The organism is Lacrimispora xylanisolvens, assembly GCF_002934545.1.
Lineage (GTDB): Bacteria > Bacillota > Clostridia > Lachnospirales > Lachnospiraceae > Lacrimispora > Lacrimispora xylanisolvens.
On sequence record NZ_PTJA01000009.1, the window covers coordinates 1 to 57,671 of the forward strand.

At 43.5% G+C, this 57,671-nt stretch carries 47 protein-coding genes and 1 riboswitch (1 of these 48 running past the window's edge); of the genes, 6 read left to right on the forward strand and 41 right to left on the reverse strand.

Annotated elements, in window-relative coordinates; genetic code table 11:
• Positions 1-132: 132 nt before the first annotated feature.
• A riboswitch (TPP riboswitch) is annotated at positions 133-240 on the reverse strand.
• A gap of 36 nt (positions 241-276) precedes the next feature.
• Together BXY41_RS16420 and BXY41_RS16425 are read right to left on the reverse strand one after the other, a co-directional pair.
• A complete protein-coding gene (locus BXY41_RS16420) occupies positions 277-2,883 on the reverse strand; it encodes an HD domain-containing phosphohydrolase (protein ID WP_104437953.1) in 2,607 nt (868 codons plus the stop codon).
• Between the two features lie 156 nt (positions 2,884-3,039).
• Positions 3,040-3,309, reverse strand: a complete 270-nt coding sequence (locus tag BXY41_RS16425; protein ID WP_207657082.1) for a helix-turn-helix domain-containing protein — start codon at positions 3,307-3,309, stop codon at positions 3,040-3,042.
• Positions 3,310-3,315: 6 nt separating this feature from the next.
• On the opposite strand from BXY41_RS16425, the gene BXY41_RS16430 reads away from it, so the two are divergent.
• Complete coding sequence (locus BXY41_RS16430; RefSeq protein ID WP_170072425.1) at positions 3,316-4,239, forward strand: iron-containing alcohol dehydrogenase; 924 nt, start codon at positions 3,316-3,318, stop codon at positions 4,237-4,239.
• A gap of 64 nt (positions 4,240-4,303) precedes the next feature.
• Here BXY41_RS16430 and BXY41_RS16435 read toward each other — a convergent pair whose 3' ends face one another.
• The 14 genes from BXY41_RS16435 to BXY41_RS16500 all read right to left on the reverse strand — a co-directional run bounded on the left by BXY41_RS16435 (position 4,304) and on the right by BXY41_RS16500 (position 20,603).
• A complete protein-coding gene (locus BXY41_RS16435) occupies positions 4,304-5,473 on the reverse strand; it encodes an aldo/keto reductase (RefSeq protein ID WP_104437955.1) in 1,170 nt (389 codons plus the stop codon).
• A gap of 85 nt (positions 5,474-5,558) precedes the next feature.
• Positions 5,559-5,993 (reverse strand): RbsD/FucU family protein, encoded by a 435-nt coding sequence (locus tag BXY41_RS16440; RefSeq protein WP_104437956.1) that lies wholly within the window; start codon positions 5,991-5,993, stop codon positions 5,559-5,561.
• A 56-nt stretch (positions 5,994-6,049) separates the two neighbouring features.
• Positions 6,050-7,195, reverse strand: a complete 1,146-nt coding sequence (locus BXY41_RS16445) for a substrate-binding domain-containing protein (protein WP_104437957.1) — start codon at positions 7,193-7,195, stop codon at positions 6,050-6,052.
• Positions 7,196-7,247: 52 nt separating this feature from the next.
• Entirely contained in the window at positions 7,248-8,234 is a 987-nt protein-coding gene (locus BXY41_RS16450; RefSeq protein WP_104437958.1) for an ABC transporter permease, read from the reverse strand.
• Positions 8,215-9,738 carry a sugar ABC transporter ATP-binding protein gene (locus BXY41_RS16455; protein WP_104437959.1) on the reverse strand — a complete coding sequence of 508 codons (1,524 nt, stop codon included), beginning with the start codon at positions 9,736-9,738 and terminating at the stop codon, positions 8,215-8,217. The genes BXY41_RS16450 and BXY41_RS16455 overlap by 20 nt, the downstream gene beginning before the upstream one ends.
• Before the next feature lie 122 nt (positions 9,739-9,860).
• On the reverse strand, positions 9,861-10,835 hold the full coding sequence (locus BXY41_RS16460) for a substrate-binding domain-containing protein (RefSeq protein ID WP_104437960.1): 975 nt from the start codon (positions 10,833-10,835) through the stop codon (positions 9,861-9,863).
• Entirely contained in the window at positions 10,822-12,585 is a 1,764-nt protein-coding gene (locus BXY41_RS16465) for a sensor histidine kinase (RefSeq protein WP_104437961.1), read from the reverse strand. The genes BXY41_RS16460 and BXY41_RS16465 overlap by 14 nt, the downstream gene beginning before the upstream one ends.
• Positions 12,575-14,167: a response regulator transcription factor gene (locus tag BXY41_RS16470; protein WP_104437962.1), complete on the reverse strand. Its 1,593-nt coding sequence runs from the start codon at positions 14,165-14,167 to the stop codon at positions 12,575-12,577. Before BXY41_RS16470 ends, BXY41_RS16465 begins: the two co-directional genes overlap by 11 nt.
• A gap of 138 nt (positions 14,168-14,305) precedes the next feature.
• Positions 14,306-15,313 (reverse strand): aldo/keto reductase, encoded by a 1,008-nt coding sequence (locus BXY41_RS16475; RefSeq protein WP_104437963.1) that lies wholly within the window; start codon positions 15,311-15,313, stop codon positions 14,306-14,308.
• Positions 15,314-15,334: 21 nt separating this feature from the next.
• A complete protein-coding gene (locus BXY41_RS16480) occupies positions 15,335-16,216 on the reverse strand; it encodes an aldose 1-epimerase family protein (protein ID WP_104437964.1) in 882 nt (293 codons plus the stop codon).
• 2 nt (positions 16,217-16,218) lie between these two features.
• Positions 16,219-17,154, reverse strand: a complete 936-nt coding sequence (gene pfkB / locus BXY41_RS16485; RefSeq protein WP_104437965.1) for a 1-phosphofructokinase — start codon at positions 17,152-17,154, stop codon at positions 16,219-16,221.
• 9 nt (positions 17,155-17,163) lie between these two features.
• Positions 17,164-18,210 (reverse strand): galactitol-1-phosphate 5-dehydrogenase, encoded by a 1,047-nt coding sequence (locus tag BXY41_RS16490; protein WP_104437966.1) that lies wholly within the window; start codon positions 18,208-18,210, stop codon positions 17,164-17,166.
• Positions 18,207-19,733, reverse strand: coding sequence for a xylulokinase (locus tag BXY41_RS16495; RefSeq protein WP_104437967.1), 1,527 nt, complete (start codon positions 19,731-19,733; stop codon positions 18,207-18,209). The genes BXY41_RS16490 and BXY41_RS16495 overlap by 4 nt, the downstream gene beginning before the upstream one ends.
• 18 nt (positions 19,734-19,751) lie before the next feature.
• Positions 19,752-20,603, reverse strand: coding sequence for a class II fructose-bisphosphate aldolase (locus BXY41_RS16500; RefSeq protein WP_104437968.1), 852 nt, complete (start codon positions 20,601-20,603; stop codon positions 19,752-19,754).
• 190 nt (positions 20,604-20,793) lie between these two features.
• On the opposite strand from BXY41_RS16500, the gene BXY41_RS16505 reads away from it, so the two are divergent.
• Positions 20,794-21,666 carry an AraC family transcriptional regulator gene (locus BXY41_RS16505; protein WP_104437969.1) on the forward strand — a complete coding sequence of 291 codons (873 nt, stop codon included), beginning with the start codon at positions 20,794-20,796 and terminating at the stop codon, positions 21,664-21,666.
• A 399-nt stretch (positions 21,667-22,065) separates the two neighbouring features.
• On the opposite strand, the gene BXY41_RS16510 is transcribed toward BXY41_RS16505, so the two are convergent.
• The 16 genes from BXY41_RS16510 to BXY41_RS16585 form a co-directional block, all read right to left on the reverse strand.
• Positions 22,066-22,893: an alpha/beta hydrolase gene (locus BXY41_RS16510; RefSeq protein ID WP_242980225.1), complete on the reverse strand. Its 828-nt coding sequence runs from the start codon at positions 22,891-22,893 to the stop codon at positions 22,066-22,068.
• 97 nt (positions 22,894-22,990) lie between these two features.
• A complete protein-coding gene (locus BXY41_RS16515; RefSeq protein WP_104437970.1) occupies positions 22,991-25,090 on the reverse strand; it encodes an ADP-ribosylglycohydrolase family protein in 2,100 nt (699 codons plus the stop codon).
• A gap of 85 nt (positions 25,091-25,175) precedes the next feature.
• Complete coding sequence (locus BXY41_RS16520; RefSeq protein ID WP_104437971.1) at positions 25,176-26,093, reverse strand: ABC transporter permease; 918 nt, start codon at positions 26,091-26,093, stop codon at positions 25,176-25,178.
• Positions 26,090-27,130 (reverse strand): ABC transporter permease, encoded by a 1,041-nt coding sequence (locus BXY41_RS16525; RefSeq protein WP_104437972.1) that lies wholly within the window; start codon positions 27,128-27,130, stop codon positions 26,090-26,092. Before BXY41_RS16525 ends, BXY41_RS16520 begins: the two co-directional genes overlap by 4 nt.
• Complete coding sequence (locus tag BXY41_RS16530) at positions 27,123-28,673, reverse strand: ABC transporter ATP-binding protein (RefSeq protein WP_104437973.1); 1,551 nt, start codon at positions 28,671-28,673, stop codon at positions 27,123-27,125. The genes BXY41_RS16525 and BXY41_RS16530 overlap by 8 nt, the downstream gene beginning before the upstream one ends.
• Before the next feature lie 31 nt (positions 28,674-28,704).
• Entirely contained in the window at positions 28,705-29,874 is a 1,170-nt protein-coding gene (locus BXY41_RS16535; protein ID WP_104437974.1) for a BMP family ABC transporter substrate-binding protein, read from the reverse strand.
• A gap of 91 nt (positions 29,875-29,965) precedes the next feature.
• Complete coding sequence (locus BXY41_RS16540) at positions 29,966-30,853, reverse strand: nucleoside hydrolase (protein ID WP_104437975.1); 888 nt, start codon at positions 30,851-30,853, stop codon at positions 29,966-29,968.
• A gap of 1 nt (position 30,854) precedes the next feature.
• Entirely contained in the window at positions 30,855-31,775 is a 921-nt protein-coding gene (gene rbsK / locus BXY41_RS16545) for a ribokinase (protein ID WP_104437976.1), read from the reverse strand.
• Positions 31,772-32,803, reverse strand: a complete 1,032-nt coding sequence (locus tag BXY41_RS16550; protein WP_104437977.1) for a LacI family DNA-binding transcriptional regulator — start codon at positions 32,801-32,803, stop codon at positions 31,772-31,774. The genes rbsK and BXY41_RS16550 overlap by 4 nt, the downstream gene beginning before the upstream one ends.
• A gap of 132 nt (positions 32,804-32,935) precedes the next feature.
• On the reverse strand, positions 32,936-34,855 hold the full coding sequence (locus BXY41_RS16555; RefSeq protein WP_104437978.1) for a glycoside hydrolase family 127 protein: 1,920 nt from the start codon (positions 34,853-34,855) through the stop codon (positions 32,936-32,938).
• A 77-nt stretch (positions 34,856-34,932) separates the two neighbouring features.
• Positions 34,933-36,231 carry a sugar ABC transporter substrate-binding protein gene (locus tag BXY41_RS16560; RefSeq protein WP_104437979.1) on the reverse strand — a complete coding sequence of 433 codons (1,299 nt, stop codon included), beginning with the start codon at positions 36,229-36,231 and terminating at the stop codon, positions 34,933-34,935.
• A 96-nt stretch (positions 36,232-36,327) separates the two neighbouring features.
• Positions 36,328-38,109: a cache domain-containing sensor histidine kinase gene (locus tag BXY41_RS16565; protein ID WP_104437980.1), complete on the reverse strand. Its 1,782-nt coding sequence runs from the start codon at positions 38,107-38,109 to the stop codon at positions 36,328-36,330.
• Positions 38,110-38,134: 25 nt separating this feature from the next.
• The gene (locus BXY41_RS16570) at positions 38,135-38,980 is read right to left on the reverse strand and encodes a carbohydrate ABC transporter permease (RefSeq protein WP_104437981.1); all 846 of its coding nucleotides are present in this window, start codon (positions 38,978-38,980) and stop codon (positions 38,135-38,137) included.
• On the reverse strand, positions 38,980-39,879 hold the full coding sequence (locus BXY41_RS16575) for a carbohydrate ABC transporter permease (protein WP_242980226.1): 900 nt from the start codon (positions 39,877-39,879) through the stop codon (positions 38,980-38,982). Before BXY41_RS16575 ends, BXY41_RS16570 begins: the two co-directional genes overlap by 1 nt.
• Before the next feature lie 109 nt (positions 39,880-39,988).
• Entirely contained in the window at positions 39,989-41,512 is a 1,524-nt protein-coding gene (locus tag BXY41_RS16580; protein WP_104437982.1) for a response regulator transcription factor, read from the reverse strand.
• Positions 41,513-41,598: 86 nt separating this feature from the next.
• On the reverse strand, positions 41,599-42,690 hold the full coding sequence (locus BXY41_RS16585; protein WP_104437983.1) for a DUF2974 domain-containing protein: 1,092 nt from the start codon (positions 42,688-42,690) through the stop codon (positions 41,599-41,601).
• 171 nt (positions 42,691-42,861) lie between these two features.
• On the opposite strand from BXY41_RS16585, the gene BXY41_RS16590 reads away from it, so the two are divergent.
• The 3 genes from BXY41_RS16590 to BXY41_RS16600 are packed head-to-tail and all read left to right on the forward strand — an operon-like array spanning position 42,862 to position 44,164.
• The gene (locus tag BXY41_RS16590) at positions 42,862-43,203 is read left to right on the forward strand and encodes a GIY-YIG nuclease family protein (protein ID WP_104437984.1); all 342 of its coding nucleotides are present in this window, start codon (positions 42,862-42,864) and stop codon (positions 43,201-43,203) included.
• A 2-nt stretch (positions 43,204-43,205) separates the two neighbouring features.
• Complete coding sequence (locus BXY41_RS16595; RefSeq protein ID WP_104437985.1) at positions 43,206-43,478, forward strand: DUF2087 domain-containing protein; 273 nt, start codon at positions 43,206-43,208, stop codon at positions 43,476-43,478.
• Between the two features lie 17 nt (positions 43,479-43,495).
• Complete coding sequence (locus BXY41_RS16600; protein ID WP_104437986.1) at positions 43,496-44,164, forward strand: chloramphenicol acetyltransferase; 669 nt, start codon at positions 43,496-43,498, stop codon at positions 44,162-44,164.
• Here the strand turns inward: BXY41_RS16600 and BXY41_RS16605 are convergent.
• The 3 genes from BXY41_RS16605 to BXY41_RS16615 form a co-directional block, all read right to left on the reverse strand.
• A complete protein-coding gene (locus BXY41_RS16605; RefSeq protein ID WP_104437987.1) occupies positions 44,161-45,135 on the reverse strand; it encodes an SGNH/GDSL hydrolase family protein in 975 nt (324 codons plus the stop codon). The genes BXY41_RS16600 and BXY41_RS16605 overlap by 4 nt on opposite strands.
• Before the next feature lie 119 nt (positions 45,136-45,254).
• Positions 45,255-47,030, reverse strand: coding sequence for an ABC transporter ATP-binding protein (locus BXY41_RS16610; protein WP_104437988.1), 1,776 nt, complete (start codon positions 47,028-47,030; stop codon positions 45,255-45,257).
• A gap of 2 nt (positions 47,031-47,032) precedes the next feature.
• Entirely contained in the window at positions 47,033-48,790 is a 1,758-nt protein-coding gene (locus tag BXY41_RS16615) for an ABC transporter ATP-binding protein (protein WP_104437989.1), read from the reverse strand.
• A 117-nt stretch (positions 48,791-48,907) separates the two neighbouring features.
• Here BXY41_RS16615 and BXY41_RS16620 point away from each other — a divergent pair, with 117 nt between their 5' ends.
• On the forward strand, positions 48,908-49,732 hold the full coding sequence (locus BXY41_RS16620) for a MerR family transcriptional regulator (RefSeq protein ID WP_104437990.1): 825 nt from the start codon (positions 48,908-48,910) through the stop codon (positions 49,730-49,732).
• A gap of 80 nt (positions 49,733-49,812) precedes the next feature.
• Here BXY41_RS16620 and BXY41_RS16625 read toward each other — a convergent pair whose 3' ends face one another.
• The 6 genes from BXY41_RS16625 to BXY41_RS16650 form a co-directional block, all read right to left on the reverse strand.
• On the reverse strand, positions 49,813-50,304 hold the full coding sequence (locus BXY41_RS16625; RefSeq protein WP_104437991.1) for a DUF4367 domain-containing protein: 492 nt from the start codon (positions 50,302-50,304) through the stop codon (positions 49,813-49,815).
• Positions 50,305-50,500: 196 nt separating this feature from the next.
• Positions 50,501-51,181, reverse strand: coding sequence for a hypothetical protein (locus BXY41_RS16630; protein WP_104437992.1), 681 nt, complete (start codon positions 51,179-51,181; stop codon positions 50,501-50,503).
• Between the two features lie 154 nt (positions 51,182-51,335).
• Entirely contained in the window at positions 51,336-52,721 is a 1,386-nt protein-coding gene (locus tag BXY41_RS16635) for a family 43 glycosylhydrolase (protein WP_104437993.1), read from the reverse strand.
• Positions 52,722-52,750: 29 nt separating this feature from the next.
• Positions 52,751-54,265 carry a carboxylesterase/lipase family protein gene (locus BXY41_RS16640; protein WP_104437994.1) on the reverse strand — a complete coding sequence of 505 codons (1,515 nt, stop codon included), beginning with the start codon at positions 54,263-54,265 and terminating at the stop codon, positions 52,751-52,753.
• Complete coding sequence (locus tag BXY41_RS16645) at positions 54,262-56,238, reverse strand: right-handed parallel beta-helix repeat-containing protein (RefSeq protein WP_104437995.1); 1,977 nt, start codon at positions 56,236-56,238, stop codon at positions 54,262-54,264. Before BXY41_RS16645 ends, BXY41_RS16640 begins: the two co-directional genes overlap by 4 nt.
• A 23-nt stretch (positions 56,239-56,261) precedes the next feature.
• Positions 56,262-57,671, reverse strand: the 3' portion of a protein-coding gene (locus BXY41_RS16650; RefSeq protein WP_104437996.1) for a type 2 periplasmic-binding domain-containing protein. It continues 324 nt past the right edge of the window; the window shows 1,410 of its 1,734 coding nt (coding positions 325-1,734); its start codon lies off the right edge, out of view; its stop codon occupies positions 56,262-56,264.

Here is a 57,671-nt window from a genome sequence, read left to right on the forward strand (position 1 = left end):
GCAGACCTACATTTATTTTAGCACAGGAGTAACTTATATCTAAAGATCAGCCCTCCCCCTGCATAGCAGGGGGTTTATTTTTTACTGTCACACAAAAAAATGAGATATGCCCATAAAGACATATCTCATGATAGTTAGTAAGAGTGGCTGTCCCTACGTTGGCATTACCCAAATCAGGTTATAAGGGTCGAAGTTCTTTACTTCCTCTCAGCCGGGTCACCAGCTCCCCAAAACATTATTGAATTTTCTCGATTTTAACACAGGGGACAGATGCTGTCAATTCAATCCCTTCATATGGTTCACAAAAAAATCAACCAGCTCCGGATCAAACTGCTCTCCTGAACCCTTAATCAGCTCGCTTTTTGCATAGGAAGAAGGCAGTGCCTTCCGGTAGCTTCTGTCACTTGTCATGGCGTCGTAGGCATCCGCTATGGTAATGATTCTTGCAAACAGCGGAATATCTGTCTTACTTCTTCCTTTGGGATATCCCTTCCCATCCCACCGCTCATGATGGCATAAAACAATCTCCGCTATTTCCGACATATTAGGAGAAGTGTTTAAGATACGGTATCCGATCTCTGAATGCTTTTTAACCTCCTGATATTCATCATCCGTTAAGATACCGGGTTTATTTAGCACCTCTTCCTGAATTCCGATTTTCCCAATATCATGAAGAAGACCGGCTGCCTTAATCTTATTTACATCGCTGTCAGGCAACCCCATCTGTTTTGCCATTATCTCACAGATTTCTGCCACTCTCTGGGAATGCTGCTCCTCTCTTGGATTCTTTTCATGAAGGGTATTTAATATAATATCAATGGTTCTGCTTCTTCTGCTGCTGGCCTCATATAATTTATTCTGGTACATCTCATCTTCTGCCAGCTTTACCGCTTTTTGAATGGGCATCCCGGATTCCTCAATCATGTGATATCCGAACGAAACTGAGAGCTCGATTCCGTTGATGGTCTCCTTGGCACATTTTTCTTTTAATTCCCGGATATACCGGTCTGTTTCCCCTCTTTCTGTCTTTCTTAAAATAATCGCAAACTCGTCTCCGCCTACACGGCTGATTAGTTCTCCTTTCTTTCCTGAATCCGCCAGGATTTCGGCAAACCGCTTCAGCATATAATCTCCGTATTCGTGACCGAAGGAATCGTTTACCATCTTCAGTCCATTGAGATCAGCAAAAATGACACTGATGGGATAATTTTCTGATTGATTCAGTTCCTTTGATGCCTGGTCAAAATACCTTCTGTTGTGCAGTCCTGTTATATGATCATGATAACTGATCTCTTCAATTTCCTTAATATAATTATGGGTTTCTGTAATGTTTCTGGCAATTGCAATGGCTTTGTCATCAAACCATTTTACAATCCGCAGTTCATGATATTCTGTAATTCGTGCACTGGTCCACTCATACTCAATTTTCTGGTTTTCTCCAGTGAGAAATACCTGATCGATCAGCTCCCTGCCCTTTGCAGCAATGGATTGCGGCATTACATCGGTAATATTTTTACCAATAAAACGTTCCCTCTTAAAAAACAGATGATCCAGATCTCCAATACAGTCTAAAAATACCCCTTCCTGGGAAATGACAAATACGGTGTCAGGAATCGCTTCCATCAGGGAATGAGCGTATTTAAGGCTGTGATACATCTGGGTTTCCCGCTCTGTTAAAATCTGATTCTGCAAGATTAATTGCTTTTGGGAATCTACATTCTCTTTAAGAGAATACTCCAGCTTTTCATTGCTTTGTTTTAACTGCTGCTTCATTTCATTCAGAGATTTTCCAATTAATCCAAATTCATCTCTTCTTTTTACCAGTTCTCTGCTGACCTCCTGGTCAAAGCTGCGATCTCCTATCTCTTTTATTTCTCTTAAAATAGCTTTCACCGGATGGTCAATAATTCTGCCGGTGAGAATAAAAACGGTGAGGGACATAAACAGAAGGGAAATTCCGAATATCCATATGAACGTATCTGACAGCTGCCGTATAGGTTTATTAATGGAGCTCTCCGGTATTTCAAAGACAATTTTCCAGCCCAGATCATTCAGTGTCTTATAAAACACAGTAATCTCCTGTTTATTTTTAATATAAGATGTTCTTCCATTGTCACTTGAAATAACTTCTGAAACAGCAGCAAGATAGGACTGATTAGGGGAATCGAATACACTGCTTTTTACTTTCACAGCAGCTTCGCTTTCTGCAGCAAGATAGGTTCCTTCCCTATTGATAATATAGGTTGTACCAGCATGGCCGGCAATGTAATCAGAGATAAATTTCTGCATGGAAGACAGTCCTACGTCCACAGTTACACAGCCCATAAATTTGCCGTTATCATCATAGACAGGCTGGGAACAGGTAATCATATAAAGATTACTGGTCTGATCATAGTACATATCCGTCCACACAATGTTATTTGTTTTCTTCGCAAGAGCATAGTAATCCTGGGAAAAGTAATCGTAGTCAGCGTTACTGTAATCAAATGTTGGTATGATCCGGTCGCCATCCCGGTACACATAGGGTCCCATATATTTTTGAGACTTGTCATATGCATACGGCTCATACCAGAACCCAGCCCCAAGTATAAACTGATTATCCTGGACAATGGGCTTCAAAATATGAAAGAAATAATCGGATGAATAATCTTTGCAGCCATTTCCTGCAAACACAGCCAGAGCTCTGGATATTTCAGCCGCATCATTCATGTTCTTTTCGATGATGTTTTTCTGTATCTCTTTCTCTGCAGATATTCGTTCACTGGTCTCATGATCAACCAGCCTTTTTGCTGTCTTTACACTGGCATTATAGCTCAGTATGAGGATCATACATAATACGGGAATAACGATCAGAAGCATTTTCATTCGAATATGGCTAAGCATACCATCACCTCTATCATACGTATTCTTTCATTGGACTATTTCAAATAGTTTAATTATATTATCGTCAGATTGTCAAGCTGAATTAAAGTTGTGCGTAATAAAAAAAAGTAAGACATAAATGATGATTCTTCATCTATGACTTACTTCTGACAGGAATCAGACTATATGCTGATTTCGATAATCCTGAGGACTGACTCCAGTCTGTATTTTAAAGAATTTTGTGAAACTGGAGGGCTGCTCAAATCCAAGCCTGCCAGCAATCCGGTAAATTGGTTCTTTTGTTCTTAACAGCAGCTCCCGGGCAGCATCAAGTACCTGTAATTTAATGTACTCCTGGGCTGTTTTCCCCGTTTCTTTTTTTAACATATCGGAAAGATAATTGGGGGAATACCCCATAGCTGCGGCCAGCCCCTTGACACTGGGCATCCCATTTTGCTCAATGGCCTCCGTGTTAAAATTGCTAAGGAAAACCATGTAGATGCAATTCTGGCCATCGGAGGCGGCTCTGTGATTGATTCAGCCAAGGTAATTGCTGCAGGAGTAGTTTATGACGGTGATGTATGGGATCTATGCAACTATCAGAATTCTCCTGATGCTGCCTTAAAGATCTTTGATATCCTCACATTGTCCGCAGCCGGAAGTGAGACGAACTGTTCCGCAGTTATTACCAATGAAGAAACCACAGAAAAATTCGGTTTTTCCAGTCCTGCTGCCTATCCAAGCGTTTCTGTGATCAACCCGGATTTACAGTCTACCGTTACCAGTCATTATCTGGCTTATTCAGCTGTTGATATCTGTTCTCATTGCCTTGACTTATATTTTACAGCATCCTATATTCCGGAAATGACAGCGGATCACATTGAGAATATATTAAAAACAGTTATTCGCACCACCGATATTCTGCTGAAAAATCCGTCTGATTATGAAGCAAGAAGTGAATTTATCTGGGCAGCTTCTGTGGCATTAAACGGCAGTACCCGCATTGGTGTGGAGGGAAATCGTTTTGATACCCATTTAATTGAGCATTCCATGTCAGCTTTATATGATATTCCTCATGGTGCAGGTCTGGCAGTTGTTCTGCCTGCATGGACCAGCTGGCATATGTCCATGAATCCACAAAGATATGAGCGCTTTGCCCGTAATGTCTTTGGGGTACAGAGGGGGGAAGAGGGTGTGGAAGCATTCCGTAACTGGATTGTGAAGATCGATGCTCCTGTCTCCCTAAAAGAGGTTCACATTCCGGAAAATGGGATCCATCCACTTGCCGCCCATATTTTCCGTACAATCCAAATGGCAGGAATGCAGGAACTCTATCCGATTGAAACCCTGACTGATTTATTATCCAGCATGAGATAATGAAATATACGAAAACCGGCTTTGGGTTCTGTTCATAGAATCCAAAGCCGGTTTTCTTTGTAATTTATTTATCAAATCTCATAACCTTTTTAATCAGGAACCGCAGCGGTTTGTAGGTAACCCCTTCCAGGGACTTTGCTACCTGTGTCATCTCCTCGCTGATCTTAATATGCTGGGGACAATGGGATTCACACTTTTTACACTTTACACAAAGCGATGCATTGCGGGGTTGATTTTTAATGCTGGTCTGCATGATGTATTTGCCTTTGGAAGCTAATTTTCCCTCTATCTCCATGTCATTATAACAGGAAAAACAGGTTGGGATATCCACTCCCATAGGACACGGCATACAATAATTACAACCGGTGCAGGGAACCTTTATGGTCTGGTCAAGAATTTCCTTAACCCGTTTAAATAAATTAAAATCCTCATCAGTAAAGGCGTTAACCTCCGTCTCGGAAGCCACTCTGATATTTTCCTTTATCATTTCCATGGAATTCATTCCAGAAAGCACAACCGTGACTTCTGGCTGATTCCAAAGCCATTTAAATGCCCACTCTGCAGGGGAACGCTTCACATGGGCATTATCCCAGATGGACTTCACCTCTTTGGGAAGATTTGTCACCAGCTTTCCGCCCCGCAGTGGTTCCATAACCATGACTGGGAGGCCTTTACTGGAAGCATACCGGATCCCCTCTATGCCAGCCTGTTTGTTCTCATCTAAATAGTTATACTGAAGCAGACAGAATTCCCATGGATAAATGTCTACCAGCCGGAAAAACTCATCTCTCCCTCCGTGGTAGGAAAAACCTATGTTCCTTATCTGGCCTTTTTCTTTCTTTTCTTCAATCCATTCATGAATCCCCAGCTTTATCAGCCGGTTCCATACCGTTGTATCAGGCAGCATATGAATTAAGTAATAGTCGATATAATCGGTCTGAAGCCGTTCTAATTCAGTTAAAAAGATCCGGTCAAAGTCCTCGTATTTTTTAATGGTGTGAGGAGGCATTTTAGTAGCAATCTTCACCCGTTCCCTATATCCCTTAGAAAGCACCCTTCCTAAAACTACTTCGCTGTTTGGATAGATATATGCAGTATCAAAATAATTAACGCCATGCTCGATGGCATAAATGATCTGCTTTTCCACTTCCTTTTCATCCCTGCTAAACCTCATACAGCCAAAACCCAGGGTGGAAAGTTCGTCCTGATTTTTGGGATTGATCCGATACTTCATGCCTCATCCTCCTGAATTGGGATTTTTATTCTTATTATAATCCTTTCTGCTCTGATAGCAAGCAGATCCTTTCAGGAATATATAATTATTTTACCACGCCTTTTTTCAGTATGATGTTGGCATACAGCTCACTTTCACCTGTCATAATCACAACGGAGGAGTGATTCTTTGTCCGGTCATAAAATTCCCACTTGTCAATTTCTTCAAAGCAGGCAGCCCCTCTCTCATCATGTTTTGCCACAATTTCCTTATATTTATCCCAGATGGGAGTCTTAACGTCATCACCGGGAACCACTCCCATCAGCGTAACCGGATGATCCACATAGGTATCAAGGGGAAACAGCTGCAAAATTGCGTCCAGTATTTCCGGCACTCCGTGGCCATCCAGACGGATCACCTTTTTGCCGTATGTATGGCCCGGAAAGTTTCCGTCTCCTATGGTAAGCTCATCGGTATGACCCATTTCACATAAAATCTTTAATAACTCAGGGCTGATAATTGATGGAATTCCTTTTAACATAATATTATTCTCCTTTTCTCAAAGAGCGCTCTCCTGTCAAGGAGAGCGCTTCATAATTAATCGTATAAGTTTTGTGAAATATCACTGCTGTCCATATTGTCTTTGTTGTACCACTGGCTTCCTGTATCAACATCTGCAACGGATTCACCCTTTGCAGCTGCAACTGCCAGTTTTACGGTCTGATAACCAATTTCTACTGGAGCCTGGGTAACAGCGCCTGCCAGTTTTCCGGATTTGATTGCATCTTTAATCATAGTTCCTGAATCAAATGCAACTCCGATCACATCTTTTCCTAATCTTCCTAAATTCTCGTCGCCGGTAATCAGACCTTCACCGGTCTTTTGGTTGGAAGCAAAGATACAAATGGTATCTTCTTTGTTTAAAATGGTCTGTGCATCGGTAGTCATTAAGGAAGCTTCTACCTTGGAAGGAACAGCAACATCAAGTATGACATCTGCTGAGTTTCCTTTGTCTGTCTTAGAGTCGGATACAAACTTATCATTGCCGGTGATACATACGGTTTTTCCGTCTGCCTTGATTAATTCTGTTATTTTGTCAATAAATCCAAGACCACGGCTGATAATAGACTCTGAGGTTGCATCCTGGTTCAGTACACCGATTCGGACACTTTTTGATGACTTTGCAATTAAGTCTTTAATGAGCGGATAGGTGTTCTCTGCCGCAACTTCGCCTGCCTTGTAATTATCTGTAGCTGCATTGGCAACAACAGCACCCTTTGGTGCATCCGGAACACCGGAGTCAAATCCGATAATCGGTATTTTTGCATCCTGGGAAGATTTAATGCTGTCGTTAAGGGCGGAAACATCAAGAGCTGCCAGTCCGATTGCTGCCGGTTTCATCTGAACTGCATTGTTCATCATCTGAACCTGTTGTGCTATATCTGATTCAGAATCCGGTCCCTGAAATTCCAGGTGAACGCCCAGTTCCCCAGATGCCTTCTGTGCTCCCTTATAAACCGCCTGCCAGTACTGGGACTGAAAGCCCTTTGCCACCATGTAAACGGTCATATCTTCCTTGCCTTTTGCTGCTTCAGCAGCTGCCTGGGTACCTGCCTCTTTTGTTTTGCTTTCTGCCGCTGCTGTGGTTTTCACATCATTGGTAGAAGAATTGCTTGCGCAGCCGGCAGTCAGTGATGCCATCATAGCTGCTGTGATTAAAACGCCCCATACATTTTTCTTCATTGTTTGCTTCCTCCTGGTTTTTTTATGTAAATTCTTGCGAATTACACTGCGCTCAGCTCTTTCTCCTGTTACGATACACATCGGCAAATACTGCAACGATGATGACCAGACCTGTGGCAACCTGCTGGTAGTGGGTCTGAAGTCCCACAAAGGGCAGCCCTGTCTTTAATACAGAGATAATAAATACACCAATCATGGTTCCGGCTATGGTTCCGATTCCGCCTGACATGGAAGTTCCGCCAATTACCACACCGGCTATGGCATCCATTTCAAATCCGGCTCCGCCTCCCGGCAGCAGCGTGGAATAAATGGTGGAATAGGCTAAACCTGCAATCCCAGCAAAGGTACCGCTGATGATATAGGCAATAATTAAATATTTATCCACATTGACTCCGGATAACCGGGTTGCTTCTTTGTTGCTTCCTAGGGATAAGATATAGCGTCCTGCTTTGGTTTTGTTCATTACAACAGCCATGACAATGGCAGCTGCAATCAGGAATAAAAATCCGGTTGGGATTAAAAGTCCGCTCTCTGTTTTAATTTTAAATATGGCGCGATACCAGCCTTCCGGATCAGAACCTGATTTCCAGGTGACTGACTGGGCTCCTGTGATAATAGAGCCGATTCCTTTTGAAAGCATCATGGTTCCAAGGGTTGCAATGAAGGGCGGAAGCCCCATTTTTGCCACCAGCAGGCCATTTACAACACCAAAGGCAGTTCCGATTAAAATACAGATAATAATCACCAGCCATATGGGAAATCCCATATTTACGCTTAAGTATCCTGCCACCAGACCGGACATGGTAAGCACCGTTCCGATGGATAAATCGATTCCGCCGGTTGCAATTACGAAACAGATGCCGATTGCCATAAATCCAATATAATAGGAGGCATCAAAAATGTTCACCATGGTGTTATAGGTTGCAAATCTGGGATTCATGATTCCGAATGCCAGGTAAATTACGATGAGCGCCAGCAATGCTACCAGCCTCTGGGTTCCTATCGCCTTGATTAGCGGGTTATTTTTCAGTTTTTCCATTGCTGACCTCCTGATTTCTCATGGTAGCAGAAGCCATGATCCGCTCCTGCGACACCTCCTCGATTGGGATTTCATCGGTAATACGTCCTTCACACATTACGATGACCCTGTCACTCATACGCAAAATTTCAGTCATTTCCGACGAGATCATAATGATGGATTTCCCCTGTTTTACCAGTTCATTCATCAGTTGATAGATCTCGCTTTTTGCTCCGACATCAATTCCTCTTGTGGGTTCGTCAAATATAAGAATATCGCAGTTTTTAATCAGCCATTTGGCAATTACCACTTTCTGCTGGTTTCCTCCCGACAGGTTCACTACCATCTGATCTACGCTGGGAGTCCTGGTATTTAGCAGATGAACATAATGCTCTGCCTGCTGATGCTCTTTCTTCTTATCGATAAATGCGCCTTTCATGAATGACGAGAGGGAAGCCATGGTGGAGTTTTCCGCAACGGATTTAAACACCACAAGTCCAAAGCGCTTCCGGTCCTCTGACAGATATCCGATTCCCTGACTGACCGCATCCTCTGTTGTCTTTATCTCTGCTTTTCTGCCATTGATGAAGATCTCTCCCCCATCTTTTCTATCCGCTCCGAAAATAGCTCTGGCTGTTTCTGTTCTCCCTGCTCCCATTAATCCGGAAAAGCCCAGGATTTCACCTTTTTTCAGCTCAAAGCTCACATCTTTCACCATTTTACCGGCACTAAGATGTTCCACTTTTAAAACCACCGGGGCATCCCCTTTTACGCTGGCAGTCTGTTTCGGCTCTTCGTAAATTACCCGGCCTACCATCATATTGATGATGTCATCCTTGGTACAGTCTTTTGTTGTCAATGTGCCCACATAGGTTCCGTCACGCATAACCGTTACCCGGTCTGTAATCACTTTAATTTCATCCATTCGGTGGGATATGTAGATGATTCCCATCCCCCTGGATCGCAGATCCCGGATAATTTTAAACAGCTCTTCTATCTCTGTTTCCGTCAGCGCTGCGGATGGCTCATCAAATACAATCAGCCTGGCGTCTCTGGAAATTGCTTTCGCTATTTCACACATCTGCTGCCGCCCCACGGTTAAATTCCCCATAACCTCAGAGGGGTCGATCTCAATATTGAGACGCCCAAATAACTTCTTTGCCTCTTTATTCATCATGGAATCGCTGATAAATCCACTTTTCATTATTTCCCGGCCAATAAACAGATTCTGGGCCACTGTTAAGTGATTCATCATATTCAGTTCCTGATGGACAATTGCAATTCCGGCTTCCTGGGCCTTGGCTGGAGTGGTAAAATTCACTTCCTGACCCTCAAATTCAATGGTACCGGAATCTTTAGAATAGATGCCTGTAAGGATTTTCATCAGAGTGGATTTTCCTGCTCCGTTCTCCCCCATCAGTGCATGAACCTCTCCTGCTTCTACCTCCAGATCTACGTGATCCAAAGCATGTACCCCAGGAAAGGACTTGTCAATTCCCTTCATTCTCAGCATAACCCTGCCCACATTCTCACTCTCCGCTTCTTTTTGTCTGGAACACTTTGTTTTGTTCTCATGAGTCCATTATATCGGAATAGAAAATTTCTAATATAGAGGATCTTACAAAAAAAGAAGAAGATTTTACTTTCTTAAAATGGGAAGAGCAGCTTCTGGTTTTCATCGGTATAAATGTTGTCTGCAGTAATCACCTCCGTATCGCAGTATATATTTTTATCAGGCTTTTTCCCCCGCACGGATTCTACCGCAGTCTGGATCCCGATATATCCCATATTAAAGGGTTTTTGCACAATCAGGGTATCAATGATCCCCTCTTCTAAATACTGAATTCCTTCAATGTCATTATCGAAGCCTACCACATGCACTTTCCTGCTTAAATTCATCTCCCGGATGGCTCTTGCAACTCCAACTGTAGAATACAGATTAAGCCCGGCGATCAGCGTAATGTCCGGATTCGCCTTCATCAGTTCTCGTGTTTTTTCATATGCCTGGTTGTAGTCGGAATTGCTGTACAGGACCATTTTAATCTTGCTCTGATCCTCCCCCAGCCCTTGCCGAAGCCCTTCCTCCCGTTCTATGGCTGTGGAAGAACCTTTTACATGGGAAACAACGGCGATTTTTGTATCCGGTCCCACATAATCCCGCATCTTCTGCCCCATTTGAAGACCTGCGTTACGATTATCTGTTCCAATGTAGGTTTCCTCAAGATTCTGATCCAGTTTGGAGTCGATAAGAATGAGTTTAATTCCTGCATCTGTTACCTGTTTAACGCAATCCGTCATCTCCGAATACCGTATGGGAGCAAGTGCGATGGCATCCGGCTTCATCTTCACTGCCTCTTCAATGTATCTTTTCTGGGTCTCAAAATCATTTTCCTCATCTGGAGCCAGAATCACAAGATTGGCCTGATATTCCTTACCTGCACTTTTTGCGCCGGATATCATGGACATCCAGAAGTCATTTGTCTTGTCCTGGACCTTGGGTATAAAGACGATTTTAACCGTTTTCTTCTCACCGAACTCATCCAGTAAAAAGACGCCTGAAAGGAAGGAAACAGCCAGAGTTAAGAACAGAATTCCTAATAATGCATTTTTATGTTTCTTCATTCACATCCTCCATCCGCCGGTAAGGGATTGTGATGGTCACAGTCGTTCCCTCCCCTTCCCTGCTGTCCACGCTTAAACCATATCCGGGCCCATAATACATGTTAAGGCGGTCCTGAATATTTTTCATTCCCACACCGTTATGCTTCTGATCTGTTTTCTTCTGAAAAATGCAGTTAAGAGCTTCTTTTGTCATGCCTACACCATCATCCATAACCTTTAATATCACGGTTTCATCCTGCCTGTATCCGAAAATGAGAATATTGCCCTGCTCTGTTTTGTACTTTAATCCATGGTACAGGGCGTTTTCCACCAGTGGCTGTAAAACCAGCTTGACAATGGCGCACTCCATAACCTCTGAGTCAACCCGGATATCAAAAGCCACCTTATCTTTATACCTCATCTGCTGGATCAGCAGATAGTTTCTGGTATATTCAAGCTCCTGCCACACCGTCACATAGATGTTGGAATTGCCGATTGCCTGACGGAAAAACCTGGCGAGAACTGAGGTCATATTGATCGCCTGCTCCGAATCCTCCGTTTCGATCAGCCAGATAATGGAATCTAGTGTATTGTAAAGAAAATGAGGGTTGATCTGAGACTGCAGCGCTTTTAATTCGCTCTTTCTTTTTTCTGCCTGCTCCTTGCTGTTTTTTTTCATCAGCTCATCGATCCGCTCCGTCATGCTGTTAAAGGAATGGGTCAGACTGGAGATCTCATCCTCTCCTGCCGTTTCAATACTCACCGGTTGGAATTTTCCTTCCTGCACCTCCTTCATGGCTGCCTGAAGCTGTTTGATGGGCTTTGTAATTTTAGCCGACAGAAAGACAGCAAACAGGCACGCCAGCAAAATCAGCAGAAATGCGGCTCCCGTATACATGGTTTTCATGGCCACTTCGTTGCCTGCCAGCTCTGAGGTGTAATTCACTCCCACAATGGTCCAGCCTGTTTTTTTCGAATGAAACGGGGTATAAATCTTATTCTCTCCGTTTTCATCAACATGGGTAAGACTGGTTTTGCTGGCTGATACTTCTTTTAAAAGTTCTTTTTTTACCCCGCTTAAAATCAGCTGCTGCTGGGGGTGATAGACGATTTCCCCTTTCCGGTCAAGGATATACACATACCCCTTATTTCCCAGGCTGATGGATTCACATAAATCATTGATTACGTCATAATTTAAATCAATGACCAGCAGCCCTTCCACCCGTCCCGTAGCGGGATTGGTTATCCCCCGGCTTAGGGTTACCACCCATTTATAATCGTTCTTTACCAGATTCTGTACGTGTGAGGAGGAAATAAGAATTTTGCTTTCCGCCATTTTTGCATCCTGATACCACTCTTTGTCCTTAAGCCGTGCCCGTAAGTTTAAGTCACTTCCATTGTTGATAAAATATCTCCCATTGTCTCCAAGAACGGCAATGTTATAGATGTCTGTCCTGGCATGGAGTATGGTCTGAAAGGCTTCTTTTAAGCCTTCTCCGGTTTCTGTTCCGTCATCGAACAAATATCCGGTTATATCCCGGTTGTTCATAATCACCTGGGAGATGTTTTCCATGTAGTCAATGTAGTTTTCAATGTTAAAGTTGACCTGTTCAATCAGCTGCCTGCTGTTTTTTTCCGAATTGTCCATCAGATTGCTTTTGGTAAACCTTATGGAGAAGAACAGGAACACCGTTACGGTTAAAAGAACCAGAAGAGAGAAATAAATGATCATATTGGTCCGTATACTTTTAAACCTGACTTCAATTCTCATAGCTGCCTTTCCGGTTCCTTCTTAAGCCCGCATATTCTTTCGGTGTTTTTTCCGTTGCCTTTTTAAAAATGGCACTGAAATAGTTGGCATCGTTGTATCCGCATTTTTCCGCAACCTCGTAAGTCTTTAAGGAGGTATTTTCCAAAAGCTCCATGGCTTTTTCCATCCGCTTCTTAGTCAGTGCTTCCACAAAGGTCATACCAGTATAATTTTTAAAAGCAGAGCTGAAATAGCTGACGCTGATGGCCAGTTTCTCACATATCTCCTGGAGAGACAGGCTGCAGTCCGAATAATGGCTGTTGATGTATTCCAGCGCTGCTACCGCCTGATGATCCCCGTAATTGCCCCGGTTGCTGTTTACAATCTCCAGTGCTGTATGAAAAAAGTCCAGCACTTTTTCTTCCATCTGGGAAATATAAGTACAGCCAAACAGTCCGGATATAATCTCCTGTTCTTTTAAGAAGAATTGGTCTTCCACAAGATTGAGCCGCTCCAGAAAATTCATGACTGCAAGGATCAGACTCTGGTAGATCACCACAACTTTATTTCTGGTAACCCAGTTGACCTGACATTCCGTCCGAATTTGTGCAATCTCCATTTTAATCTCTTCTTCCAGATTGCTTCTGACTGCAAGTACAATTCGTTTTTCCCGTTCACCTTCACTCAGTAAACCCTGAGCGCTGAGCCTGTACTTTTGAAACCTGTCCCATTCATAGATTCCCGGCTCCCGCTCCAGATAAAGATACTCTTTCATTTCCATGGCCTTTTCATAAGAAAAGCTGAGTCCGCTTAAATTAAATACACAGGTCCCCACCAGGCAGTAAACAATTTTTCCCATTTTCTTAAGAATGAGGTCTGCAGATTCATTGCAGATCACTGCAATCTCCTTTTTCATCTGGGAGCTGTTTTTCTTCTTTACATAAAGAAGAATCTGACCATCGTCATCTTCGGTCACAAGCACATCTTCATTCCATTTTTCCCGGACTAAGTCCGCCATCTGGGAAATTTCCTTTTTTTCTGCCTGATCCCTGGGACAAAGGAGGGCTGCGCAGTAACATTCACCGGTAAAATCAATGTGAAATTCTTTTAGTTTTTCCCCGATCTGATCCTCATGAATCCGTCCCTGCCCAAGCTGAAGCAAAAACTGGTTTTTTAAAAGGGGGTAACTCCCTTCATAATAGGTCCTGACCTGGAGATTCTCCGCTTCTCCATCCAGGATCTTTTTTGCTTCCTTCAGCTTTTCAATCAGTTCCCCTGCAGTAACCGGCTTCAGCACATAGGAAAGTACATGGTATTCCACCGCTCTTTTGGCATACTCAAATTCGTCGTAGCCGGTTATAATTACCGCTTTTGTACATTTCCTGCTTTCATATAAATACTTCGCCAGTTCAAGACCATCTACATAAGGCATGCAGATATCCGTAAGCACAAGATCCACCGGCTCTTTCTCCATAAAGCTGATGGCTTCTTTTCCGTTTTCGCAGGTTCCTGCCAGTTCAAACCCCAGTGATCCCCATGGTATTCTCTGTGAAATCCGTTCTCTTATCAAAATTTCATCATCAACCAACAATACCTTATACATAGAACTATCCCCTCATATCTCCAATAAGCACTACAGTCAGTATGCGCAGTTTCCAGAAAAGAAAATAGCAATAAGGCCGGAATTTCTGAAGTTGTTTGCCTGTGCTTCAAAAATTCCGGCTGTTTCATAAGTACCCGGTTATTTTACAATAAACCCATCCTCGTCCCAGAGATCATGCCAGTCATTTGCGCCTTCCCAAAGGAATACCTGACCTTTTACCAGACGGTTATTTCTCTCTAAGGTTGCGATCCGGCTCATTTCCTCTTCTGTAAGCGGATCTTCTGTCATTGCCTTTAAGTTACTTACATATTCCATTTCATGAATGGAGAAAGGAATGGGGATCTGTCCTCTCTGACGAGCCCATTTAAGAGCGATAACTGCGGGATGAACGCCGTGAGCCGCTGCGATTTCCTTCATTTCCGGTGTCTGTAAATCTGCCACATCCTCCGGACACATATCTCTTTCCGGTCTCTGGGGAGAGCCTAATGGCATGAAGCCGATGGGCTGAATATTGTGAGCAACCAGATAATCAAACAGCTTCTGCTGCTGGAAGCAGGGGTGAAGCTCCATCTCACAGGCAGCCGGCTTTATGTTCATATGAGGCAGAACTGCTTCCAGCTTTGGAATGGTCATGTTGGAAATACCGATGTTGCGGATCAGTCCTTTTTCCACCAGTTCCTCGCACTGACGGTATGTTTTTAAAAATTCTTCCGGAGAAAATGGTCTGGAATCCGGATTCCGGGAATCTACATCACAGTGAGGTGCATGGTAATTTGGAAATGGCCAGTGAATGAAGAACATATCCATATATTCGCACTGTAAGTCAGCAATGCTCTTTCTACAGGATTCTTCTACTCTGTCATGCATGTCATTCCATACCTTTGTCATGATGAAAAGGTCTTTTCTCTCCACCACTCCCTCTTCAAATGCATGATGGAATACTTCTCCGATCTGATCCTCATTTCCATAGCAGGCCGCACAGTCAAACATGCGGTATCCACAGCGGATTGCACCTCCTACAGCTGCCGATACTTCATCAGGAGTAAAGCGGTCGGAACCAAAGGTTCCCATACCCACACAGGGAATCTCCTCTCCTGTGTATAATTTCACTTTTGGCACCAGTGCCGGATTTACAAATTCATTCATTGTCATATTCTCCTTCTCTTTTTATAGAATTGTAATTTGATAGCTCAGCCGTTTTTCTTCCCCTGGCTTTACAATTGCTGCATTTCGTTTCTCTTCAAATATATCGTTCTCATCGCTGCAGGTGGACAGCCCGGTCCATGGCTCCAAAGCAAGAAATGGTCCGTCGTTGGCTGCCGACCAGATGACCAGATAGGGAAATGATCCCATCTCCAGTTCCACTCCATGTCCGGTTTCTTTGTGACAGAGTGTTACTTTTTTTGATTTCAGCCGGTCAAATATGATGCCGTCCTGATAAAACAAGGAGTGGGCAAGGGGTAAAACAGTACCTTCCAGTAAATTTTCCTTCCGGTGTCCCATATCCACCAGTCCTGTTTTCAGATCCGGTGTGGGAGCAGTTTTTTCTTCTTCTGCATCAAAGACAACCTGATAATCCTCAAAGTTCTCTGCTGGTAAAAGAGGACACCGAAACGCCGGATGACCTCCTATGAAGAAAGGCATATCCTCTGTACCTGTATTTTTAACTCCATAGGTGACAAGAATGCTGTTCTCTTTCAGACTGTATTCCATGGTGAGAGTAAATGGATAAGGATATTTTCCCATCATCTCTTCATTTTCTGAAATGGAAAAACAGATGCTATCCTCTTTTTCTGACTCCAGCTTAAATTCTTCCTTCCGGACAATCCCATGCCTTGGCATCTCAATCTGCTTACCATCTTTTGTGACCGCCTTGTTGTCCCTTAAACTTCCGCAGATGGGGAACAGAACAGGTGCCTGCCCGCTCCAGTATTCAGGATCTCCCTGCCATAGATATTCCGTACCAGCTTCGTTCTTTATGGATGTGAGGGCGCCTCCGAGAGAGGTGAAGCCCACTTCCATCCGGTCATTCTTTAATAAATAGTTCATGTTCAACCCCCGATTCTTGTGATTTCTATCTGCGGCTGCAGTCTTTGCATGTCTTCCATCAGGAAAAAGCCTGTTTCCTCTCTTAATGCAGAAGCGGCTGAGACAGCACTTGCATTTCTTAATATCTCTTCCATGGGAAGCTGTCTGGAAAGACCAAGAGCAAAACCAGCTATCATGGAATCACCGCATCCCACCGTGTTCACTGCGTCTATTTTGGGTACTCTGGCTCTGTATATACCGGAGCTGCATACCACGAAAGAACCTTCTGAACCAAGGGAAACTGCTACGATCTCCACACCCCGTTTATGAATGTCCTCTGCCGCTTCGATCATCTCTTCCAGGCTGTCACAGCTTTTTCCTGTCAGCATACGGATCTCATCCAAATTGGGCTTAATCATGGAAGGAGCGGCTTCGATACCCATTTTGAGCAGATTGCCGCTGGTGTCTAATATCACCTTTTTCCCTGCTTCCTTTCCGATCTTCACCATTCTCTGGTAAGCAGTTCCGTCAAGTCCCCTTGGCACGCTTCCTGATATGGCAATGACTTCTGCCTCATTTGCAAGCTGTTTATAATGTTCCAGGAACGAAAGAAAGTCTTCTTCTCCCACTTCAAACCCGGGTTCCAGAAATTCTGTCTGAATCCTGTTTTTTTCATCCCAGATATTAATACAGGAGCGGCTCTCTCCTTTTAAGTGGTAAAATGCGCTGGTGATCCCAAAGGTGCTTAAGGCTTCTTCAATATAATTACCTGCGTGGCCTCCCACGAAACCGGTTGCCACTACGCTGCCTCCTGCTATGACTGCAGGCTTTGAGACATTTAACCCTTTTCCACCCGGCGTATAGGAACATGATTTCACACGGTTAACTTCTCCCTGTGAAAACCCTTCCACTACATACCGTTTGTCAATGGCAGCATTTAATGTTACGGTCAGTATCATAGGTACCTCCTATTCGTTCACCAAAAGGATCTTTCCTTTTACCAGACCCGGTGTCTTAAACAGCTGGAACGCCTCCTGCGCCTGGCTCATGGGCATTTTTTTATAGACGAATCCGGGATCAAATTTCAGCTGTCCGGTTGCAAAGTAATGAGCGGTCAGCTTCCACTCTTTACCTGGAAATGGGGAACTATAAGACATCCAGGATCCGGTTAACTTAAATTCTTTCCGGTTCATATTTTCCCACATGGAAGGGGTAAAGGATAAATCAACATGGGGCGTTCCGATGAAACAGACGCTGGCTTTATTGGCTGCCAGTTCAAATGCCATCTGCATGGTCGGCACCTGTCCCGCTGTCTCAAATACATAGGAAAAGCCTTTTCCTTCTGTCAGAGCCATTGCTTTTTCCTTAAAACCTTCTTCGGTGGTATTAATCGCTTCATCTGCGCCCAGACGTTTTGCCAGCTCCAGTCGCTCTTCGCTGATATCAAATACAACCACTTTTTTTGCTCCGAAGATCTTCGCCCACTGCATGGTAAACATGCCGATGGTTCCGCCTCCTAAAACGGCTGTATACTCACCGCCCCGGTAGTCATTCTGGAACAGACCGTGAAGGGCAACGGTAGAAGGCTCAAACATCGCTCCCTGCTCATAGGAAATGCTTTTATCAAATACAACCGCATTCTGCTCCGGAATCACCACATAATCTGCGTTGCTTCCCTGCTGCCTGGAACCGATAAAGCTATAGTGTCTGCAAAGAGAGAAGTTTCCATTCTGGCAGTCATCGCATTTCATACATGGGACCAAAGGTGCTCCGGAAACCCGGTCTCCCGGTTTTACTGAAGTAACTCCTTCTCCCACTTCCACTACATCTCCGGAAAATTCATGTCCCAGTACAATGGGATAAAAATGTACTCCGTTATGCAGTACTCTTGGAATATCAGATCCGCAGATACCAGATGCCTTTACTTTGATTTTCACCAGTCCGGGACCTGCTTTCGGCTCCTCATAATCCATATACCTTACGTCCTCATTTGCACAAACAACTGCTGCTTTCATGACTCATTTTCTCCTTCCTGAACCATCATATCTTTCAAATGCTCATATAAGCTTAAATATTTCCGGTAATTCCGGTCATAGATGTTACGGTCTGCCTGATTGGGAACGTGATACCGCTTATTTTCCACAGTCAGTTTTACTGCCTCTTCAAAATCTTCATAAATGCCAACTCCCACTCCTGCAAGAATTGCCGCCCCTAAGGTTGTGGCTGTATCAGAAGAAGGAACGATTACGGGCTTGCCTGTTATATCGGATTTAATCTGGGTCCACAAAAGAGAGTTTGCAGATCCTCCCATGGCCCTTAACACATCAACGGATGCGCCTGCCTCTGCCGCCACTTCCAGATTGTGCCTTAAAGACATGGCAACTCCCTCCATGACCGCCCGTATAAAATGACCTTTGGTCTTTCCAAAATCCATTCCGTAATATACGCCTTTCGCATAGGGATTCCATAAGGGAGAACGCTCCCCTGCCATGTAGGGAAGGAAGATCAGTCCGTCACTGCCTGGAGCAACGCTCCCGGCCTCATCATTGAACAGATCCAGGGAGCTTTTCCCGGTTCTTCTGCCTTCTTCTCTTTCAAATGCGCCAAACTCCTTCTCAAGCCACCTCATGGCTCCGCCGCCTCCGGTAGTTCCGCCCTGTAAAAGCCATTTGCCTGGCACTACATGACAGCTTAGGATGAGTCTCGGATCGGCCTTGTAGCTATCGATGCAGATACTCATTCCGCCAGCCTGACCTCCCTGCTCCTGGGTTTCCCCGGCGTGGATTACTCCGGCGCCAAGTGTCCCGCAGGCTGCGTCAAGACCACCGGCTACTACAGGGGTTCCCTCAGCCAGTCCGGACTGAATCGCTGCCGCTTTCGTCACTGTGCCAATCACCTCGTGACAGGGGTGAATATCCGGAAGAATGTGAGGTGGAATTCCAAGCGCTTCGCACATTGCCAGATCCCAGGTTCCGGTATGCATGTCAAAGCAGTGAAAACCATATCCCTGGGAAAGATCCTGGGTCATCTGACCGGTAAGTCTGTAAGCAATGTAGCTGTTGGATTGCAGTACCTTATCAATATTCTCATACACCTGGGGCATATTTCTCTGGTACCAGATGATCTTAGCCGTGCTGTAGGATGGCTGCAGGGAATTGCCTGCCACTTCGAATATCCGCTGTTCTCCCACCTTCTCACTGAGTTCTTTGCAGATGTCGTCGGCTCTGGTATCCATCCAGATGGGCGTATTTGTCAACACGCTGCCCTCTTTGTCTACCGCTATGGCTGACCAGCTCTGTCCGTCAATTCCGATTCCTGCGATTTCTTCCGGCTTTATCTGGGATTTGGAAAATATGTATTTCATGGTGCTGCAGATCACCCGCCACCATTCATCCGGGTCCTGCTCTGCCCAGCCTGTCTGGGGATAATAAACCTCATATTCCCCGGTTGCAGTTTCCAGGACGGTTCCATTTCTATCGAAAACGGCAATTTTACAGGCGCTGGTGCCTACGTCAATCCCTAATAAATATGGTTTCATGTTTTCCTCCTGAATCAATCAGTCCGCTTTATGGTCACATCCACAGACCAGAATACGGTTCTTAACGAACTGCTTCACTGCTTCCATTCCCACAGTACCTAATTTCTTTGGATCAAAGGTATCCGGATGCTCTTTTAAAAGCTTCTTTCCTGCATCGGTATAAGCTACTCTTAACTCTGTCGCAAAATTAACCTTACACATTCCTCTGCTTACACATTCTCTTACATCTTCGTCGCTTAATCCGGAAGCACCGTGAAGAACAAGGGGCACAGAAACTAACTCTTTCACTTCACTGATCCGCTCTTTGTCTAATACAGGAGTGGTTGCATAAAAGCCGTGAGCAGTTCCGATTCCGATTGCCAGGGAGTGAACTCCTGTCCGTTCTACGAATTCCTTTGCCTGCATGGGGTCGGTGTTGTTATCCGCTTCTGCTTCCAGATCATCTTCTTTGCCGCCTACCTTACCGAGCTCGCCTTCTACTGTGATATTGCAGGCTCTTGCAGCATCTGCAGCCCGTTTGGTTAATGCGATGTTACTTTCAAAGTCTAAGTGGGAGCCATCAATCATTACAGATGTGTATCCGGCACGGATTGCCTGGAGAACAAGCTCGTAGCTGCTGCCGTGGTCTAAGTGGAGACATACCGGTACGGTTGCCTTCTCAGCCTCTGCTGCTGCCATGGCGTAGTATGTTTCCAGTGTTCCGTATTTCACCGTTGACGGTGTGGTCTGAAGCATAACCGGAGCCCGAAGCTCCTCAGCTGCAGCCACCACAGCCTTCAGCATTTCCATATTTTCAACATTAAAAGCTCCTACTGCGTATCCGCCTTTTTGAGCATCCAAAAGCATTTGTTCCGATGTAACCAGTGACATAATAGTTTCCTCCTAACATTTTTACGGTCATTTGGTTCTTTACACTTACCATTATACCGTTTCTGTTTCGAAAAATTAGAGGGGAACCAGACAGAAGCCAGGGCTGTATGTCGTGTTATCGAACATTCCTTGACTTGCATCAGATATGCTGATAAAGTAAAATATAGGATAGAGATTGGAGGGGGTAATCATGAGGACGGGATATAAAGATTTAAATATAAAAATCGGGATCGATGATACCACGTTTTTAGTCTTAAACATCGTATTTGAGCGTTTTCTCCGTTCCATGCCAAGACACAGCCACGGGAATAACAGTTATGAAATCCACTATATTCCTTACGGTCATGGCAAAGTAAATATTGATGACCAGATTTATAATATTACGCCCAATACCCTGTACATGACAGGCCCTCATGTGGAGCATGAACAGATACCTTTAAAGAATGATCCCATGGCGGAATATTGTATTTATTTTAAGCTGCAAAAAAATAATACTCACCTCCAGCCTGAGGTGGATACGGTGGCTTATAAGTTCGAGAAAACCCATTTCTGGTTCGGACAGGATACTCAGGAGCTGTATCCGCTGATGCAGCAGATCTTTTTTGAACTGGAACACCGTTATACGGGGTACATGATTTTAGTGGAGGCCCTTCTTCAGCAATGCGTAGTTAAGATTGTACGGAATTATGAATATAAGGCCCAGTCCAAGGTTCATTTTTCGCCCTCCAATCTGGTGGATCGTAAATATATTATTGTGGAAGAATGCTTTCTTTATGAATATGAAACCATAACACTGGAAAATCTGGCGGAAAGGCTTGGTTTAAGTGTACGGCAGACGGAACGGTTTTTAAAGGATTATTACGGCAGAACCTTTCTTCAGAAAAAAACAGAGGCCAAGATGTCCATGGCGAAGATTTATTTAAATGATGAAACAATTAATATATCGGAGATTTCTGACCGGCTGAACTACTCTTCCATTCAGCACTTTTCTTATGCATTTAAGCAGTATTACGGGATTTCGCCGAGTAATTATAGGAAGAAGAATATGATAACTAAGTCTTGACAGACATAAACAGGAATGATATCCTAGAATTATAAAAGGAACAACCGTCCACAAGGTGGTTGACCATTACATGAGTAGCATACCCACCCCCGTAACCGCCAAGTTAACCAGGGTGGTTTTTGCTATGTATTACTACTTACAAAACGTAAAAACGAATGTAAGTAACGCCAGAAGAAAAAGACCAAAGGTCATTAGATCCTTAAAGTCAAACTTCATAAGCATCACCCCCATTCCAATAGAGAATGAGGTCAGCACACCCTATAACACGATTATTCCATAACATTATGGTAGCATATACCATATCAATGTGCAATTACTTTCTACCGCATACAATAGAACACCCTGCTTACATACAACGTAAGCAGGGTGCCTTTTCTTATAAATGTATATTCTAATCCATCAGATATGTTTCCCAAGCCATAGTAAGATATCCGCAATAATCTCATCTCTGCACGGCTCATTTAAGATTTCATGAAACAGGTTTGCATAGACATGCAGGCTCTTATCCTTAGAACTTATTTCTTCAAATAAATCCAGGGAATCTTTTGCTGCCACCAGACCATCATCAGCTCCATGAAGAATCAGAACCGGATCGGAGAAGCTTTTTATATTGGCCTTCAGCCACTGTACGCCAGCATATATCTGGTTGATCAGGCCGGTGCTGATCTCCTTTTCCACCAGCGGATCCGAAACATACGCTTCAATCACCTTTTTATCGCTGCACACTCCATCTCCAAGTTCATTTGGCAGATAAGTATCATCCGGTGCCTCAATTGGGAATTGATCTCCCATAACGGGATGATTGTAATGAGTCAGCGCACCAGAAGTAATTATTCCATCTGCCATTCCCGGATTCTTTGTTCCAAACAGTGTTACTGTCTCCCCGCCCATGCTGTGTCCGAACAGGAAAACTTTTTTTCCCTCGCTCTCCTCTCTGGCAAGAGCAAGGATCTGCCCCAGATCGTCAGGCATCTCATTAAAATCTTTAAAATAGACCTTTTTCCCTTCTGATTTTCCATGTCCCCTCTGATCATACCGGTAAACACTGTAGCCATTTTCATTAAGCTTTTCCGTGAAATAATCATACCGGTTTAAATGCTCACACAAGCCGTGGGCAATGACGATCAGCGCTTTTGGATTCTCCACTGCATCTTTTTTAAATCTCAGTTTCGTGCCGTCGAAGGAAATAATCATTCTTTCCTCCTGCATTCTGTTTTCCCCATTCATAATACCTTCTCCTTTCAAATTTCCATGGATTTTGACGGTTGTATATCAGTAATTTCATCATACTACAAGGACTGCTTCATGGCAAGATCCTATAATTTTACCCTTCCAGCCCGGTAAATTTGATATCACTAAAACAGGTTCGTCCATAGCTAAGAGAGCCAAACCCAAACATTCCCGATTGAAAAGAGGAATCCTCTGCTTCCAGTATCACTACACCATTGACGGATAAAATTATTTTTTGCCCTCTTACTTCTATTTCAAATAAATAGGTGCTTTCCATATTCCATGGGTAGTCAGTTTCCGCCAAAATATAATATCCATACTCATTTTTATAAATTGCCAGTCTGTTCTGCCCGGAAAAACCTGCCCCGTAACCAAGCATTGCCCCTTTTGCCCGGACTGTCATTAAGTGGTTTTCTCCAAACAGTGGTTTTACAAGAGCACTCACCCGGTAGTCTTTGCTGTAATAATTTCCTGTATAAGCAAATGCTGGTTCCGCCCGGTGGAAATGAAGAAATTCTCCCTGTTTCGTCCAATTCCCGCCGTCTGTGGAAAATGGAGTCACTGTTCCAAATTCTTCTTTTTGCTTCGCTATATCAATCTCATAATCTGCAAGTCCTGTTACCTGGAATTTATTCATATGAATATAACCGGTTGTAGTTCCTTCCGGAAAACTGCTTCCTCTGACAATAAATCCAACTTCTTCTACAAGGTCCCCCTTTGTATCAGGTATTGTAAATTCCACCTGAAACCATTCATTTTCCGGATAATCAACAAAACTGATTTCTACGATATCATGTTTCCCAAACGTCTTTATATACGGCACCAGATCAAGTTTCTGCCCCTTCAGCCATTGTACAGACAGTTCCATGATAACCCTCTGCCCGGAATAAACCTTCGGTGAGAAAACCGGAGAATAGCGCTCATCAGAAAAATCTTCTCTTCCATAAAAACTTTTATAATAAATCCGGCAGGAATCATAACCCATATCATCAATGAGAATGCATAGTCCATTCCCATCTGAATAACTATTACTTCCAGAAGGATTGATCGTACCATAGTAGGGATTGGATACTCTCATGTTGTGTGTCATGCCTGGAAGAAGAAAGTCAAAGTTTATTTCTTCTGGATTTATTCGAAGTTCATTTTCCAACTCCTCTCCTATTGCAGCATATCCATGTGCAGCGATCTCCTTGGCATAGGTCGGAATGTCAAGAATATTAAGATAGCCGGATATTCCTGATAAAACCACCGAATCGTTGATGGGTCTGCGGTATTTGTCCGGAATCTGGGAAAGACCGCAATATACGCCTGCGATTGTACCCACATTGCCTGCGTTGCAATCCGTATCCCAGCCGCACATACAGGCAATTTCCACTGTCCTGGAAAAATCACCATTTCCATAAAATAATGCAAGGGCGCACACACCTGCATTGGGAATAATATGGCATGCACCAGGATATTTGTCATATCCCCAATCCTGTTCCAGCATATGAAAACACCCTCTGAAGTCGCCAGGATTACTGCGGTAGAATCTTTCCACGCTTTTAACCACCTGATAATAAAGGCTTTCTTCCGGTATCTGATTTAAACCCGTCTCCACAATCTCATCTATTGATTGTGCCGTAAATGCCTGTGCAATACAGGCGCAGATAAATCTGGCTCCGTTTAACCCCTCCCCGTCATGGGAAACACTGGCTGCCGCTGCTCCGTCATCTGCTGCCTTTTTCGGATCCCCGGGATGAATCAGCCCCCAGGTGTCAATAAAGATCTGTCCGCCAATCTGCTCCGCCACCGTACTTCCGTTACATACAGCAGATCCTGATAAAGGTGCCGGTATTCCCATCTTTAAATTCATATAAGCGGTATGCTCTGTGCTGATTCCATATCCGCCCCACCAGAACATCCCTTTTAAATACCTTGTATAATTTAACCATGCTTTCGCCACATCTTCCGGAGTTACCGGTGTTCCCGTCTCCTTCCTGTCATCCAGTGCTCTTAAGAAATAAACCGGGCCGTTTACATCATCATCTGCAGCAAAATTAATATAATCTTTTACATAGCCGTTTAAATCCCCGTAAGTCTGAAATATCCGTTCCTCTGTCCAGACATCCGGCTCTATGGGCGCACCTAAACGGATTCCGATATTCATGCCTAAAAAACCTGCATATACTTTTTCATAATAGCGTTCCACCATACCAATAACCTGCTTTCTGCATATTTTATTCCGATTGATATGCTATTTCAGGCGGCGAAGAACATATACTTCGCCGCCTGAATCATTATCTCTTTTTCAGCTTTAAATACTCTTTATAGGAAAATGCAAACAGTCCAATGAGTGTTGAAACATAAGGAATTGTCTGCACCAGACTGGAGGCCCAGCCCACTGTGGATGCCGCTGTGGCTATGGCATTGAAAAAACCAAAGGCAATGGATGCCGCAGCTGTTCCAATGGGATTAGACCTGCCTATGGCTTCCGCTGCCACTGCAATCCATCCTCTTCCTGATACCATATCTCTGGTAAACGATGACAGATAGCCCATTGACATAAAGGCTCCGCCGCATGCACAGAGAAGACCGCTTAAAAGGAGGGCAATCGTCTGGGTAAGCTTCACATTAATTCCTACGGATTCTGCTGCTTTTAAGTTTTCCCCCACTGCCCTGATATGATAACCCAGCGTGGTTTTACCAAGAAAAACAGCCACAACTAAAATCATGATAAATGCCAGATACGTCATGATATTCTGTCCGGAAAGAATGTCACCCAGAAACGGAATATCCTTTAACACTGGAATGGCGATCTCCGGCAGTGTTTTACTGGCAACAGAGGTGGAACTTCCTTTATCTCCTGTAAACAGGTAAAGCAAAAATACCGTACCTCCTGATGCTAAGGAGTTAATGGCAATACCGCCTAAAATAACATTTGCCCGGTAATATAAAGTAAATAACGCCAGTATTCCGGAACAGATTAACCCGGATAAAAGAGCGATTAAGAATCCGCCCAGAGCACTTCCCGTTGCTGCACTGCCAAATACCCCAAAGAAAGCTGATATCAGCATAATTCCTTCCAGAGCAATATTGGCAACGCCTGCCCGGTTTGCGATTACTGCCCCAAGGGAAGCGAACAGGATGGGGGTTGTCACCCGGAATACGGAATGCAGGAATTGTGCTGTGAAAATGATATTTATCAATTCTCTCATTTGGCAATCCCCCTTTCCATCCACCGCTGCTTAAAGGAATGAAGAAAACGCTCCGAAGCGATCAGCAGAATAATCAGACTCTGAAGGATGGTTGACATCTCAGCAGGAACATCAGACAACCTTGCAACAATATCTGCTCCTGTAGATAAATACGCCACAAACAGGGCTGCATAAATCACGCTTACCGGATTATTATTGGCAAGCATGGCTATTAACGCTCCTGTAAATCCATAGCCGGGAAGCCCATTCCATTCAAAGCGGGTATGCATGGCAATGGATTCTACAGAACCGCCGATACCTGCAATTGCTCCTGATACCAGATGAGCGATAATAATGGTTTTAACAATATTGATTCCGGAATAGGCTGCAAATTTGGCATTAATACCTACCATACGAATCTCATATCCCCATTTGGTCTTATATAGAAAAACAGAGACTGCTGCTACACAAAGCAATGCGATAAACAGTCCATAATGTACTTTAAATGCCGGTATGATCACCGGTATTTTGGCTGTGTCCAGATAGGGATAGGAACCATTTGATGCCATGGGATCCTGAAGCACTCTGGTCATAAGATAGGAACCAAGCCCCAGCAGAATGCTGTTCATCATCAGGGAGGTAACAAGTTCGCTGGCTCCATACTTTGCTTTTAAATATCCTGGAATCAGCATAATTAAGGCACCGATTACGGCAGCAGCAAGAATGATGACCACCTGGTGAACACCGGCGGGGAGGGGGACCCAGATCGCAATCAGGGAAATAACAGCTCCGCTGAAATAAAAGATACCTTCCGCTCCCATATTAAACTGGCTGGCCTGGAAAACAACTGCCATGGACAGACCTGAGAATATAAGAGGAATTGCCGTATTAATTATGTTTCCAATATATCTTGGTTTACTGAAAGGACCCAGTATAAATAAACGGATGGACTCTATGGGTGTTTTGCTTACCATAAAGATGACTGCAAAGGCTGCAAGCATCGCAATGACCAGAGCCACAGTTGTTCTTAAGACATGAAAGGATTTTTCCCTACTCATAGCGCATCCTCCTGATCTGACTCTCATCCTGCTTTTTAATACCCAGCATATAAAGTCCAAGTTCTTCTTCGGTAATATCAGACAGGTTCTCATAATAAGCCACAAACCTGCCTTCATACATAACTGCCAGCACATCTGACAGCTTAATCAGTTCTGCCATATCTGCCGAAAGCAGCAGCACGGCACAGCCATTATCCCGCAGCTTTACAATGTTCTGATGTATGATATGGGCCGCTCCGATGTCAACACCTCTGGTGGGCTGTTCAGCAATCAGAACCTTTGTCTCTTCCATACACTCTCTTGCCACAACCACCTTTTGCATGTTTCCGCCGGACAGACCGTCGATTCTGCCATTTTCTCCCGAACATTTCACGGAATATTCTGCGATCATCTTTCTGGCATACTCGCTGATTTTTTTCTTTTTCAGAATTCCCTTATTGCAGAATTCTTCTGTATCATATTTGTTGGAAATCAGATTTTCATTGACAGCGGCAGTCAGGGCCACGCCCTGACGCTGTCTGTCTTCCGGGATATAGCCAAACCCTTTTTCCCGCATCTCCTTAATGGTCATGGACTGAATATCATCCTGGTTGATCTCCACGCTGCCTGATTCCACACGCCTGCTTTTGGTTAAAATCTCAGCCAGTTCTACCTGCCCATTGCCCTGGACACCGGCAATTCCCATAATCATACCGGATTTCACCTGGAAGTTTATATCCTGTAAAATAGGAACTTTCTCCCCTCCATAGTAGGACAAACCGGTTACACTGATTCTGGCTTCACCAAAAGCATGCTCCTTTTTATGAATGGAGGTGTCAATCTTCCAGCCTACAATTTTATTGGATATCTCCTGTTCCGAGATTTCACTGGTATTAAAAACTCCTTCGGAGCAGCCCGCCCGCATTATGGTCACTCTGTCACTGATTGCCTTAATCTCTTTAATTTTGTGAGAAATAAATACAATAGTATATCCCTGTTTTTTCAGCTTCACAAGTTCCTCAAATAACTGTTCTGTTTCCTGAGGTGTCAGTACGGCAGTGGGCTCATCTAAAATCAGAATCTTTGCCCCTCTGGCCAGTGCCTTTAATATCTCGATCTTCTGCTTGATTCCTACAGGCAGAGTGCCGGTGACCGCTCTTGGATCTACTGCAAAATTATACTGTCTGCTTAATTGCTCAGTAAATGCAACCGCAGCATTTTCATCCACGAAATGATGGTTTGCGGGCTCGATCCCCAGTGTAATATTCTGGGCTACAGTAAAGGAATCTAACAGCATGAAATGCTGATGCACCATGCCGATCCCATGCTTTATGGCATCGTTGGAGGAATTGATATCCAATTCCTTGTCCCTTAAATACAGTTTGCCTGAAGAGGGTTTTTCCATGCCGAAGAGAATTTTCATCAGGGTCGTTTTTCCCGCTCCGTTTTCTCCCACAAGGGCATGGATTTCCCCTTCCTTTAAGGAAAAGCTGACATCCTTATTTGCCACAATACCATTGCCGTATATCTTGGATACATTCTCCATTCTCAAAAGGTATTCCATTGTTATCCTCCAGGCATTAAGCTTTTACATACTAGTTTGGAGCAGCTTTACTTCTGATTGCAGCAATGTCATCGGTAGACATAGACTGTACATCGGATAATTTCACTTCACCAGATATGATTTTCTGCTCTAACTCCTTAACGCTATTCTTTTGTTCATCAGACATCAACGCATCATAATATTTGTTTTCTGCCAGGCCAACTCCACCGTCTTTCAGACCGAGTGCAAGAGATTTGCCGCCGAAGGTAAGAGTTCCGTCTGCATACTTGTTTACTAAATCCACTGCGTAAACGGATACCTTTTTCATTGCTGACGTAATAATGTGCTTTGCCTGATCCGGGTTACTGGCTTCCAGACTTGCAGCCTGGTCTGAATCAACACCAATGGCTAATTTATCAAGGCTTGTGGCTGCTTCAAACACACCTAAACCAGCACCGCCTGCTGCCTGATAGATAATAGGAACTCCGGAGTTGTACATAATCAGTGCCAGTTCCTTTGCGGTTGCACTGTCAGTAAAATCACCAACATAGGAAGCTTTTACTTTCACATCAGGATTTACGCTCTGTGCGCCTTCAATATATCCAACCAGGAAATAGTTGATACCTGGTATATCCATCCCTCCGATAAAACCGATGGTATTGCTTCCTGCCTCTTTTGCCTTTAAAGCTGCCACTGCACCTGCCAGAGCGCTCATCTCATTGCTCTTTGTAACTACGGCAAGAACGTTGTCTCCAAAACCAACGCTGTCGGTATCCAGGTTAATAAACTTCTGATCCGGATACTGTGCGGAAACCTGTTTTAAAACATCATCACCGGCTGTGGAAACAGTCATGATTAAGTCATAGCCGTCTTCGCAGTAATCTTCATAGGTAGCAAGATATTTGGTGGTATCCGTTCCCATCTCTACAACATCTGTCTGGGCACCCAGTTTTTCCTTAATGGTATCCATAGCAGCTTTGGAACCGTCAAAAAATGATTTGTCTCCTAAATTACCTGGAATTAATAAAGCTATTTTTAATTTCTTAGCCCCTTCCTTCGTACCTTTTGTTTCTCCTGCTTTTGTTTCACCGGTTGTTGCTGCCGCACTGCCGGCAGTTGTTTCTTTCCCTGCGTTGCCACCGCTTTTTCCACATCCAGCCACACTGACAGCCAGCAGACAGCTTGCGAACAATACGCTTGCGATTCTCTTGAATTTTTTCATTTGATCTCCTCCTAAAAATAAATGATGTGTATTTATGCCAATCACAATGTCTGATAGAAAGACATTGAATAATTGCTATACTTCTGTACTACTAACGGAAAACCCGTTCCATCACTATATTCTTAAACCGCTGTAAATCTAAATCAACTGCGTAATAAAAATCTTTCTCTGTTTCACATACTGCATCGTAATAATTGGTTTTGTGAACAATGGTTCCTCTTGTCAGTTCACCTTTTAATTCAACTGTATAATCTCCCTTTTTCAGTGTAACGGTTTCCCTGTCAATCAGGCAGGCAATCAGCAGCGCATCGTGAAGGGTGATGGGAAATCCTGTTTGATCCATGAATATCTCCATGCCTTTATAAAGATATTGAACAGCAGGTTTATTGGAGTTTTTAACTTCCTCCATCTCTTTTGCGGTAAGCTTCGTATACTTTGTAACATCCAGTCCCAGCATGGTTAACTTTTCAGCAAAATCTGTAACAATCCGGGCAGCCTCCGGATCACAGATGATATTCCATTCCGGATAAGAGTTTAAAAAGGCTCCGCCCATTCCGATGATTTCCACTCGCTTCATAATCTCAGGTGCCTTTAAAAATGCCAGTCCCAGATTGGTCAGAGGCCCCATGGCAACGATACAGACATTATCATTTTCTGCTGCTGTCTTAATCATAAAATCAACCGCATCTATACTCTGCTCTGGCTCATATTGGTTTCTTAAAATGCTGTACTGAATGGGTTTTTCCATCTTTGGCCGTTCAATCAACGGCAGCCCCTGGCCTGTATAAACTGGAATCCTGCCCATCTGGTAAAATTCCAGCAGATCCTTCACCATCTCTGCCCGTGCTTTCGTATCTTTAAATACAGTGGTTATCCCTGCCACTTCGATTTCAGGAGATAAAACTGCAAGAGCTATGGCAACGGCATCATCCACGTCATCGCCCAGGTCTGTATCTATGATTACTTTCTTTGGTTTCATGTCATTCCTCCTGCATCAGACTTAGAACTTCCTCTTTGAGAGGCATAGATGCCTGGGCGCCTTTTCGTGTAACGCTGATGGCTGCCGCTGCATTGGCAAAACAAATGGCTTCTTCCATGGATTTTCCTTCTGCCAGCTTTACAGCCAGTGCGCCGTTAAAGCAGTCTCCTGCACCGGTGGTATCCAGTGCATCCACCCTGGTTCCTTCAAACATGCGGCAGCCTTCCTGGCTGACCCACAAGGCTCCCTTATCTCCCATTGTCACAATGACATGTCCCACTCCCTGGGACAACAGCTTTCCTGCGCCTTCCAAAATCCCGTCCAGGCTGTCTGTCTTATGGCGGCTCAGCCTCGCCAGTTCACTTTCATTGGGAGTTAGAATATCAATTTTCCTCATGATCTCTTCCGGCAGACCATCTGGAGCCGGTGCCGGGTTACATATAACGGTTTTTCCCGCTTCCTTTGCATGGTCAATGGCATAAAAAACTGCATCTGCCGGAATCTCCATCTGTAGGAGCAGATATTCATAATCCATGATCTGGGGCTCTGTCTTCTCTAAGTATGGAATATCACAGCATCCATTGGCTCCTGCTATGGTCACTATGCTGTTATTTGCCAGGGAATCAACTAAAATCATCGCTGTTCCCGTATCTTTCCCTTCACGGACAGAAATATAATCCGTACAGACACCGTTATCCTTTAACCCCCGGATCAAAGTTCTTCCAAACTCATCTTGTCCTACACAGCCAAGCATAACCACATCTGCGCCCAGCCTTCCTGCTGCAAATGCCTGATTGGCTCCCTTTCCGCCGCAGTTATAGGAGTAATCCGTTCCAAGTACAGTTTCTCCCACACCCGGCAGACGGTCTGCAGTCACCTGTATATCCATGTTTAAGCTTCCGATTACCAGTATTTTTTTCATATCTCTTCCCTTACCTGTTTTTTTCTGGTGCTTTCTCTGATCATCAGGTCTGTCTCCAGATACTGATCCGCCTGATGTATGGTTTTATCCTGTATGGACGCCAGCAGCATTCTGGCCGCCTGATAGCCCATTTCATACATAGGCTGGGATACTGTGGTGATAGGCGGAACCATCTCTCCGCTCATGGTGATGTTATCAAACCCCAGCAGCTGGATATGGTCTGGAACCTTTTTGTTTAATTCTCTCAAAGCCTTTAAAACACCGATTGCTATGGTATCGCAGCCGGCAAAGATCCCGTCTATTTCCGGATTGTGAGAAAGCATCTCCCTGGTTCTTTCGTATCCGGACTGTATATTGTAACCGCCATAGCTTAAATATTGTTTGTTTATTATGATGCCCGCATCTTCAAGTGCCATGCAATAACCTTTTAGCCGTTCTTCCACTGTATAAACGTCTTTAACACCTGCAATATATGCAATATTGGAAGCGCCATTTTCAATGAGATAGGACACACCTTCTCTGGCCGCCCTGGCATTATCAACATAGACGCCGGGATACCTTGACAGCTCCTTTATCTTCCGGTCCAGTATGACGATGGGGATATTGCTTTTGTGTATCAGTGCAGTCAGCTTTTTGTCATTTAAATCGCCGCTGGTATTGATGATGATTCCGTCCACCCTTTTTTCTAAAAAGGTATATAAATACTTCTGCTCTTTTTTTATATCTGAATCTGAATTACACAAAAATACTGTATATCCATTTTCCATGGCGCAATCCTCCACCCCCCTGATTACCTGGGGAAAAAAAGGATTCTGGACATCGGGTATTATGAGACCAATGGTCTTTGTCTCAGCAACCGTTATGCTCCTTGCCATCTTATTTGGTACGTAACCTACCTCGTCAATCAACTTCAGAATCTTCTCTCTCGTTTCTTCGGAAACACCTTCCGGATTGTTGTTAATGACTCTTGATACAGTCCCTTTTGATACTCCCGCCATACTGGCGATATCCTTAATTGTCAGTGCCATAAAAGTCCCCCCACGTTTACTAAACCGGTTTAGTATTGTTGATAATAATGCTATCACACGTAAGTTTTTTTGTCAATAAAATAAGCCCTGATAAAACTGGTAAATTTACCGGTTTTATCGGGCTATTTCATATTAACACGGATTCTCTTCTCTGACCCACACGCGCATTTCATTTTCACCTCTGTTGGCCCAGCTGTAATAAGGAATCCATTTGATTTTCGTCTTTGTTTTCTTAACTGCGGCAGTATTCTTTCTGTAAAGCCATTGTGCCCCACTGTCTGGTTCTGTCTTCCAGCCCCAGGCAGTAAGTACTCCCACGCCTCCAAGCTTGGCTTCGTCAAATTTGTACTCAAACTCTTCCTGTTTTTCCAATGACAAAAGGTGCAGATTCGTTCCGTTATCCGCTCCTTCCAGACAATACACAATGGGACCTCTGGAGACCGCAAATTTCCCCAGATCGTTTTCCACAAGGGGATTGGCATACCAGCGCTTTGCCTGCATATCCAGTTTCAGCCGTATTGTATCTTCAGAAAAAACCTGATTCACATAGATAAATCCGTGTTTTTCCTTAAAAACTGCACGTTCCTGATTGAGCTCAACATCAAAGGTATCGGACCATGACGGTACCCGGATTCCCAGACAGACACTGGCGGTTCCACTGTAATTTAATTTTATTTCCACACAGCCCTCCCATGGATATCCGGTCTTCAATTCTATATTCAAAACACCATCTTCCATCTCAAAGCTTCCCTTACATTCCACAAAGAGATTGACTAAAAGCTTATCTTTCTTTTGTACAAACACATACTGCTCCACAGAAGCTAACAGCCTTGCAAGATTAGGTGGACAGCACGCACAGCCAAGCCACTGAGGGCGAACGCATTTAACATGACTCTTTCCAGGATCCTTTGATGATTTACCAGGAACTACCTCCAGAGGATTCACGTAAAAGAAATGTTTCCCATCAAGAGCCACTCCGCCCAGCACTGTATTATAAAGTGCGCGTTCCATTACATCTCCGTATTCACCCTTTTCTTCTGACATCAGCATCCGGTATGCAAAGAACACCAGGCCTACTGACGCGCAGGTCTCACAGTACATGGTATCATTGGGTAAATCGTAATCCAGAGTAAATGCTTCCCCGGAAACAGTGGAACCGATTCCTCCGGTAATATACATACGCCGGGTTACAATGCTCCTCCATAACCGTCTGCTCGCCAAAAGTAGCTTTTCATCTCCTGTCTCCCCTGCGGCATCCGCCATTGCAGTGCAAAGATAGACCAGTCTTACTGCGTGTCCCTCAGCGGTATCCTGCTTAAGCACAGGAAGGTGAGCCTGATAATAGGTCAGAGGAAGATGTTTGGAATTCATGGCTTCACATTCTGTTCCCCGCACCAGTAAAAAGTACTGAGCCAGTTTTAAATATCTTACATTTTGTGTCAGCCGGTATAACCGCATCAGACCAATCTCAACCTCTTCATGACCGTCATAGCCATGAATCTTTCCTTCTTCATCTCCAAACACAGAATCAATATGGTCAGCCAGTTTACATGCGGTTTCCAAAACCTTTTTATTTCCCGCTGCTTCATAATAAGCCACAGCTGCCTCCATAAAATGTCCGGCACAATATAACTCATGGCTCTCCCACAGTCGTTTGTATTTCTGATCAGGTTCCTCAATGGTAAAATATGTATCCAGATATCCATCTTCTTCCTGTGCATCACTGATTAAGTCCACAACATCATCAGCCAGACACTTTAACTTTTCATCCATCTTCTCCCGTAAGGTATAAGCAGCCGCCTCCAGCCATTTATAAAGATCGCTGTCCTGAAATACCCAGCCATAATGATTTCCTTTTTTTCTTCCGGCCGCAATCCGGAAATTCTCAATCACATGGCTCTTTTCATTGGGAATGGAATCGTCGTTGCGCTCCCGCTCAATGTTGATTTCAATTTCATCATTTAAAACACTCCATTGATACGGAATCATCTCTGTTCTGATTAATTCTTTGTATCTGCTGAAAAAATTGTCCTGAATTTCTACCTGATTCATACTGCACCTCCTGATTTACCCTGGAAAGTGACGTCGGCATTGTCAGCCGGCGCCACTTCTTTTTATTATATGTATTTTTATTTTTTAATAATACCATCAATCACAGCCTGGGCTTTTGCTGCAGCTTCCTCTGGCGTACTTGTATCTGTCATTACCTCATTAAATGCCAGCGATATGGCATCCGAGATATCCGGCCACTCCGGTAACGGACCTCTTGCATTTGCATACTGCATTTCTTCAACAAAAGCGTCATATACCGGATCTCCCTTAAACTGCTTTTTAGCAATAACGGAATCAGAAGAAATATATCCCATTGCATTCATCATATAGAGGCAGGTCTCTTCGCTGGTAGCATATTTAAGGAACTGAACAGCACCTTCCTCATTGCCACCCTTAATTACTGCATAGTTTTCTCCACCCAGACCAGAAGCCTGTTTTTTATCCATTGGAATGGGAGCAACGTTCCATTTCAGATCAGGAGCTTCCTGCCGCATGGTAGGGACCTGCCAGGTTCCGTTAATCATCATGGCTAAGTTTCCGGAGATAAACTGATTCATGGTATCACCCTGTGTCCAGTTAATTGCTTCCTTTGTCATGGCACCGGAATCAACCAGATTTTTCACCATGGTCAGTGCTTTGATTCCGCCTTCTGAGTTTATTTCGTAGGATGTTGCACCGGTTGACCATACCCAGGGAAGGAAGTTAAAGGTTCCCTCCTCGTTTTGCAGGCTGCAGTGTGCAAATCCGGAAACCTGACCGGTTGTACATGCTTTTGCCGTGGTAAGCAGTTCATCCCATGTGGTGGGAACCTTGCATCCTGCTGCCTTTAACATATCCTCATTATAGAAAAGGAGCAGACAGTTGCTTCCGAATGGTACTCCATACAATTTGCCGTCTAACGTACAGGAATTGACAGGACCGGGATAATAGGTGCTTACATCAAATCTTCCGGTTAAATCTGCAAAGATTCCCATGGCTGCATATGAAGCATGATCCGGATTATCGAGAATTACCAGATCAGGAAGTTCATCCGCAGATGCACCGATGGAAAGCTGCTTCTTAAAATCGGCAAATGGTACATACTTTGCCTGTACCTTAACTTCCTTTTGTGATCCGTTAAATTCTTCAATGATATGATTCAGTGCTTTCTGATGGCCTTCTGTCTCCCAGTAGTACCAGATTGTCACATCACCTGCGGCTTCGCTCTTTTCTGTCTCCGAAGCTTTTTCACTTGCGGTTGTAGCCGCTTTCTCACTGCTTTTTGCTGTTTCCGTTTTACTTTCCGTCGCTGACACCGCTCCGCTTCCGGAACTGCACCCAGTCACCGCTCCCCCAAGCAACGTTGCAAAAAGTAAGGCTGTCATTAACTTTTTCATGTTTTTCCTCCTTTTATTTTTTTGTTTCAACGACTTTATTATAACGTCAATGAAACAGGGAAAAAACTCAACAAATCTTAGAAAGGGTAAATTTTCTTAAGTAGGAATTCGTAAAACAACTTCAGTCCCTGAGCCTTCGATGCTGTTAATCTCAATCTTCACATCATCTCCGTAATACATCTGGAGTCTGGTAATGGCATTTTCCATACCAATATGAGATGCTGCATCTGATTCCCCAAAGATCCCCCTTCTGATTAGTTCCAGTTTATGACGCTCCATACCTTTTCCATTGTCACGAATCAGAATCCGTAATTCTTTCCCCTCCCTGCACATACTTACTTCCAGAACGTGATTGTTTTTTGTTCCTTCAAAGCCATGAAGAATGGAGTTTTCCACAAATGGCTGAAGCAACAGTTTGTGAATCCGCAGATCCATCACATCAGGATCTACATTGATGCTGCAGGTAAAATTATTTTTCAACCGGAACTGCTGTAAATAAATGTACTTTTTCAGCCAGTCAATCTCATCCCGCACAAAAACCTCCCCGCTGCTGTCCGCAATGGCGTAGCGGAGTATGGTAGCGAGGGAGTTAATGGCATTGCTGATATCGAATTCATCCTGATCGATTGCCATCCAGTTGATGGTGTCCAGTGTGTTATAGAGAAAATGTGGATTAATCTGCGCTTCCATTGCCTTAAGCTCCGCCTGGCGCTGCATCTGCCCTGCCTTCTTTTCTTTTTTCAGTGCAGTTTCCAGCTTCTCCAGCATGTCATTAAACTGAACCGCTATGGTTTCGATTTCCACAGGCATTTTTTTGTCTGTTTCCACCCGTACCTTTAAATCTCCCTCCCGTGCTTTCTGCATGGAGGCCACCACCATCTTTACGGAGTCCACCAGACGGTCCAGTACCCCCAGTGTCAGGAGCACAGTAACCATAAGAAGAAGGAGACTTAAGGCTATAATCAGATAAATCTGATTGTTTAGGTTCTTCATTAAGCTGCCCTGATCCATTACATTCACCAGATCCCAGCCCAGGGAATCATCGTGGTAAAGCCAGACTGAGGTATAGCGTTCCTCATACAGGTTCTCTTCCCGGATAAACTTTTTGCAGGCTTCCACTTTTGAGTCCAAAGACGTCCCCTTCCCATAAAGAACTTTACCGATCTTTTCCGGTTGGCGGTAAGCAATGATACGTCCTGCCTCATCGATGATAAAATTAAAACTTTTCTCCTGATCCTGGGCCTGAACCTTGCATACGCTTTGAAGAAATTCCTTATCAAGACTGACAATCACAATTCCATTTTCTCTATTTAGATTTCTGTAATCGATAATCCGGTGAGCCAGATGCAGGAGATAGTAATCCTCATTTGCAAATCTGGTTCCGTATTCCGTGGGGAAAATATGGGTCTGATTATCCGAGGAGACCTTCCCATACAGTTCCTCCTGGGTAAGACTGAAGCTGTTCATCCACGAATTCTCATAGGTAGACGCAGACAGCTGGTTGTAAGTAATGCTAAGTCCCTTAGGAGTAATGATTGTTATGGACTTTATGTACTCTTTTGTATTGAGAAGTCCCCTTAAATATCTTCGCAGCTGGTTTTTTGCCACCGATGCATTCTGTTTCTGATCCAGCCGGTCCACCCACGCCACCACATCATCATTGGTATAAATCTGGAACAACAGATCCTCATAGGATTTCAGCCTGATGGTCAGATTATTATCCATCTGCATCAGGCTTACACTGGTCAGCTCCTGGGTATTCTTTTTTAAAGTAACTGAAATGTTGTAAAAATAGTAAAAACTTAATACAAGTATGGGGATTGTAGAGGTCGCCCAGAAAAGACGGATTAATTTTTTCTTCAGACTCACTTTTTTCATAAGGCTCCCTCTCAATAAAAACAGATTATCCCTTCACTGCACCACTTGTCATTCCCGATATAATGTACTTTTGCATAAACAAAAAAATCAGCGCCACAGGTATAATCGTAACAATGGCAAAGGCTGTTAAATAGCTCCACTTTGTACCGTACTGTCCCATAAAATTAAAGATTCCCGCTGTAATGGGCCGTTTTTTCTGGTCCAATATGAATGTCATTCCATAGGCTAAATCCCCCCAGCCGTACAGGAACGAAAAGATGGCACAGACCACCACTCCAGGCTTGGCGACCGGAAGCAGAATTCTTAAAAATGCCAGAAAGCGGGTGCAGCCGTCTATGTAAGCCGCTTCTTCCAGATCTCTTGGAACGGAAGCAAAGTAATTTTTTAAAATGAGCACGGAAAATGGAATGCCAAGGGTTGCATCGGATAAAATGGCAGACACCCTGGTATTGTAAATATGCATTCCCTTAAACATGATAAACATGGGTGTTAAGAGGACGGAAACCGGAAGCATCTGGGTCACCAGAAAGCACAAAAGCATTCCGTTTCTCCCTTTAAAACGATATCTGGCTACGGCATAGGAAGCCGGAACAGCCAGAATTACTGCGATTATCATGGCACCGGCGGAGATAATAAGGCTGTTTGCAAAGGAACGGAACATATTAAAATCTCCGTTTCCAACCTGGGCGGCATAGGATTTTGTATTTAAGACATGGGGATAAAAGGTGGGTGGAATCTGAAAGATCTCCTTTTCCGTTTTTAATGAGGTGATAAAAATCCAGAAAAGAGGAAACAGAAGCAGACACAGGATCACCACCGATACCAGACATAACAGGAATTCCTTTTTTCCCTTTTTATTTCCTTTCTCCATCACTCCATCTCCCCTTTCATCGTAATTTTCAAATAGACTACGCCTACCAGAAGCAAAATTACAAGCAGTACATTGGCAGCGGAAGATCCAAGGCTGTACTGGAACATCTCAAAGGATAACTTATAGGAATAGGTGGACAGTAAATGAGTGGAATTTACCGGTCCTCCCCCAGTCATTACATAGACCATATCATACACCTTAAAGGTATAGATAAATCCAAGCACGAGAAGTGATTCAATGGTTGTTCTCATCAAAGGAATCGTGATTTTAAAGAATTTCTGTCTTCCATTTGCACCGTCAATGGCTGCGCTCTCGTAAAGCTCCAGGGGAATGGTGGTAAGTCCTGTTGATATCAGGATTGTATTAAATGGAATTCCAATCCAGATATTGGCTGTAATCACTGCGGCCATCGCTGTTGACGGGCTGGTAAGCCACTGAATGTTTTCTGTAATCAGCCCCGCGCTTTTCAGGAAATAATTAATAATTCCCACATCAGTGGAAAACATGAACTTAAAAATCAAAGCAGTCACTGTCATGGGAATCATCCACGGTATCATAAGAAGCCCTCTCACCGGTCTGGCAAAGGAAAAATCTTTTTGAAACAAAAGTGCCAGAGCAAAGCCAATGACAAATTGAACAACCAGGCAGCTGACTGTAAACAGCAGCGTGTTGAACATTGCTCTTAGAAATACAGGATCGTGCATCAGTTTTATGTAATTATCAAAACCAATAAAGTCTCTGGATCCACGGACCAGATTCCTGACCGTAACATTCTGAAGACTTAAAATAAGATTGCTGACAATGGGGTATCCCACAAAAAACAGCATATAAAGAAATGCCGGAAGTGCATACAGCAGCCCGATATTGTCATATCGGAAAAAGCTTTTGATTTGTTTCACTGAAAATAGTCCTCCTTTTATTTATTTCCACTGAAATTATCTTACACTGTATCGCTGTTTCTCAAAATACGGGAAACCTTGAAAAGGAGGAAAAACCTAAACGCTTTCCCTATTTTAAAGTCTTCCTGTAATCTGCCGGAAGCTGGCCTGTCATCTCCTTGAATACCTTGCTGAAGTATTTTGGATCGGAATAGCCTACCTTTGCTGCTATTTCATACAGCTTCATATGGGTCCCGCAAAGCAGCTCCTTTGCTTTATTGATTCTGAAATTTTTCATATATGTACTGAAGGTCAGCCCCATTTCCTTATGGAACTGGGTTCCCAGATACTCAGGGGTGACATTGAGCTTGGACGCTATCTCATCCAGCGTGATACCGCTTTGATAAAATTCCTGTATCATGCTTCTGACCCGCCGGACAGTCAGATGGGTGACCTCTTTTTCTTCCTCCCTGGGTTTTATATAATCAAACAGGAAATCCGCTGCTCCCTCCAGTTCTTCTCTCCTCTTTGCATCCATAATCATCTCCAGAAGCTTTTGCTGCTTCAATGACTCAAAATTAAAGCACCCCAATTCCTTGCCAATCCCCATAACCGCCCATAAAAAGCGGATATAGCATTCCTTAATCTCCTTGGGGGCATAAATTTTACCATCAAGAAAACTGTTATGGAATTCAGCCATAAGGGCTTTTGCCTTATCCCAGTTATCGGAACAGATCGCAACTTTAATTCTTGTTTCCAATTCAATTGGGTAGATGCAGGGCACCGTTTGAACATGGGTAATCTTCGGGTAGGAAATGAGTATTTCCTCATCAAAGGACAGATTCCAGTCCATATAGGGATTCAGACTGTCAAGTCCCTTTTTTAATTGTGCCACTCCCCCCACCTCTGTCCAGCCAAAGGTCATATACCTGGGTCTTTGTTTTAAAATCTGCTGCTGCAGCCACCGCTCCAGGTCATGGGCATCCTTATAATGATACAGAACCACAACCAGGGATTTTCTGTACATCAGGTCCAATATACAAAATGACAGATCCGGATACAGGGAGAAAACATGCCGCAGCTGTTTCACCGCGCTTTCCCGTTCTTCTTCATAGCGGCTCCCCAGATACACATAAATTAATATCAGCTTCTGAGTTTCTTCCATCTGATAACTGCGCTGCAGATAAGTGTTGATATCTGCGTCCATCTCCATGCGGCCGTTCATAAAATCATAAAGTATCTGCTCCAGCGTTCCGATCTTTGCCGGCTTTTCCTGCCTGTCCTTTTCCACCTGCAGTTCCACGTGCTCCAGCGCCTGTGCGAAATCATTGAGGGAAATGGGTTTCAGTAAATATTCTGTCACTCCAAGCTTCATCGCCTGACGGGCATATTCAAATTCGGAGTAGGCACTTAATACAATGGCTTTTGAAGTGATTCCATCTTTCACTGCATTGGACATCATTTCCAGGCCATCCATCTTTGGCATTCTGATATCCGTGATTACAATATCAGGCTTTAAGTCTTTTAACAGCCGAAGCCCTTCTTCTCCGTTCTCCGCTTCTCCCACGATTTCGTAATCCTGTCTCATTTTACCTAAAAGCTTCTGAATCCCTTCTCTGATCCGTATCTCATCCTCAACAATCAGTAACCTCATGCTTCATTCCCCTTTTATAAAACCGCTTCCAGTTTTTCCCATTGTTCTGCTGTTTTCATATTACTTTAATCCATTAAAACTGTCAATCACCCCCCCTTTTCCGTGATGCTTTTTAATGCAGAGGAAGCCATGGTTTTCAGCATCTTATGGATTAAAAACCGGGAATCCTCATCAAGATTTCTTACCCGGCCCATCATAAGCGGAATGTTTCTCTGCCATTCAGATCCGATCTGTTTGATATTCTGTGTATCTCCCGTATCCAGAACGGAATACAGAGCATTGACAAAATGTTCCCGCTCTTCATCTGAAACTGCTTCCAGCCAGTTATGCAGAGATTTGTCCATGTATTTGGCATTTTTAGTCAGTCGTTCTACAAAAACAAAATGATCCCCTTCCACAACCCAGGAGAACGGATCGTGCTGCAAAAGGCCGGTTCTGTTACTTTTTACAATTGAAAATTGTTCCTGGCTCTCTAACAGCATGCCAATCACAGAGGACTGAGGTACGGTCTTTTCCACAATTTTTTGACTGCTTTCCAGTTCAAGGGTGTCTAAGGCATTTTCCTTAAAACCCGGACCATCATGGGAATAAACCTTTAAAACCCGATCCTTCAACTGCCTGTTTAGCTTTGCATAGACATAAACCGCCAGATTACCTCCCTTGGAATGGCCGCCTAATAAAAGCTTACCTTTAAAATTTGCAGCCACCTCTTCTACATAGCGGACAGCCTCCTCCTGAGACGGAACCGGGTATTTAAATGCCATATTAAAATCTTCTTTCCACCCAACCAGAGTCGCATCCGTACCCCGGAATGCAATATAAGCCGTATTTTCATTCAGAAAAATGGTAACAGCGCTAAACTGTTTTTCCAGAATACAGTCCTGTTCTTCCCTGTAAAAGCCAAGAGTCAGATTCCGGTAACGAGGACTGGCAGCCATGGCAAACAAAAGCCTTAAGCTGTTTTCCTCATCCCAGACATGGCTAAACATCTCTCGAAAATGCTCTGCTTTCAGAAGGGAGCCAATGGTGGGGAGGGTTTTACCGGGCACAAGTCCCGGCACAAACGAGGAAAGGCCAATATAGGAAAACTTGGAAAAAATAAGACTGTCTACAGAGTGAAATGGTTTCCTGTTAAAATCTGATAATTCGCTTTCTGCATAGTTAATGATATTTGCCATTTAAAGAATCTCCTTGTTCTGTCATAGGCCGATTATTTTATTAGTATTGGTCTCTGTTTCCATTTTATGCTTATAACTCTACGAAGCGTTTATTGAAAAGCTGATGACCAGGAGCTACAATGATGGAGAAAACGGCTTATGGCAGTCTGACAGAAACAGGAGGTGAGTAAAATGGAAAGTTCAGCAAAAAAAGCATTAAAAGACCAGTATAAAAACAGAATTATGACTGGAGGAATCTACCGCATACAATGCAGCAAAGACGGGTCCTACTGGTTACGAACCAGTTTTGATATGCAGGGTTCAAAAAACCGGTTTGCTTTTTCAAAGGCAACCGATTCCTGTCCCGAAATATGTATGCTAAAAACCTGGAAGCAATATGGGGCAGATTCCTTTTCCTTTGAAATTGTAGAGGAAATTGAAAAAAAAGAGACGCAGACACAACGACAGTTTTCAGATGATTTAAACACATTACTGGAGATGTGGAATGAAAAGAAAATGGAAGGAGAACAATGAACATGAAAGAAAAAACAGATATCAGCAACTTTCTTGATGATTCCGGAAAGATAACCAGGCTGTCCCAAAAGAATCGCTTAAGGGCGGAAATCCTTCGATATCTGGCGGGGAAATTCCTTAATGACCGCAGCTATACAGAAAAAGAAGTAAACTCCATCTGTGAGGAATGGCATACATTTGGAGATTACTTCCTGCTTCGAAGAGAACTGATTGACAGCGGCTATCTATGCCGGGAACCAGATGGTTCCAGGTATTGGAAACCAGATTCAGAGTAAAACAAAGGAGATTACAAATGTCAGACATAAACACTGCCTTTACTCCCATTGATTTCGACAGTTGGGATAGAAAACAGTATTTTTATTATTTTACAAAAATGCTGCCTACCGGATTTTCCATTACCATTGAGGCAGACATTACGAATACCTACAACATGGTAAAAGAGCAAAACAAAAAATTTTTCCCTGCTTATTTGTATCTGGCTTCTAAGCTGATAACAGAGCAGCAGGAGTTTCGGATTTCATCCAAAGACGGAACGCTTGGCTGTTATGAGGTCTTACACCCCTCTTATGCATGCTTCCATCCGGATGACAAGACCATGTCTAATATGTGGACGGAGTATGATTCCGATTTTCATACTTTTTATAATAATTATATTACGGACCAGAATCGTTTTGCCCATAATCATGGGATCTTAGCAAAGCCGGATATGCCTCCTCAGAACAGTTTTATGATAGGAATGCTTCCCTGGATCGAGTTTACAAGTTATACACCGGTTCCTTATGGAAACAGCAGCTCCTTTTTCCCGGTTCTGGAAGCAGGGAAATTTATTGACAGAGACGGCAGAAAACGAATGCCGCTATCCATTACCGTTCATCATGCTGTGGCAGATGGGTATCATGTGGGCTTATTTCTGGATAAATTTCAATCAGGTATGGCTGCCCCTGAAAAGTGGATGGATTAACTGGAAGCATCTTTCTCAGATATATTGATTAAGTATTGTTCCAGTTCCCTGTTCCACTCACTGTAGTTCTTATCATTTCGATGATCTGTGAGTGGATAGCGGGCAGCCAGATAAGTGCCTAAATACTTGCTTAACTTTTCGGCTCCGCTTGTATTTAAGTGATCACCTCCGTCTCTGCTGTCCTTATTCCAGTCTATCTTTATGTCCTTCGTAAAGAGATTTAAATCGAGAAACGGAACATTGTTTTTTATGGCATAATCATTGACTGTATTATGGCGGCTATAGTCCCAGTTTTTTGGGGAAGTAACCCCTACTAACAGCAAACTGATGTTTTTTTCTCTGCACAAATTTACAATTCTGTCTGTCCAAAATGTCACGGTCTGGTCTACTGACTCCCGTCCATCTGATTTAATCATGTATTCTCCGCCCTGATAAGGCGTCACTTTCTTACTATGATAATACCCTTTCATAACGTCTTTTTGGTCAAAGTCCTGCTTCGGGCTGAAGTCTCGGGCTGTGAGTGATTTCCACCTGTCATGATACTTAAAAACTGGCAGATAATACTGGGACATATATTCCAGTGCATGATCGATTTCCGTTGGAACGCTCCGGTTGTGATAAAATAAATCTGTTTCCAAAATTACAAGCTTGGGATTTTGCCGTTTTAACGCATTTTTAAGCATATAATAGGCTTCCGCAGAGCGCTGTCCGGACTGGCTGCAGACAAAGGATGTAATTCCACGTTCTTTCCACATTACCATGGGCGAGATTCCGGAATATCCCTCACTATCGCCCACAACAATCACATCCAGCGAATTTGCAGGTTCTGCCAGAATACCATATGCATGACTATCCCTGTTTAAAATCCCATCTTTCACTGTATTGCGTTTCGGTACAAACAAAATTGAACACTGAATTAATAATAGGAGAAGAATCCCCCAGAATCCGACAATTTTTCCAAAGTTTCTCATTTTGGCTCCACTTTTCCTTTAATAACTAAAATAGATGAACAATCATCCCAAACTTCATTATACTAACTTTGTAAAAAAAATCAGCTAAATAAATCTTAACATTTCTGAAGATTATTATATCAACCGCACTGATCTGCGAACTGACTGTTATATAATTGCTGGTAAAATCCTTTTTTCAACAGCAGTTCTTCATGAGTTCCCTGTTCGATAATTGTTCCCTGATTCATCACCAGTATGCAGTCTGCATCCCGAATTGTGGAAAGCCGGTGGGCAATAATAAAACTGGTTCTTCCTTTCATCAGATGATCCATGGCTTTTTGTATCTCCAGCTCTGTCAGGGTATCAACACTGGAAGTGGCTTCATCCAGGATCAGAAGAGGGGGATTGGCCAGAATCACTCTGGCTATGGTTAAAAGCTGTCTCTGCCCCTGGGATAAATTACTTCCCTCTTCTTCCAGAATCGTATCATACCCCTCCGGCATAGTCCGGATAAAATGATCCACTCTGGCCGCTTTGGCAGCCGCAATTATTTCTTCTTTATCAGCATCAAGAACACTGTAGGCAATGTTATCCCTGATTGTACCGCCAAACAGCCAGGTATCCTGAAGCACCATACCAAACTGTTTTCTTAATTCTGATCGGTTTAAGTCCTTTATATTGATTCCGTCCAGTGTGATCGAACCGCCATTGGTCTCATAGAAACGCATGAGAAGATTGACCAGAGTCGTCTTACCTGCACCAGTAGGACCCACAATTGCCACCTTATCTCCCGCCTTTAAGTGAAGGTTTACATCCTGCATCAGAATTGAATCTTCCTGATAGCCGAATCTCACATGGTTAAAATCAATGTCACCCTTAATATTCTCTGTTTTTTCCTGTCCTGCTTTATCAGGAATTTCTTCTTCCATATCCATGATCTCAAAAAAACGTTCTGAGGAAGCAACGGCGGACTGCATCACATTCATGATATGAGCACATTCAATAATCGGCTCAGAGGAACGATCAAAATACTGGACAAATGCCTGTACAGTACCAATGGAAAGCTTTCCCTGAATAATATACAGGCCACTCATTACCGCAATGAAAATATATCCAAAGCTGCTGATAAAACGTACCACAGGTGCCACAATATAGGTGGATACCTGAGCCCTGTGGCTGTCTTCACACAACTCGCTGTTTATACGGTCAAAATCCCCAATTGCTGTTTTCTCATGTCCAAACGCCTTAATGACCAGCTGACCTGTAAAAGACTCTTCTATGTTGGCGTTCATATGCCCAAGTGATGCCTGATATTTTGAAAAATTGTTTCTGGATCTGGTGGTAATCCAGGATGTCAGAATTGCTGCAGCTCCTGCAACGGCAAGGGAGACAACGGTAAGCAGAGGACTGATCAGAAGCATCATAATCACTGCACCTGCGACGGTCAAAAGCGCGGTGATTAACTGCCCGGCTCCCTCCCTGAGTACTTCCACCACCTTTTCAATATCATTGGTTGTCCGGCTTAGCACTTCTCCCTTTTCGGTGGCGTCATAAAATCCCAGAGGAACACGGCCAAGCTTTCTGCTTAAATCATTTCTCATCTGAAGTCCTGCAGTCTCAGATACGGATGACATAATGTACTGCTCCACATATTTCAATATAAAATTTATCAGATAAAGAATCATCAAACAGCCAACATAACTGCCCACTGTCTGAACATTGACGTGGAATCGTGTTCCATGTACAGCCGCTTCCTGGATACCCATAAAAATATGGTCAATTGCTTTTGCCAGTACAAACGGTGCCGCCAGGGCGGCCAGCGTACTAAGAAGGATGGAAGCCAGTACAGCACTCATTCTTCCTTTCTGTCCCCCAAATAAATACAATACTAACCGTTTTCCAGTATTCTTTTTCATAATTATACCACTTCCTTTTTAAGCTGCGACTCACTTAACTGGGATACCGCAATCTGTTTATATGCAAGGCAGCTCTTCATCAGCTCCTGATGGGTACCAACTCCTGCAATTTCTCCCTGATCAAGAACAATAATTCTGTCTGCATCAAGAATGGAGCTTACCCGCTGTGCAACAATGATAAGTGAAGCCTCTTTATTTTTAATTTCCTGCCGCAGAGCTTTCCTGAGTAATGCATCCGTTTTATAGTCAAGAGCAGAAAAACTATCATCAAATACATAAATTTCCGGTTTGCGTACCAGTGCTCTGGCAATTGCAATACGCTGCTTCTGGCCTCCTGAGAGGTTGGTTCCTCCCTGAGCTACGAAAGAATCATATCCCTTTTCCATGGAAGATATGAAGGTATGAGCCTGGGCTGTTTTTGCAGCCTGAATTATTTCCGTATCAGAGGCATCTTCTTTTCCGTAACGGATATTACTTGCAATTGTTCCACGGAAAAGAAAGGTTTTCTGAGGAATAAAACCAATCCTGGATCTTAACTCCTTTTGAGACAGGTTTCTGATATCAACACCGTCAATTAAAATCTCACCCTCATCTACATCAAAAAACCGGGGAATTAAATTTGCAATGGTGGATTTTCCTGATCCTGTGCCGCCGATAATGGCAGTAGTTTCTCCTGCCTTTGAGATAAAGGAAATCTTATTTAATACAGCCTCTTCTGCATTGGCGTAACGAAATGAAACATTACGGAATTCAAGCTGTGCCCGAATGGGAGTCTGGGCGCTGTCTTGCGCCAAAGCGTTCTTCTTATCCTGTATCTCCGGCTCTAAATCCAATACTTCACTAAGTCTTTCTCCACAGGACTGTGCCCGGGGTATTTCCATGAATACCAGTATTGCCATAGTCACTGTAAACAGAATGATGGTGAGATATTCAATCAGTGCGAAAATGCTGCCGATTTGCATCATCCCCTCAGAGACCTTCACTCCGCCGAATAACAGAATACAGATAATCCCAAGGTTAGTTAACAATGTAAGAGTGGGTAAAAGAACAGCAAATATTTTATTGGTCTCAATTGCAATGTCACAATAATCCTTACAGGAACTGCCAAAACGATCTTCTTCATATTTCTCCCTGTGGAATGCCCGGATCACCCGGACACCAGAAATTATTTCCCGAAGTATCCTTGTCAGATTATCCATTTTCACCTGCAGCTGGCGAAACAGAGGGATCGCCTTACTTCCTATGGAAAAAGCAATTCCGCCTGTTATTCCAATGATTGCCGCCATTACCAATCCCATAGTTGCATTGGTGCGAAACGCCAGTACCAGACCTACCACAGCCATGATGGGCGCAGGAAGAAGCATCTGCAATATCATCATGAAAGACCGCTGAATTATGGTAATATCGTTGGTACAGCGGGTGATCAGGGAAGCTGATCCAAATTTCTGATAATCGCTCATGGAATACTCCTGGGCTTTTACAAAAACTGCCCGGCGTAAGTCTCTGGCAAAACTTGAGGTGACTTTTGATGCAAATACCGCTGATGCAATATAAGTTACACCACTTAAGACGGCGACCAGTAGCATCAGACCTCCCATTTTGTAAACATAGGGCATATCACCCATTAAAGCTCCCTTATTTATGATCTTTGCAAATACTCCCGGCAGATACAATACACAGATATTGTTCATTAAGGTAAAAAGTACAGCACACACCGCTGTCCACTTATAAGGCTTCATCAAATGTAATAATTTTTTCATATAAACTCCTGCTTTCCCTTAAACTTTCATCATCTAACGTTCACGTCATTGACAAATTCCTTATCGTGTGACATTATAACGTATAGTGTAACCCGATAGTCAAGAGGAGAAATAAAAATGATTCATGAGCAATATCTGACCACCAGTGAATTCGCCAAAGCCTGCGGAGTAACGAAGCATACGCTGTTTCACTATGATGAAATCGGCATTCTGAAACCAGAATATGTGAATGAGAAAGGCTACCGTTTCTATTCTTTAAAACAATTTGCAACATTTGACATTATTGAAGTACTGCAAAAAGCAGGGACTCCCCTGAGCGAAATCAAAGAATATTTAGAACATAAAAGTCCGGCACGGTTTCTTTCGGTTGTGGAAGAAAAAAGGAAACAACTGATATTAGAACAAAAGAAGTTGAAACGAATGGAGAAGCTGCTTCAAACCACCTATGATATGACGAAAAATGCGTTAAGTGTTATCTGTAATGTCCCTTATACAGAAAATCAGGAAGAGGATTATTTTATTGTAGCTCCTTTGTCCAGCAACGGTGCCGAAAATGAAGATATGAAAAAAATGGGGGAGCATTATGAATATTGTGCTGCTCATCAGATTGAGCTCACTTATCCATTTGGTACAATTACCGTAAAATCTGATTTAGAAAAAAAGATATATGACAGGCCCGCATACTTTTATAACAAACTAGGGAAAAAATGTACCGGAGAAAAAGTACACATAAAACCCAGAGGCAAATATGCTGTTATTAATCATAAGGGCCCATATGACACGCTGCCTAAATCCTATGAAATTCTGGCAGACTATATTAACAAATCTAATCTGCAGATTGCGGGAAATGCCTACGAACAGGAAATACTCAGTTATCTGGCTGCGGAAGATCCTTCCGAATATATCATACAGATTGCCATTGAAGTTGTATCAAAAGATTAAAAGGAAAGGTGCCGCTCAATCGTTATTTTGCGACACCACCTTCTTTCATTATTCCTTCTATGTAACAATCATTAATTTTATTAACTGATACTTTCAATCATATGAATCATATCCGTTTTATCAATACCGACTTCTCCAGGAGTCACCGTAATAGAAAATATAAAATCCCCGTTGGTCCAGAGTGCATTGCTTACCTTGCCGCCATTTCCCTTAATTACAACTTCCAGGTCTCCAATCACGATTGTGCTTTTTTCGTCATATTCGTTATAATCGCCGCTGATGTCCTCAATTTCTTTGCCTTTCTTAGCCTGACGGAAGGTAATTTCATTCTCACCATTCTTATATATAATCTGGACCAGATCACCCTTAATTGCCTGAATCACGTTCTCTGTATAGCCTTCTGGAATTTTATCCGGTGCTTTGACTTTAAAACCGGCAATTTTTTCTGCATCGTTTAATGTCTTGCAATCCAAAAAGGGATTGGGGATCCTGGTGTTATCAGATTTTCTGGAACACGCGGTAAAAGACAAAACCATAATTACACATAAGATCATAGTAAATAACTTTTTCATAATAAATTCTTCCTTTCTTGTCCGGGACACTCGTCCTCACAGTAACCTTTTTTCGGTTCTATACAGTATACAAATGAGAACTTAAAAATGTTGCATAAATGGAAAATAAATTTCAGAATTATGCTCCTGTAACCAGACAATGGATGACCGGGCCGTTAAGGTTTGGGTGGTCATCCACGGGGTCAGAACTAGTCATTTAATCAATGAGAGAATAGATCTGGATACTTGACACTTTCTTATTCTTTATATGAAAATTCATTACATTTGCGTAATCTTCTTCCTCAAAGCGGAAATCATCTTCCTCATTGCTCAATTCTCCGCCTATTAAATTGCCTTCGGGATAAGCTTCTTTCAATGTTTCAAAGCTATCCCCCACCTTGACGTTTCTCACGGTCGTATATTGGGAACCGGTTATTTCAATCTGATAAATATAGGACTTGTTATTTTCTCCTGCATCAATGGTTTTAATCACAAGATCTGGATAAAGGTACTGCTTTTCTGTCTTACCTGTGAGCTGATCCATGTTTAATCCATCTGAAGTAGAATAGGTGTGGGTTTTTGTGTCTTCTGCTTTTCCAAGCATTGCTTCCATCTTTTGGTCATCTGTAAAGTCCAGAAGGGTAATTGTTTTTCCATTGTAAATGAAGCCAAGCTCCTTTAACGATTCTTTTGTCGCATTTTCAGAATCACTGATAACAGTGGATTGGGCTGCTGTGGAGGGAACTTTTGTGGGTTCGGTTTCGGTACTGGCTGATGCTTTTGCGGGAGCAGTTGTCTCATCTGGTGATTTTACTCTGTTCTTTCCGCAGCCGCTCAATGCACCCACACATAATACCATAAAACCGGTAATAATGGTTCTTTTTATAAACGTTTTCATTGCTACTCCTTTCAATCAGTAAGTTCTTTTTCCACTTATTGTACCCGTTATTTCTGCTTATTAACAAAGATTTTTATCAATCGCTTTACAGAAAAAACTGCTGCAGTTAAGTACCGATCTGCAGCAGTTTTAGTCATTTAATTAATAATCTTAATCACTCTAATGAGAAGGATAATAAACTTGCATTTCCGTTTCCTCTGTAAGTCAGATAAATTGCCTGTTTCCCTTCTTCCAGTTCCAAATCAGCAGAGTAATCTTCCCACACATTGGTGTACTTTATCTGTATCGTGGCAAGAATTCTTCCATCCCATTCATGTTTTACTTCAAAATACCCGCCTGCATAACCTCGGGTTGTAATGGTAATACGCTTACAATCTCCACAGTCAAAATATTTAAATCCAGCCGTAACTCCATCTGTTATATTGGCAATGTATCCTGGCTCTTCGTCTCCATCTCTGCCATCCTGCATGATCTTTGGAATGGGGGCTTCCGCTTTTTGCTCCGTCTGAAATAAGTTACATGCCAGATAGGCACCATATGTTCCTTTCCCCGGCAGAATACCTCCCATACCGCTGGTTGTAATCTCCACCTGAGGGATCGTTCCGTCTTCCAGAATCGTAACAGGCTCTGCACAGCCCTGGCGGCTGTACCAGGTTCCATTGGTATGCCTGTGATAAAAAATATACCATTTTCCCAGAATTTCTACCAGGCTTCCGTGATTGTTGGCTGCAAAAGCCGTGTGCATCCTGGCTGGTTTATATGTATCAATTCCCTCATCACAATTGCTGACAATCACTCCTCCATAAGTGAATCCTCTTACCGGACTGTCACTGACTGCGTAGCAAAGTTCATGCATAGCTACGGAGGAATAGATAAAATAATAGGTGTTGCCTTTTTTCCTGATGGAAGGTGCTTCAAAAAATTCATGACCCTCAAAACCAGTACCTGCACTATAAGGTTTACTTGGTGCAATCACAACAGGTTCTTCCAAAACGGTTACCATATCATCTGCAAGCACCGTCACCATAGCGCCATATCTGGTGTCATCCTGGGGGCCGCAGAAACCACAATAGAGATAAATTTTATTATCTTCTCTTAATACTCCCGGGTCGAACTGTGGCTGGTCACCCGGCCGCTCTCCCAGACGCCCTCCACTGCGATCCTTCACATATCCGTAAAACTCATATCTGCCTGCCGGAGTATCACAAACTGCTACCGATACTACCGGAACCTTGTCAAGGACATAGTAAAGATAATATCTGCCGTCAGATCCCACGACCACATCCGGCGCATACAGACACATTTTTCCCTCTTTGTTCATGGGATCACTTGTTTTTGGATAAATCACGCCTTCATACCGCCAGTTTCCAAGATCATCCACTGGCGCTGACCAGCAGACGTAATCTCCCAGACAGAAAACGTAACCATTAAAAAAATCATGGGAACCATAAACATACACTCTGTCCCCAAACACATATGGTTCCCCGTCGGGAATATATTCCCACGAGGGCAAATAGGGGTTCACTGCATATTTTTTCATCTTATCTCCATTTCTGCAATCACCTGTTGCTATACGAATTTTTCCTTCAGCCTGTCTAATAAAAATTTCATCAATTCCTGCTCATTCTGCTGATTCATAGCAATTTTCTCTGTGGATAACAAAATACCATTGGGATTTTCATTTGTAAACGGCTGCCACACCGGCATTGGCGTTCCATCCGCATCATCTCCGTTTGGATCGCCAGTCTTAATAAAATTCGTCCAGTAATTCGCCATACATCTTGCCAGATCATAATGCTTCCCTTTAAAAGGCCTCCAGCATTTTGCAAGTGTCTCAAAAAAGAACCATAAATCCACGGAATGAAAGTTTCCCGGATGATCCCAGCCTGGAATGTCCGCATCAAAGGTATAATAATAACAATTAACCGGATTGCCACTTAGGACATTTTTGTGAAATAATCCTCTTACGGCAAACTCAATACTGCTTACGGATCCGGCATTTCCTTCCTCATCCCTCTTTTTGTCTCCCAGCAGACGAATAAATTCCTCTTCCTGCCCAGGAAACAGCGTCTTTATCCTTTCCATTAACTCCTCATCGGAATCTGAATGAATGAAATCAAAAAATTCTTCCGAGGTATTACCCGCCATAACAGGAACCATGGCTCTCTTGTTTTCCATAAAACGCTGAAAGGAATTACCAAAACAAAAGACGTCATCGATAACCGTTCCCATAAAGCCGCCAAACTGCTCATACTTTTCATGCAGCAGCTTTCCGTCCAAGGCTCTTGCCTGAGCCAGATCTTTTGCACCAATAAATTCAAAGAATTTCTCACCTGTTTTTTCTGCATCGGCAAGTGTGTGACTGAATGGATCTGGATTTTTGTCGTATGGGCGGCAGAAAACTCCGCTTAACACGATTGCTTTTTGAAACAAACCTTCACTTTTTGGCGTGGTCAGATGGGTCATTACACTGCCGCCCCCCGCTGACTGTCCTGCTATGGTTATATTTTGAGAGTCGCCTCCAAATGCCTCTATATTTCTCACAACCCATTTTAATCCCGCCAGCTGATCCAGATGACCAAAATTAGCCGGAGCCTCAGGCTGTGTGGCTGTCAGTTCCGGATGGGACAGAAATCCAAACAAATTCACCCGGTAATTAACGGAAACCACAATAACCCCTCTTCTGGCCAGACGCTCTCCGTCAAACTCCATCTCGGCAGTATATCCACATTGCAGTCCGCCACCAAAATACCAGACCAGAACAGGCAGTTTTTCGTCCGCTTTCTTTGCTCCGGTCCAGATATTCAGATAAAGGCAGTCTTCACTCATTGCTATCTCCGGATCTACGTGCCATTCTCTGTCATAGATATTATCACTCAGCCCCGGCACTCCCTGCATGGATATGGGCGCAAACCGGAAACAGTCCCGGACCCCCTCCCAGTTCTCACATGGCTTAGGCTCCCGCCATCTGTTTTCTCCTACCGGCGGTGCTGCAAATGGAATCCCTTTAAATGCAGTGATTCTGGGATCTGCTGCCTCAATTCCTCTTACCAGACCATTTTCCGTCTCTGCTATACGAATCATAATAGCCCCCCTTCCTTACTTACCAGTTTTCTTGGATCAATGTGATAAATCTTTTCGGCTACCAGATCTCCAAATGGACCAGGATTGCATTGATCCCCCTCCAGCAGCATTCCAAAGAAATCACTGGAAACCTGGGGATCTTTTTTCACGGTTTTAATATCCTCTATTTTCATCACGTATTGATGCCGTTGTCTTCCCCTCATAGTATCCCATGGATACTTATCTGCAGAATGGAACTGAAGTGTATACTGCTTTGTATCCACATCGATCTGAAAGATTCCCTCCTGCCCCTCTTTATCAAACCCATAAAATTCCTGCCATGCAGGAAGGTCAAGACAGCAGGGAGGAGCGGGATATAGAATTCTTAAATACCCCCCATTCATGGAAACATAGAGATTTCCCTCCGCCTCATTCTTTTCCGTGGGCATTTTAATGGCTGCTTCTCCGCATTCATAAAAGATGTTATTTATGAAATGAGCGTCTCTTGACGTACCTCCCCTGAGATTGCCATGCATGCGAAAGGCAACCGCCTTGGCAAAATATCCGGCACTCCGGCATTTTCCGATTAAATTATTGGCAATGTATAAATGATCCGTTCCTTCGGCGTAAATTGCGTATCCATTCACAATTCCGTCTTCTTCCATCTTATACCACCCCGAAGAACCAGCTTCTTCCTGGACTTTCCCCGGATCAAACCTGCCTTCTACGTTCCAGAATATATTATGATCAATTAAATTAACGCCGTCTCTGGTGCACTCTATAAAAACGGCATCCCGCTGTTCGATTCCGTCTAAGAATAAATTTTGTGTAATCCGGTTGTTTTCATTGTTACAGTCCAGCCACAAATGATCTGCCCGAAAAGTCCTGGTGAAAATGTTTCTTCTGATCAGACTGTTCGTACAATTATGTATTTTCATGCCACCGGCTTCCCAGGAAAGCTCCATTTTCTGCCAGCCTGTTCCTTCGATTACATTGTCTTCAATCAGAAGATTCTGGGCGAATAATCCGGCAATTCCGCATACTCCTGCATCTTTAATCCTGCAGCGGCGTATAATGGTGTTTCCGATGATCTGATCTTCTGGCACGCAGTGATGCCAGCATTCATTTCCCATATCAATTCCAACACCATTGGCCCAGTCCACTTCGCAGTCTTCAATGATCCAGTGATGCCCTCTGAAACAGGAAATCGAACCTCTCTGGGGAACCGGCGCACCGCCAGCCGCATGTGCACAGGTAATTCCCTTCACCTTTATATAGGATAAAAATGGTATTTCAGGTGCAAAGCACTGCTCCCGGCATGTAATCTCTATCAGATGTTTACCCGGATCCTGGTCACCCCTTAACCGAAAATGAACAGTCTGACCATTGGCCTCCACCCAATACGCATTCTCCTGTGTTCCCAGCTGGCCATAAAGCTGTACCTGTAACAGCGGTTTTCCGTCACAAAATACCATTCCCCGCCTGTTTAAATACGTAGTCATATCGGTTTTATCATATTCCAGAAACAGTCTGTCATGAAGAATATTTACTGCACAAAACGGATTGTATCCCTTAAAATCCTCCGGATTCAGTTTTAACTCCCAGATGGAAATCCCTTCCGCTAACCCATCAGTGGAAAAATGGTTTAGCCTCCAGCCCTGGCTCCGGGTAAAATCCCTTACCTCCACAGAAGCCTTAATCCATACCGGTTCCTTCTGCCACGCCTCGTAGCAGATCATCTGATCCGGACCAGTTCCGCCCATGGCAGGGTGTACGCATTCTCTGTACACACCGCCATGAATCCATACTCTGGTTCCCGGAACTGCAACAGATGCCGCTTCATTTATCGTCAGAAAGGGTTTCTGGATACTTCCGTCACGTTCCCCCACCTCTCCATCCTGATTGCAGTCGACATGCAACTCCTGCTCATATCTTTGTTCCTGCTCCCAGAACGCGAAGCTTTTGCCCTCCGGAAGTATTGACGTAATATCCATGATTTCTCCTCTTTCATGAGTCTTTATTTTTTATTGACTGCCAGTTTCGCATCTAACTCAATCTGGTACTTATCTTTGTCAAACTTAGACAATTCCTGGAATCCCATTCCGTCCATCTGGGTACACATCTCACTCCACAGAGAATCAAACTCTCCATCATCCTTTGCATAAATCATTCTCCAGGAATAATCACTGAATAAATCACTGCACTGTTTGCGGATAATGGATATATCAGCCGGATCACTTGGTAGGGATACGCTGACATTGGGGCTGATTAAAAGAATATTATTCTTCTTCATATAATCAACGGGTTCTGCTGCACCAAATTTAGCTGCCCAGTCTTTCTTCATCTGCGTCATTGTGGCTGCCTTATAGGTACTCCAGTAATCTTTGTTATAGGGTTCTCCTGTAGCCGGATTTGTACTGATGGCATCCACCATCCACTGATTAATTGCATTATTTCCGTCATTATATCCACCGCCGCCGAATTCGTCTGGTACGGGGATATTATCCATTAACGCATTGTCATTGATGTATGTATATTTTCCATCACTGCCTACTGTATAGTTAAATCCTTTCAGGCCAATGTGCTGATAGTTTAACCCCTCCGGGCTGGCATACCAATTGAGGAAATCCATAATTCTCTGATACTTGGCATCATCCACCTGGGAACCGACGGCAAAAACACGTCCGCTGCCGTAATAGGTATCTGCATCTGCATAATAGATCTGATCCTTAATGGGTGTATAAATAAATGCTGTGCCATCCTTTAACCGGTCCTGGGTATTCCAGAATCCAACCTGCCAGTTATACCACATGAGATAGACTCTTCCTGTCTTCATCTTATCACAGGCCGTATTCCAGTCCTGGGTACCGGAATCAGGATCTACGATTCCTCTTCTGTTTGCTTCATTTAAGAAATGAAGCATCTTATAATAGGCACCATCTTTGCTGTTTACAGGGATAAATGTATTATCCGGTTTTAAAATATTGGAGCCTTTTATTATTTCACCATACCAGGTTGTCAGCTGTGTAACATTGGCGATTCCCAGCATCCCGTCTCCTCCATCCCAGTCTTTCCACAAAGACAGGGGATAGGCCGGATCTCCGGCATTGTTGGTGGGGTGTGCCTTCATCATCTTTTCCAGAATATCTAAGAGATCATCCGTATTCTTTATCTCCGGGCGACCCAGTTCTGTATAAAGATCCCATCTTAAAAGGGGGCTTGATTTAATTACATCCTGAGAATAGGATGTAGGGGATGTATTGGTCATCTGGCATGGAATTCCATAGATTTTACCATCTTTATTTTCTGGCAGAGCCTTATTTAATACAGTAATCTGATCGTCATACGTCATTAAATCAGGATAATTTTTGATATCTGCCGAAATGTCTTTAATTAATCCTGCTTTTACACAGTCAGTGAAATCCGT

What these genes read in the sequence shown, in the direction of transcription:
- BXY41_RS16420 (WP_104437953.1), bottom strand. Translation starts at nt 2,883, where the DNA reads ATGCTTAGCCATATTCGAATGAAAATGCTTCTGATCGTTATTCCCGTA.
- BXY41_RS16425 (WP_207657082.1), bottom strand. Translation starts at nt 3,309, where the DNA reads ATGCCCAGTGTCAAGGGGCTGGCCGCAGCTATGGGGTATTCCCCCAAT.
- BXY41_RS16435 (WP_104437955.1), bottom strand. Translation starts at nt 5,473, where the DNA reads ATGAAGTATCGGATCAATCCCAAAAATCAGGACGAACTTTCCACCCTG.
- BXY41_RS16440 (WP_104437956.1), bottom strand. Translation starts at nt 5,993, where the DNA reads ATGTTAAAAGGAATTCCATCAATTATCAGCCCTGAGTTATTAAAGATT.
- BXY41_RS16445 (WP_104437957.1), bottom strand. Translation starts at nt 7,195, where the DNA reads ATGAAGAAAAATGTATGGGGCGTTTTAATCACAGCAGCTATGATGGCA.
- BXY41_RS16450 (WP_104437958.1), bottom strand. Translation starts at nt 8,234, where the DNA reads ATGGAAAAACTGAAAAATAACCCGCTAATCAAGGCGATAGGAACCCAG.
- BXY41_RS16460 (WP_104437960.1), bottom strand. Translation starts at nt 10,835, where the DNA reads ATGAAGAAACATAAAAATGCATTATTAGGAATTCTGTTCTTAACTCTG.
- BXY41_RS16465 (WP_104437961.1), bottom strand. Translation starts at nt 12,585, where the DNA reads ATGAGAATTGAAGTCAGGTTTAAAAGTATACGGACCAATATGATCATT.
- BXY41_RS16470 (WP_104437962.1), bottom strand. Translation starts at nt 14,167, where the DNA reads ATGTATAAGGTATTGTTGGTTGATGATGAAATTTTGATAAGAGAACGG.
- BXY41_RS16475 (WP_104437963.1), bottom strand. Translation starts at nt 15,313, where the DNA reads ATGAATGAATTTGTAAATCCGGCACTGGTGCCAAAAGTGAAATTATAC.
- BXY41_RS16480 (WP_104437964.1), bottom strand. Translation starts at nt 16,216, where the DNA reads ATGAACTATTTATTAAAGAATGACCGGATGGAAGTGGGCTTCACCTCT.
- pfkB (WP_104437965.1), bottom strand. Translation starts at nt 17,154, where the DNA reads ATGATACTGACCGTAACATTAAATGCTGCCATTGACAAACGGTATGTA.
- BXY41_RS16490 (WP_104437966.1), bottom strand. Translation starts at nt 18,210, where the DNA reads ATGAAAGCAGCAGTTGTTTGTGCAAATGAGGACGTAAGGTATATGGAT.
- BXY41_RS16495 (WP_104437967.1), bottom strand. Translation starts at nt 19,733, where the DNA reads ATGAAACCATATTTATTAGGGATTGACGTAGGCACCAGCGCCTGTAAA.
- BXY41_RS16500 (WP_104437968.1), bottom strand. Translation starts at nt 20,603, where the DNA reads ATGTCACTGGTTACATCGGAACAAATGCTTTTGGATGCTCAAAAAGGC.
- BXY41_RS16505 (WP_104437969.1), top strand. Translation starts at nt 20,794, where the DNA reads ATGAGGACGGGATATAAAGATTTAAATATAAAAATCGGGATCGATGAT.
- BXY41_RS16510 (WP_242980225.1), bottom strand. Translation starts at nt 22,893, where the DNA reads ATGAATGGGGAAAACAGAATGCAGGAGGAAAGAATGATTATTTCCTTC.
- BXY41_RS16515 (WP_104437970.1), bottom strand. Translation starts at nt 25,090, where the DNA reads ATGGTGGAACGCTATTATGAAAAAGTATATGCAGGTTTTTTAGGCATG.
- BXY41_RS16520 (WP_104437971.1), bottom strand. Translation starts at nt 26,093, where the DNA reads ATGAGAGAATTGATAAATATCATTTTCACAGCACAATTCCTGCATTCC.
- BXY41_RS16525 (WP_104437972.1), bottom strand. Translation starts at nt 27,130, where the DNA reads ATGAGTAGGGAAAAATCCTTTCATGTCTTAAGAACAACTGTGGCTCTG.
- BXY41_RS16530 (WP_104437973.1), bottom strand. Translation starts at nt 28,673, where the DNA reads ATGGAATACCTTTTGAGAATGGAGAATGTATCCAAGATATACGGCAAT.
- BXY41_RS16535 (WP_104437974.1), bottom strand. Translation starts at nt 29,874, where the DNA reads ATGAAAAAATTCAAGAGAATCGCAAGCGTATTGTTCGCAAGCTGTCTG.
- BXY41_RS16540 (WP_104437975.1), bottom strand. Translation starts at nt 30,853, where the DNA reads ATGAAACCAAAGAAAGTAATCATAGATACAGACCTGGGCGATGACGTG.
- rbsK (WP_104437976.1), bottom strand. Translation starts at nt 31,775, where the DNA reads ATGAAAAAAATACTGGTAATCGGAAGCTTAAACATGGATATACAGGTG.
- BXY41_RS16550 (WP_104437977.1), bottom strand. Translation starts at nt 32,803, where the DNA reads ATGGCACTGACAATTAAGGATATCGCCAGTATGGCGGGAGTATCAAAA.
- BXY41_RS16555 (WP_104437978.1), bottom strand. Translation starts at nt 34,855, where the DNA reads ATGAATCAGGTAGAAATTCAGGACAATTTTTTCAGCAGATACAAAGAA.
- BXY41_RS16560 (WP_104437979.1), bottom strand. Translation starts at nt 36,231, where the DNA reads ATGAAAAAGTTAATGACAGCCTTACTTTTTGCAACGTTGCTTGGGGGA.
- BXY41_RS16565 (WP_104437980.1), bottom strand. Translation starts at nt 38,109, where the DNA reads ATGAAAAAAGTGAGTCTGAAGAAAAAATTAATCCGTCTTTTCTGGGCG.
- BXY41_RS16570 (WP_104437981.1), bottom strand. Translation starts at nt 38,980, where the DNA reads ATGGAGAAAGGAAATAAAAAGGGAAAAAAGGAATTCCTGTTATGTCTG.
- BXY41_RS16580 (WP_104437982.1), bottom strand. Translation starts at nt 41,512, where the DNA reads ATGAGGTTACTGATTGTTGAGGATGAGATACGGATCAGAGAAGGGATT.
- BXY41_RS16585 (WP_104437983.1), bottom strand. Translation starts at nt 42,690, where the DNA reads ATGGCAAATATCATTAACTATGCAGAAAGCGAATTATCAGATTTTAAC.
- BXY41_RS16590 (WP_104437984.1), top strand. Translation starts at nt 42,862, where the DNA reads ATGGAAAGTTCAGCAAAAAAAGCATTAAAAGACCAGTATAAAAACAGA.
- BXY41_RS16595 (WP_104437985.1), top strand. Translation starts at nt 43,206, where the DNA reads ATGAAAGAAAAAACAGATATCAGCAACTTTCTTGATGATTCCGGAAAG.
- BXY41_RS16600 (WP_104437986.1), top strand. Translation starts at nt 43,496, where the DNA reads ATGTCAGACATAAACACTGCCTTTACTCCCATTGATTTCGACAGTTGG.
- BXY41_RS16605 (WP_104437987.1), bottom strand. Translation starts at nt 45,135, where the DNA reads ATGAGAAACTTTGGAAAAATTGTCGGATTCTGGGGGATTCTTCTCCTA.
- BXY41_RS16610 (WP_104437988.1), bottom strand. Translation starts at nt 47,030, where the DNA reads ATGAAAAAGAATACTGGAAAACGGTTAGTATTGTATTTATTTGGGGGA.
- BXY41_RS16615 (WP_104437989.1), bottom strand. Translation starts at nt 48,790, where the DNA reads ATGAAAAAATTATTACATTTGATGAAGCCTTATAAGTGGACAGCGGTG.
- BXY41_RS16620 (WP_104437990.1), top strand. Translation starts at nt 48,908, where the DNA reads ATGATTCATGAGCAATATCTGACCACCAGTGAATTCGCCAAAGCCTGC.
- BXY41_RS16625 (WP_104437991.1), bottom strand. Translation starts at nt 50,304, where the DNA reads ATGAAAAAGTTATTTACTATGATCTTATGTGTAATTATGGTTTTGTCT.
- BXY41_RS16630 (WP_104437992.1), bottom strand. Translation starts at nt 51,181, where the DNA reads ATGAAAACGTTTATAAAAAGAACCATTATTACCGGTTTTATGGTATTA.
- BXY41_RS16635 (WP_104437993.1), bottom strand. Translation starts at nt 52,721, where the DNA reads ATGAAAAAATATGCAGTGAACCCCTATTTGCCCTCGTGGGAATATATT.
- BXY41_RS16640 (WP_104437994.1), bottom strand. Translation starts at nt 54,265, where the DNA reads ATGATTCGTATAGCAGAGACGGAAAATGGTCTGGTAAGAGGAATTGAG.
- BXY41_RS16645 (WP_104437995.1), bottom strand. Translation starts at nt 56,238, where the DNA reads ATGGATATTACGTCAATACTTCCGGAGGGCAAAAGCTTCGCGTTCTGG.